Origin of the sequence: Thermanaerothrix solaris, from assembly GCF_032334255.1 — a bacterium.
GTDB classification, from domain to species: Bacteria; Chloroflexota; Anaerolineae; order Anaerolineales; family Anaerolineaceae; genus Thermanaerothrix; species Thermanaerothrix solaris.
Window position 1 is genome coordinate 345,525 of the sequence record NZ_JAUHMF010000001.1, and the last position, 57,671, is coordinate 403,195.

Annotated in this window: 48 protein-coding genes (1 of these 48 only partly in view); 41 read left to right on the forward strand and 7 right to left on the reverse strand. The window is 47.5% G+C overall.

The window, feature by feature from the left end:
• Positions 1–125: 125 nt before the first annotated feature.
• Positions 126–740: a TetR/AcrR family transcriptional regulator gene (locus QYE77_RS01595; protein ID WP_315623592.1), complete on the forward strand. Its 615-nt coding sequence runs from the start codon at positions 126–128 to the stop codon at positions 738–740.
• A 6-nt stretch (positions 741–746) separates the two neighbouring features.
• On the opposite strand, the gene QYE77_RS01600 is transcribed toward QYE77_RS01595, so the two are convergent.
• Both QYE77_RS01600 and QYE77_RS01605 read right to left on the reverse strand, forming a co-directional pair.
• A complete protein-coding gene (locus QYE77_RS01600) occupies positions 747–2,060 on the reverse strand; it encodes an ABC transporter ATP-binding protein (RefSeq protein ID WP_315623593.1) in 1,314 nt (437 codons plus the stop codon).
• A gap of 4 nt (positions 2,061–2,064) precedes the next feature.
• Positions 2,065–3,786 (reverse strand): ABC transporter permease, encoded by a 1,722-nt coding sequence (locus tag QYE77_RS01605; RefSeq protein WP_315623594.1) that lies wholly within the window; start codon positions 3,784–3,786, stop codon positions 2,065–2,067.
• A 358-nt stretch (positions 3,787–4,144) separates the two neighbouring features.
• Between QYE77_RS01605 and QYE77_RS01610 the strand changes: the two genes are divergently transcribed.
• The 7 genes from QYE77_RS01610 (at position 4,145) to phnE (QYE77_RS01640) (ending at position 13,268) form a co-directional block, all read left to right on the forward strand.
• Positions 4,145–5,566 (forward strand): aspartate kinase, encoded by a 1,422-nt coding sequence (locus QYE77_RS01610; protein ID WP_315623595.1) that lies wholly within the window; start codon positions 4,145–4,147, stop codon positions 5,564–5,566.
• A gap of 11 nt (positions 5,567–5,577) precedes the next feature.
• Positions 5,578–6,630 (forward strand): aspartate-semialdehyde dehydrogenase, encoded by a 1,053-nt coding sequence (asd, locus tag QYE77_RS01615; protein WP_315623596.1) that lies wholly within the window; start codon positions 5,578–5,580, stop codon positions 6,628–6,630.
• 10 nt (positions 6,631–6,640) lie between these two features.
• Complete coding sequence (locus tag QYE77_RS01620; RefSeq protein WP_315623597.1) at positions 6,641–8,563, forward strand: DUF4914 family protein; 1,923 nt, start codon at positions 6,641–6,643, stop codon at positions 8,561–8,563.
• 259 nt (positions 8,564–8,822) lie between these two features.
• A complete protein-coding gene (gene phnD, locus QYE77_RS01625; RefSeq protein ID WP_315623598.1) occupies positions 8,823–9,866 on the forward strand; it encodes a phosphate/phosphite/phosphonate ABC transporter substrate-binding protein in 1,044 nt (347 codons plus the stop codon).
• Positions 9,867–9,944: 78 nt separating this feature from the next.
• The gene (gene phnC / locus QYE77_RS01630) at positions 9,945–10,706 is read left to right on the forward strand and encodes a phosphonate ABC transporter ATP-binding protein (protein ID WP_315623599.1); all 762 of its coding nucleotides are present in this window, start codon (positions 9,945–9,947) and stop codon (positions 10,704–10,706) included.
• A gap of 20 nt (positions 10,707–10,726) precedes the next feature.
• The gene (gene phnE, locus QYE77_RS01635) at positions 10,727–12,112 is read left to right on the forward strand and encodes a phosphonate ABC transporter, permease protein PhnE (RefSeq protein WP_315623600.1); all 1,386 of its coding nucleotides are present in this window, start codon (positions 10,727–10,729) and stop codon (positions 12,110–12,112) included.
• A gap of 64 nt (positions 12,113–12,176) precedes the next feature.
• A complete protein-coding gene (gene phnE, locus QYE77_RS01640) occupies positions 12,177–13,268 on the forward strand; it encodes a phosphonate ABC transporter, permease protein PhnE (RefSeq protein ID WP_315623601.1) in 1,092 nt (363 codons plus the stop codon).
• On the opposite strand, the gene QYE77_RS01645 is transcribed toward phnE (QYE77_RS01640), so the two are convergent.
• From QYE77_RS01645 to mtnA, 5 genes are all read right to left on the reverse strand, one after another.
• The gene (locus QYE77_RS01645; protein WP_315623602.1) at positions 13,265–13,528 is read right to left on the reverse strand and encodes an alpha/beta hydrolase; all 264 of its coding nucleotides are present in this window, start codon (positions 13,526–13,528) and stop codon (positions 13,265–13,267) included. The two genes, phnE (QYE77_RS01640) and QYE77_RS01645, sit on opposite strands and share 4 nt — an antisense overlap.
• A gap of 37 nt (positions 13,529–13,565) precedes the next feature.
• Positions 13,566–14,033, reverse strand: coding sequence for an alpha/beta hydrolase (locus QYE77_RS01650; protein WP_315623603.1), 468 nt, complete (start codon positions 14,031–14,033; stop codon positions 13,566–13,568).
• Positions 14,020–15,303, reverse strand: coding sequence for a nickel-dependent malate racemase, LarAH5 family (gene larAH5, locus QYE77_RS01655; RefSeq protein WP_315623604.1), 1,284 nt, complete (start codon positions 15,301–15,303; stop codon positions 14,020–14,022). The genes QYE77_RS01650 and larAH5 overlap by 14 nt, the downstream gene beginning before the upstream one ends.
• A 59-nt stretch (positions 15,304–15,362) precedes the next feature.
• The gene (locus QYE77_RS01660; RefSeq protein ID WP_315623605.1) at positions 15,363–16,022 is read right to left on the reverse strand and encodes an LON peptidase substrate-binding domain-containing protein; all 660 of its coding nucleotides are present in this window, start codon (positions 16,020–16,022) and stop codon (positions 15,363–15,365) included.
• Between the two features lie 73 nt (positions 16,023–16,095).
• Entirely contained in the window at positions 16,096–17,175 is a 1,080-nt protein-coding gene (gene mtnA, locus QYE77_RS01665; protein ID WP_315623606.1) for an S-methyl-5-thioribose-1-phosphate isomerase, read from the reverse strand.
• 232 nt (positions 17,176–17,407) lie between these two features.
• Here mtnA and QYE77_RS01670 point away from each other — a divergent pair, with 232 nt between their 5' ends.
• From QYE77_RS01670 to QYE77_RS01830, 33 genes are all read left to right on the forward strand, one after another.
• Complete coding sequence (locus QYE77_RS01670) at positions 17,408–18,529, forward strand: hypothetical protein (RefSeq protein ID WP_315623607.1); 1,122 nt, start codon at positions 17,408–17,410, stop codon at positions 18,527–18,529.
• 630 nt (positions 18,530–19,159) lie between these two features.
• The gene (locus tag QYE77_RS01675) at positions 19,160–20,032 is read left to right on the forward strand and encodes an ABC transporter permease (RefSeq protein WP_315623608.1); all 873 of its coding nucleotides are present in this window, start codon (positions 19,160–19,162) and stop codon (positions 20,030–20,032) included.
• Positions 20,029–21,393: an ABC transporter ATP-binding protein gene (locus tag QYE77_RS01680; protein ID WP_315623609.1), complete on the forward strand. Its 1,365-nt coding sequence runs from the start codon at positions 20,029–20,031 to the stop codon at positions 21,391–21,393. Before QYE77_RS01675 ends, QYE77_RS01680 begins: the two co-directional genes overlap by 4 nt.
• Positions 21,390–22,361 (forward strand): glycosyltransferase family 2 protein, encoded by a 972-nt coding sequence (locus tag QYE77_RS01685; RefSeq protein ID WP_315623610.1) that lies wholly within the window; start codon positions 21,390–21,392, stop codon positions 22,359–22,361. Before QYE77_RS01680 ends, QYE77_RS01685 begins: the two co-directional genes overlap by 4 nt.
• Positions 22,362–22,420: 59 nt before the next feature.
• Positions 22,421–24,952 (forward strand): InlB B-repeat-containing protein, encoded by a 2,532-nt coding sequence (locus QYE77_RS01690; RefSeq protein ID WP_315623611.1) that lies wholly within the window; start codon positions 22,421–22,423, stop codon positions 24,950–24,952.
• A gap of 137 nt (positions 24,953–25,089) precedes the next feature.
• A complete protein-coding gene (locus tag QYE77_RS01695; protein ID WP_315623612.1) occupies positions 25,090–26,835 on the forward strand; it encodes an asparagine synthetase B family protein in 1,746 nt (581 codons plus the stop codon).
• A 28-nt stretch (positions 26,836–26,863) separates the two neighbouring features.
• On the forward strand, positions 26,864–28,003 hold the full coding sequence (locus QYE77_RS01700; protein ID WP_315623613.1) for a hypothetical protein: 1,140 nt from the start codon (positions 26,864–26,866) through the stop codon (positions 28,001–28,003).
• A 16-nt stretch (positions 28,004–28,019) separates the two neighbouring features.
• The gene (locus QYE77_RS01705; protein ID WP_315623614.1) at positions 28,020–29,165 is read left to right on the forward strand and encodes a hypothetical protein; all 1,146 of its coding nucleotides are present in this window, start codon (positions 28,020–28,022) and stop codon (positions 29,163–29,165) included.
• A gap of 40 nt (positions 29,166–29,205) precedes the next feature.
• Entirely contained in the window at positions 29,206–29,979 is a 774-nt protein-coding gene (gene rfbF, locus QYE77_RS01710) for a glucose-1-phosphate cytidylyltransferase (RefSeq protein ID WP_315623615.1), read from the forward strand.
• 1 nt (position 29,980) lies between these two features.
• Complete coding sequence (locus QYE77_RS01715; protein ID WP_315623616.1) at positions 29,981–31,033, forward strand: NAD-dependent epimerase/dehydratase family protein; 1,053 nt, start codon at positions 29,981–29,983, stop codon at positions 31,031–31,033.
• A 21-nt stretch (positions 31,034–31,054) separates the two neighbouring features.
• Positions 31,055–32,317, forward strand: a complete 1,263-nt coding sequence (locus QYE77_RS01720) for a class I SAM-dependent methyltransferase (RefSeq protein ID WP_315623617.1) — start codon at positions 31,055–31,057, stop codon at positions 32,315–32,317.
• Positions 32,318–32,327: 10 nt separating this feature from the next.
• Positions 32,328–33,575, forward strand: a complete 1,248-nt coding sequence (locus QYE77_RS01725; RefSeq protein ID WP_315623618.1) for a class I SAM-dependent methyltransferase — start codon at positions 32,328–32,330, stop codon at positions 33,573–33,575.
• A gap of 13 nt (positions 33,576–33,588) precedes the next feature.
• The gene (locus tag QYE77_RS01730) at positions 33,589–34,791 is read left to right on the forward strand and encodes a class I SAM-dependent methyltransferase (RefSeq protein ID WP_315623619.1); all 1,203 of its coding nucleotides are present in this window, start codon (positions 33,589–33,591) and stop codon (positions 34,789–34,791) included.
• A 17-nt stretch (positions 34,792–34,808) separates the two neighbouring features.
• On the forward strand, positions 34,809–35,909 hold the full coding sequence (locus QYE77_RS01735; RefSeq protein WP_315623620.1) for a glycosyltransferase family 4 protein: 1,101 nt from the start codon (positions 34,809–34,811) through the stop codon (positions 35,907–35,909).
• A gap of 73 nt (positions 35,910–35,982) precedes the next feature.
• Positions 35,983–36,915, forward strand: a complete 933-nt coding sequence (locus QYE77_RS01740; RefSeq protein ID WP_315623621.1) for a glycosyltransferase family 2 protein — start codon at positions 35,983–35,985, stop codon at positions 36,913–36,915.
• A 21-nt stretch (positions 36,916–36,936) separates the two neighbouring features.
• Positions 36,937–37,680, forward strand: coding sequence for a 3-deoxy-manno-octulosonate cytidylyltransferase (gene kdsB, locus QYE77_RS01745; RefSeq protein ID WP_315623622.1), 744 nt, complete (start codon positions 36,937–36,939; stop codon positions 37,678–37,680).
• A gap of 5 nt (positions 37,681–37,685) precedes the next feature.
• Positions 37,686–38,672 carry a KpsF/GutQ family sugar-phosphate isomerase gene (locus QYE77_RS01750; protein ID WP_315623623.1) on the forward strand — a complete coding sequence of 329 codons (987 nt, stop codon included), beginning with the start codon at positions 37,686–37,688 and terminating at the stop codon, positions 38,670–38,672.
• A gap of 3 nt (positions 38,673–38,675) precedes the next feature.
• A complete protein-coding gene (kdsA, locus tag QYE77_RS01755) occupies positions 38,676–39,533 on the forward strand; it encodes a 3-deoxy-8-phosphooctulonate synthase (protein WP_315623624.1) in 858 nt (285 codons plus the stop codon).
• Positions 39,534–39,559: 26 nt separating this feature from the next.
• Positions 39,560–40,822: a hypothetical protein gene (locus QYE77_RS01760; protein ID WP_315623625.1), complete on the forward strand. Its 1,263-nt coding sequence runs from the start codon at positions 39,560–39,562 to the stop codon at positions 40,820–40,822.
• Position 40,823: 1 nt separating this feature from the next.
• Positions 40,824–41,942 carry a glycosyltransferase family 4 protein gene (locus tag QYE77_RS01765; protein ID WP_315623626.1) on the forward strand — a complete coding sequence of 373 codons (1,119 nt, stop codon included), beginning with the start codon at positions 40,824–40,826 and terminating at the stop codon, positions 41,940–41,942.
• Positions 41,943–42,369: 427 nt separating this feature from the next.
• Positions 42,370–43,119 (forward strand): glycosyltransferase family 4 protein, encoded by a 750-nt coding sequence (locus QYE77_RS01770; RefSeq protein ID WP_315623627.1) that lies wholly within the window; start codon positions 42,370–42,372, stop codon positions 43,117–43,119.
• The gene (locus tag QYE77_RS01775) at positions 43,104–43,946 is read left to right on the forward strand and encodes a polysaccharide deacetylase family protein (protein ID WP_315623628.1); all 843 of its coding nucleotides are present in this window, start codon (positions 43,104–43,106) and stop codon (positions 43,944–43,946) included. The genes QYE77_RS01770 and QYE77_RS01775 overlap by 16 nt, the downstream gene beginning before the upstream one ends.
• A 5-nt stretch (positions 43,947–43,951) precedes the next feature.
• Complete coding sequence (locus QYE77_RS01780; protein WP_315623629.1) at positions 43,952–45,130, forward strand: glycosyltransferase; 1,179 nt, start codon at positions 43,952–43,954, stop codon at positions 45,128–45,130.
• Positions 45,115–46,530: an O-antigen ligase family protein gene (locus QYE77_RS01785; protein ID WP_315623630.1), complete on the forward strand. Its 1,416-nt coding sequence runs from the start codon at positions 45,115–45,117 to the stop codon at positions 46,528–46,530. The genes QYE77_RS01780 and QYE77_RS01785 overlap by 16 nt, the downstream gene beginning before the upstream one ends.
• 17 nt (positions 46,531–46,547) lie before the next feature.
• A complete protein-coding gene (locus tag QYE77_RS01790) occupies positions 46,548–47,693 on the forward strand; it encodes a glycosyltransferase (protein ID WP_315623631.1) in 1,146 nt (381 codons plus the stop codon).
• Between the two features lie 2 nt (positions 47,694–47,695).
• Positions 47,696–48,745, forward strand: a complete 1,050-nt coding sequence (locus QYE77_RS01795) for a glycosyltransferase family 4 protein (RefSeq protein ID WP_315623632.1) — start codon at positions 47,696–47,698, stop codon at positions 48,743–48,745.
• A 224-nt stretch (positions 48,746–48,969) separates the two neighbouring features.
• Positions 48,970–50,190, forward strand: coding sequence for a phenylacetate--CoA ligase family protein (locus tag QYE77_RS01800; RefSeq protein WP_315624909.1), 1,221 nt, complete (start codon positions 48,970–48,972; stop codon positions 50,188–50,190).
• Positions 50,191–50,224: 34 nt separating this feature from the next.
• Positions 50,225–51,226 carry a glycosyltransferase family 2 protein gene (locus tag QYE77_RS01805; RefSeq protein ID WP_315623633.1) on the forward strand — a complete coding sequence of 334 codons (1,002 nt, stop codon included), beginning with the start codon at positions 50,225–50,227 and terminating at the stop codon, positions 51,224–51,226.
• A gap of 97 nt (positions 51,227–51,323) precedes the next feature.
• Positions 51,324–53,339 (forward strand): sugar transferase, encoded by a 2,016-nt coding sequence (locus tag QYE77_RS01810; protein WP_315623634.1) that lies wholly within the window; start codon positions 51,324–51,326, stop codon positions 53,337–53,339.
• A 37-nt stretch (positions 53,340–53,376) separates the two neighbouring features.
• Positions 53,377–54,378, forward strand: a complete 1,002-nt coding sequence (locus QYE77_RS01815) for a GDP-mannose 4,6-dehydratase (RefSeq protein WP_315623635.1) — start codon at positions 53,377–53,379, stop codon at positions 54,376–54,378.
• Positions 54,379–54,447: 69 nt separating this feature from the next.
• A complete protein-coding gene (locus tag QYE77_RS01820) occupies positions 54,448–55,164 on the forward strand; it encodes a nucleotidyltransferase family protein (RefSeq protein ID WP_315623636.1) in 717 nt (238 codons plus the stop codon).
• Positions 55,161–56,321, forward strand: a complete 1,161-nt coding sequence (locus QYE77_RS01825) for a DegT/DnrJ/EryC1/StrS family aminotransferase (protein ID WP_315623637.1) — start codon at positions 55,161–55,163, stop codon at positions 56,319–56,321. Before QYE77_RS01820 ends, QYE77_RS01825 begins: the two co-directional genes overlap by 4 nt.
• A gap of 43 nt (positions 56,322–56,364) precedes the next feature.
• Positions 56,365–57,671, forward strand: the 5' portion of a protein-coding gene (locus tag QYE77_RS01830) for a polysaccharide biosynthesis tyrosine autokinase (RefSeq protein ID WP_315623638.1). The gene runs 544 nt beyond the window's last position; 1,307 of the gene's 1,851 nt are visible here — the first part of the coding sequence; the start codon lies at positions 56,365–56,367; its stop codon lies beyond the right edge, outside the window.

The following is a 57,671-nucleotide window of genomic DNA, read 5'->3' on the forward strand; positions in this document are numbered from 1 at the left end:
TAGGCGCTATCTAAAGTGGTTATAATATAGTCTAAGCAATAACCGTTGCTTATTAAACAAGTGTTGTTTATCTTAGTCAACCGTCAAAATTAGCAAAGTGTTGGGAAATCAACAGGAGATAAAAAATGTCGTTACCCTCAGACTCCACTAAAAAAATAGACCCACGTGTTAAGCGAACGCGCAACTGGATCCGCCAGGCGTTTATGGAGTTGCTGTCAGAAAAAGGGTTTCATGCCACAACAGTTCAGGACATCACAAAACGTGCCGGCATCAACCGTGCTACGTTTTATGCGCACTTTACAGATAAATATGACTTACTCAATTTTGCTGTCCGTGAGGCTTTCAAGGAGGAATTGGAACGACGAGTGTTGAACGCTTGCCATTATAGTACTGAGAATTTGCGCCAATTAATGCTTACTGTGTGTGAGTTTGTAGAGAATCATAATCGGCATTGCTTTAATGCCGATCAACAATTCAATGCTCTAATCGAGGAACAGATTCGAACCCAAATATTCGATCTAGTATTGCATTGGTTAGGCGGAGGCACCTGGCCATTGAGATCGGTGGCCAGTCCGGAGCAGGTTGCAACGGTAGTCAGTTGGGCTATATATGGATTAGCCTATCAACGCAACCGTATGAGACCTCTTCCTCCGGCCGAGGCGTTTGTGGATCAAGGATTGCACCTAATTGCCATGCTCATTGGAGAGCAAACAAAAAGCACAACTACCTCAAGTAACTAAAACGGATTACATGGCTCGCTCAGGAGTTGCCACGGGTTCGAGGATTATCACACCCTGATTATCATCATAGGATAGGATCTCGGCATACCGCCCCCAATCAATTAGGATATCCAATTGCTGCTCGGCTTCATCTGGCGGAAATTCTAATTCGAGCGCGGCCAGCACGAAATCCCAATCCAACCGATTTTCTTCGGCGCGGCGCAGAAGATTGAGTAGCCACCGCACCAACGGCAGGCGGCGTATCCGCGTAGCGAAAATCTCTTTGCGTGCCAAGATACTGGCTTCGGCAAAAGTTTCCCCGAGAGGTGTGAGTTGGATATCCCCTTTCTCAATAGTTGCAAACCCTAGCAACTCTGTCGTTTCGGTCAAGCGCAGGACATGGTCTGAATCAATCCCCAAGTCCTCAGGAAGTTGATAAATATCCGCACGGTGTCCGGGTTGCTCATTTAGATATTCAACGAATCCGGCCAGGTCATTAATTGTAATTCTTGGTAAGGCGCGAGTCTTACCTGGCTCACCGGGTGCAGAACCCAACTCAATAGGTTCGGGTTGGGTCTGACCTGCGAGCAGAGCGTAAACCTGGTCTACCAAATCTTGGAATTCAAGGGATTTGCGCTGACGAGGATGTGTCAAGGTGATTGGCATTTCGGCTACAATGCGTCCGGGGTCCTTATCCATAATAATCAAACGATCTGCCATTAGAATGGCTTCCTCGATATTGTGCGTGACCATGAGGATAGCGCGCGTTGGGATTTTGCCGCTGAGCCAAAGTTCTAGTAGTTCACCGCGCAGACTTTCAGCACTCAAGACATCGAGGGCAGAAAAGGGTTCATCCAGGCAGAGAAGTTCTGGTTCTACTGCCATAGCACGGGCAAAACCGACTTTTTGGCGCATTCCACCGGACAATTCTCGGGGATATGCGGTCTCAAACCCATCCAGACCAACGCGGTCAATCAGGTCAAGGGTGCGCGAGATGCGTGTTTCTGCGGGTACACCACGGGCTATCAGGGCTAGTTCCACATTTTCCTTAACCGTTAGCCAGGGAAAGAGAGCAAACGTTTGAAACACAATGGTAGCGTAAGGATTAACCCCTTGTAAAGGTGTTCCACGATAGAGCACTTGCCCCTCAGAAGGCTTTTGAAGACCCGTAATAATCCGAAGCAAGGTGCTTTTACCACATCCGGAAGGGCCTAGAAGAGCAACAAATTCGCCTTCATGGATGGCTAGATTAACATCCTGAACCGCCACAAAGCGACGTTGGCCGCTAGTGTAAAGTTGTTGGACATGGATCAATTGGAGCAGGGGTTTTTGGTCGGTCATCATATTACTCCATGCGATACTTTTCTTCGGCGATCATATATAATCGTCGCCACCACAAGCGGTTGATCAACACAACAGTAGCCACCATGCTTAAGGTGGACGCCAGCAATAATGCATAATCACCTTTTGCTGTGGCATGGGCTATCAAGGACCCAATTCCAAGAACCGAATGGGTGCTTCCCCCAAATGTGACGTACTCAGCCACGATACTGGCATTCCAGGCGCCGCCACTCGCCGTAATGGCACCGGTGATAAGGTAAGGAAACAGGGCGGGTAAGATTAATGTTCGCCAGCGTTGCCATGAGGTTAGGCGCAATAAGGCCGATGTGTATTTCAAGTCTTGAGGAATGGCAGTAGCACCGGCGATAACATTGAAGAGCAAATACCATTGGGTGCCCATAAGCATCAGGAGAACGGCGGCTAAATTGAGTCCACCTGGTAGGGATAAGAAGAAAAGCAAAATAACGGGAAAGATAGCGGTGGCAGGCACCGAAGCAGCAATTTGAACGATGGGCTGCAACACGGCTGCCAAGCGAGGCTGTGTTCCGATCGCAACCCCAACCGGAATGGTCCAGGCGAGGGCAACGAGAAGTGAAACAAGGACGCGAATAAGGGTCGCGCTAACGCTTAAACCAATACTTAACCATTGATGCACCGGAAGGGATAATAACATTTGCATAGCACGACCAATGCCGTAAAGCAGTGCTCCCGTCACCATCATTCCCACGAGAATCTCACGCCAGGTTAAGCGCGAGGGGCCTGATTCGTGCTCTTGAAAGGGGAAGCGTTTGACTGCCCAATGATCGAGGTGGGAACTAAGTGGTGCAATTATTCGGTCGCGCAACCAGGCAATGAAACGGGCGTTGTTGAGTAGATCATAAAACCATGATGTGGGCGGGTTATCACTTTCTACCATTTCCAATTTGAACCGATCCGACCAGGCAAGCAACGGACGCCAGATGAGTTGATCCAGGGCGACGATGGTTAATATAAGGGTCAGTAATCCCCAAAAAATGGCCTGGTAGTTACCCTGGTTGGCTGCTTCCTGGAGATAGGCACCCAAGCCGGGAAGGCGAAAGTCACGATCACCTACGGTGAAAATCTCCGCGGCCATTAAGAAAAACCATCCCCCAGCCCAACTCATCATACTATTCCAGATTAGTGGGATCATTCCAAATGGTAATTCCAGGAAACGAAAACGCAGCCAGGTATTTAGGCGGAAAATTCTACTGGCTTCATTTAATTCCTTGGGAATGGTCTTAAGGGCCTGATACCAACCAAACGTCATGTTCCAAGCTTGACTTGTGAATATCAAAACGATTGACGCGAGTTCGGCGGCGGTGGTTTCGGGTAGAATGGCGCTTAAACTAAGCAGAACCACAGGCAGAAATGAAAGAATGGGAACGCTTTGAAGAACATCTAAAAGTGGCATTAATAGCCGTTCTGCCCGTGGGCTATAAGCGGCAGCCCGCCCATAGAGAAGAGTAAAGATTAACGAAAGAGCATAAGCAGCTGCCATTCGTCCAACTGAAAGTAAAGCGTACCAGGGCAAAGCCGATGGGGCAAGAGAGATCGCGGGGCCTTTTACGCTTGGTGGAGCCTTAACCGCTAAGGTCACGCCAGCATAAAGTAATACCGCAATAAGAATGAAGACAATAAAATCCCCCGGGGTAAAAAGGCGTTCCTCGCGAGGTTTGGGTAGAAGTAAATCGCGAAGGGTAACCATGCCACCTCCAACAAAATGCCCCGCCGGGGTTGAAGTGCGGGGCAAGAGGTAGCCATCAATTGGGTTAACCCGAACTTCAACCGCTCATTCGGCCCAGGGTGGGATATTACTGTGGTAATCGGAATCTAAAGCGGCAAACTCGTTCATTTTTGGCTTCTCGAAAACACAAGCCAAATATAGTCTCGAGCCTATAAATTGTCAAGCACCTCTGTTGAAAAATTATGGTCCGTAAAAATGTCCACTTGTTATCGAATTGGGATTTTACGTTATCCTATACCCAAAAAGAGAAGAAATGCGTATAATTGCCCACAATTTAAAAACCCCTCTCGACGCCAAAGGTAAAGGAGCGGCAATGTCAATGCATCCACATTCCCGCAGTTTATTAGTAATGAAATTCGGGGGCACCTCGGTCGGTGATGCAGCGGCAGTTCAGCATGTTCTTGATATTGTCCGTGAAGCCCGAGCTGCCTGGTCCGCCGTGGTGGTGGTCGCTTCGGCCCTAAGCGGGGTCACTGAAACGCTTCTTTCTCAAGCCTATAAAGTGGCTCAAGGTGATGATAGTGAGGTTGAAACCACCTTGCAGTATTTACGTGAACGCCACCAGCAATTACTAACCGCTTTTGTGTCGGATCAGAAAATGCAACAGGCAGTTATGGGAGAGATTGATCAGCTTTTACAGCGGTTGGCCTCTTTATGGCAGGCCATTGCTGTGTTGGGAGAGGCTTCGCCCCGCGCCTTAGATGCCGTTGCTGGAATGGGGGAACGGATGAGTGTTCGTATTCTCGCCGCAGCGCTCAAGGCGAGCGGAATTCAGGCGGAAGCCATTGATGCAACGGACATCATCGTAACCGATAATCAGTTCCAATCCGCCCATCCCGACATCGCTGCCACGCAAGCCAAGGTGGAAGATTTTTTGCGCCCTCGCTTAATGAATGGGGTTGTGCCAGTAGTTACCGGATATATAGGCGCGACTCCGGAAGGAATTCCTACAACCCTCGGACGAGGCGGGAGTGATTATTCGGCAGCGATACTGGCTGCTGCATTACAGGCAGATGAGGTCTGGATTTGGACGGACGTTAATGGTGTGATGACAGCCGACCCACGATTGATCCCTGAGGCCCAAACCATACCCCGCCTCACTTATCGGGAGGTGGCCGAGTTGGCTTATTTTGGGGCGAAGGTTTTGCATCCCAAGACGATTCGCCCAATTATCGAGGCAGGGATTCGATTGCGTGTCTTGAACACGTTTAATCCTTCCCACCCCGGAAGCGAGATTGTGGGAGATGAACCGACGATACTCGATGGAGTCATCAAAGCAGTCACTGCGGTCCGTCATCAGCGTCTAATCACCGTGGAAGGACGCGGCATGCTAGGAGTTCCAGGTGTAGCGGCCCGCACATTTACCGCTGTCGCACGCACAGGCACTAGTGTTCCCTTAATCAGCCAGGCGTCTTCGGAACAGTCTATCTGCTTTGCCGTGCCTGCCGATACGGCCGATAAAATTGTGGCGGCGTTGGAACAGGAATTTGCCCAAGAGATTAAGCGCCGCGATATTGATCGCGTTTGGGCATCGGATGAAGTAGTCATTCTTACCGTTGTTGGAAGCGGTATGCAACATACGCCCGGGGTAGCGGGGCGTGTATTTGGCGCACTAGGAGCAAAGGGAATAAACGTAATTGCCATTGCTCAAGGCTCTTCTGAGGTTTCCATAAGTCTGGTGGTGAAGGCTGAGGATTTAAAGTTAGGGCTGCTCGCCTTGCATGAATTAATAAAGATCTAAGGAGTGGAGTTATGGAACCGATTCCAGTTGCCATTCTGGGTGCAACGGGGGCTGTTGGGCAGCGATTTGTTCAGTTGCTTGATCATCATCCTTGGTTCAAAGTTACGACATTGTGCGCTTCTGACCGTTCAGTTGGTAAAACTTATGTGGAGGGTTGCCGCTGGCTTTTAGATAGTCCGATGCCCGAATGGGCAAGAGATATGATCTTACAACCTACAGTTTTGGAGGCTGTTAATGAGCCGATTGTTTTTTCGGCCCTACCGGCGGAAGTGGCACAGGATCTGGAACCCGCGCTAGCGGAAAAAGGATGTGTGGTGTGTTCAAATGCCTCTGCCCATCGTATGGATGAAGATATACCGTTACTTTTACCTGAGGTCAACGCCGAACATGTGGAATTGATTCACCAACAAAGGCAACGCCGAGGTTGGCGAGGGGCAATCGTAACCAATCCGAACTGTACCAGCACTGGGATGACCATTGTGTTAAAGGCTCTGGATCAAGTCTTTGGAGTCAAGCGAGCGATAGCGGTTTCCTTACAAGCGCTCTCCGGCGCGGGTTATCCAGGTGTGGCCTCCTTAGATATTGTAGATAACGTGATCCCTTTCATACGCGGCGAGGAGGAGAAGGTATCCTTAGAACCGCGCAAGATGTTAGGCACTCTAAAGAATGGGCATATTGAATATCATCCTCTTACTATTTCGGCACAGACTAATCGTGTAGCGGTATTGGATGGACATATGGTATGTCTGAACGTAGAGTGTGAGACACGACCCTCGCCTGAAGAAGCCATTCAGGTTCTAGAGGCGTTTGCTTTGCCTGACTGGCTTGCTAATTTGCCTTCCTCTCCCAGGCCTCCAATCATGGTGCGGCGTGAAAATGATCGTCCACAACCTCGTTTGGATCGAATGATAGGACGAGGTATGAGCACCATAGTAGGGCGAGTTCGTGCGGATGAGGTGCTGGATTTGAAAATGGTGGTTTTATCCCATAATACAATCCGAGGCGCAGCGGGAGCCTCAATTTATAATGCTGAGTTGATTGTACAAAAAGGGTTATTACCATGAGGAGGCAAGCATGATGAGCGATCAATTATGGAATAGAAAGGAAAGCGAGTTGGCTGCGGAAGGGGTTACCTGGCACGTGTTTAATCCACCCACAGAAGTAGCTGAAGTATTGGCTGCGGCACCAAAGGTTATCGTGGCTACCTCTGTGGAAATGTTAATTGACCTGGCCTGCGGTGGTCCAGAAAGCAACTATTATGAAGTGGTTTATGATGTACCCAGTAAGGGGCGCGTCATTGAAGCCACAGTAGCCCGAGTGCGCAATGGGGTGGTGGTAAATTACACTGAGCCCTACATGCGTCGCCGGGACCCCGATTCATTGGTTGTAGGTGATGATCGCCCAACAGATCAGCCCCGTTTTCGAGAGCGTTTCGGGCGTGACTTTGCCCCCATTCGACTGGAGGCATTGGCCTGGCTAAAAACTCAGGAATTGGCTGTATTTGGTTTTATTGCTGGGCGTCCAGGTATGGGGCCGGATGCCCTTGCTATCGTTCCGGCAAACGCGGGTTTCTTTGCCTTGGCGCTGGCGATGTTGCAAGGGATTATCCCTCCTGAACAATTACCGGATGGGTTTAAGCCCCGGGTCGTGGTTTGGGGAGTTCCAACGTTTCGTCATATCTACTTTGGGGGGAGGCAGGTGGTAGTGCACTATCGTGGAGATAAGGTTTATGAGATCTTCTCATTCAACCTTTATCCGGGACCGAGCGCAAAGAAGGGCATTTATGGAGTCTTGATTGAAACCGGTGAACGTGAGGGTTGGGTTGCGCCTCACTGTTCCACCGTGCAAGTGGTTACTCCCTATGATAACGTTCTCACGATTATGCATGAAGGTGCCAGTGGTGGTGGCAAGAGCGAGATGCTTGAACAAGTCCATCGCGAGCCGGACGGACGTCTGTTGTTGGGCGAAAATTTGGTCACGGGTGAGCGGCGCTATTTACAGATCCCCCGCACCTGTGAGCTCAATCCTGTCAATGATGACATGGCGCTTTGTCATCCTTCAATTCAGCAGCCGAACGGGAAATTGCGTTTGGTGGATGCGGAGCGTGCTTGGTTTGTACGCGTCAACCATATTGATCGTTACGGTGTGGATCCTTATCTCGAACGCTTAACGGCGCAGCCCAGCAAACCGCTCCTATTCTTGAATATTGATGCAGTTCCCGGTAGTCGTGCATTAATTTGGGAACATATTCAGGATGCCCCAGGAAAACCCTGCCCTAACCCGCGTGTAGTGGTTCCACGCGAGATTATTCCTAATGTGGTCAATGACGTCGTTGCGGTTGATGTGCGTTCATTTGGAGTCCGCACTCCCCCTTGCACGCGCGAGCGACCTAGTTATGGAATTATTGGTCTGTTCCATTTACTTCCACCAGCCTTAGCGTGGTTATGGCGTTTAGTAGCACCACGTGGCCATGAGAATCCCAGTATCGTGGATACCCAAGGGATGAGTAGTGAGGGAGTGGGTTCCTATTGGCCGTTTGCGCCGGGACGTAAAGTAGCGCAAGCAAATTTGCTTCTGGAGCAAATTCTCAAGTACCCGCGTACACGCCATGTACTTATTCCCAATCAACATGTTGGAGCTTGGCGGGTTGGGTTTATGCCCCAATGGATTGCCCGTGAGTATTTGGCACGTCGTGGGAGCGCCCGTTTTCGCAGTGACCAGATTCGCCCAGCGCGCTGTCCCCTTTTAGGCTATGCAATGCATACCCTCCACGTTGAAGGTCAGCAGATACCACGCTGGTTTTTGCAGGTAGATACTCAGCCCGAAGTTGGTCCTGAAGGGTATGATCAAGGTGCGAAGATGCTTGTGAATTTCTTCCACCGTTGTTTGCAGGATTTCTTGCGACCTGATTTGGATCCCCTGGGGCGCCAAATTATTCAGTGCTGTTTAGATGGAGGCTCGCTTGAGGATTACCTTCAATTAACGCCAATGGAGTAGAGAATCAAATTTCTTGGTTTTAAAAATCAGAGACCTGTTATAACGGGTCTCTGATTTTTGTGCCAAATATCACCCTAAAAATGTTAACCAACTCATAACCAAAAGGCCATTACTGATTGAGGGTATTATGGTAAACTTTTTTTAGATTGGGCAGTTTTGGGATAAGGTGCTTTTGATGCTATTCCCTGATTAAAGTCCACGTTCCGAGAAAACTGCCCGCTTTCTTTTAAACCCCTGTATTCCCCAAAAGGAGGTTTTTATGAAGAGAATCCATGTATCGTATATTGCCCTAGTGGCAATGGTGGCCCTGGCTATGGTATTAGCAGCCTGCCAACCGGCAGCAACTCCAACACCCGAACCAACACAGCCACCGGCACAGGTCGAACAGCCCACGACGCCACCTCAACCCACTCCCACCCCTGAACCTACGGCGGTACCGTTAGGAAGCCCCGAAAATCCACTTATTATGGCTTTGGCCCCTTCAGCAACAGCCCAAGAGTTGATCGCCAGTGGTGAAGCCATTGCTAAACAGCTATCGGATTTGACTGGCTATACCATCAAGACCACGGTTCCGAATTCATATGGTGCACTGGTGGAAGCCATGGGCGCAGGTAACGCGCACATTGGTTGGCTGCCCCCATTTGCATACGTTGTTGCGCACCAGAAGGGTTATGCAGATGTGGGATTGATCACTCTTCGCTTTGGTGCTGACCACTACGGCTCTCAATTCATTGCTCACGTAGATAGTGGATTTACCCCCTACTTCGATCCCCAGACCAACCAAAATACGGCTGATGCGGCGACAGCATTGGCTCAATTTGAAGGCAAGAAACCCTGCTGGACTGATCCACTTTCATCCTCAGGGTATGTAATCCCGGTTGGTTATCTGAACAAATATGGGATTAAGACCCAGGCGGCGGCCTTTGTTCAGGGCCATCCAACGGTTGTGCGCGCGCTTTATGCCAAGGGCATCTGCGATTTTGGTGCAACCTTCATTGACGCTCGTACTTCCTCTGCCTTGCAGAAGGATATCCCTGATGTTATGGATAAAATTGTGGTCATTTGGCGCACAGACCCGATCATCCCAAATGATAATGTGTCTTACGCTGCCACTGTCCCGGAGGAAATGCGCGCCAAATTGAACGAGGCATTCTTGAAAATTGCAGAAACTGAGGAAGGCAAAGCTGCTTTGAAGGCAGTATACCAAATCGAGGGGCTTAAGGTTGTGGACGACACCTTCTATGATGAATTCCGCGTTTACCTTGAGGCCTCTGGAGTAGATATCACCAGCCTGGTGAAATAAGCCAGTCAAGACTTGGTTTGGGGGTGGGAGATCATTTTCTCCCACCCCCAACGTGATTTTTATCTGAGAGGTAAATCCGTGTTGCGTGTTGAGCACTTGACTAAGGTTTATCCTAACGGCACTGTGGCGTTACGGGATGTAAGTTTTGAGGTGCCCGATGGTGAATTCTTGGTAGTCATCGGTTTATCGGGCTCAGGTAAATCCACTCTTCTTCGCTGCATTAACCGGTTAATCGAACCAACTTCTGGAAAAATATATTGGGACGGGGTTGATATTACCAGCGCCTCACCCAGTGAAATGCGCCGAATCCGACGCCAAATTGGAATGATCTTTCAGCAGTTCAACCTGGTTAAACGATCCAGTGTGCTGACGAATGTGTTAAGTGGACGTTTGGGGTATGCCAATCCGTGGTTATCCCTCTTGGGGATATGGCCATTTGAAGATCGCCAGAAAGCCTTTCAGGCCTTGGAACGTGTTGGAATTGCGGATAAGGCTCACCAAAGGGCTGATACTTTGTCTGGTGGACAGCAACAACGGGTAGGAATCGCTCGAGCGCTAATGCAGGATCCGCGACTATTGCTTGCCGACGAGCCAGTTGCCAGTTTGGATCCTGTCTTAGCCCATAGTATTTTGCAATATCTGGAGCAGTTAAATAAAGAGGGGGTTACTGTCATCTGTAGCCTGCATTTTTTAGATCTGGTCCATCGGTATGCAACCCGCGTTATAGGGTTAAAAGATGGGGTAAAGGTATTCGATGGACTGCCTAGTGAGATTGACCGGGCTCGTTTTAAGGAGATTTACGGTGAAGAAGCCCAGGAAGTACGGGCTGCCAGTTTGTAACCATAATCTTGAAGGGCTCTATGGACAAGGTAGAACGACGGTTAAATAAAGTCGTGGCGGCACTGCTGTCCTTATTGCTTCCGGGTTTAGGGCAAGCCTTACAAAAAGATTGGAAGCGAGGATTAAGCATTTTCTTGGCCATTGCGACTGCGTTGGTGACTGTTCTTTGGTATGGAAAAAACGAGTGGTTTATCCTGATCGTGCTTTTATGGGGATGGAACATCTGGGACGCCATAACATTGCCCCGTGGGGCGCCAGTTTCCCTGGCGGTTTTGTTTTGGTTGGCAATGGCTTACGGTATAGGTTGGCAAGTTACCCAGGTCAATCCTTTGGCATTATTGGCTAATGCTGAACGGGCTCAGTCCATTATCCGGCCCATGCTCCAGCCGGACTTTTTAACCGAGCGCAAGGAAAAGCACGAAGGATGGGTTGAAGTACTGGTGCCCTGTTCACCCAATCCCCCGAAAGCTGAAAAGACGGTGGGAGATATTACCGTTCGCGTCCAACCTGATTGCGGAAATTTGAATGAAACGTTGATTGTAACTGCAGAAGGATTGTGGCCAAATGCTCCCACTGAAATCACCTGGATGACTCCAATTGGTGATGTGAAGTTGCTCGGACCAGGCAACAACCAGATGCTGGTTGTACAGAGTGATGAAACCGGTCATCTAAGTGCGGTTATTCAGGTGCCCGGAAGTGCGCTGGCGGCTGCTCCTGATCCAACTTTGCCTTTACCTCACCGGGTTTATCTCACTCAAACCCGGCCGATAGGGGGAATGACACTTTCAACGAATGGTCAGTATGTCATTCGAGGCATATATGAAACTTTGGCTTTAGCGTTGCTTTCAACCGTCTTAGGGGCAATTCTGGCAATTCCCTTTGGGTTTCTTGCTGCGCGTAATTTAATGAGCGGACATCCTGTTTTGATGGGGATTTATGTTATTGTACGCACTGTCTTAAATGTTGTTCGCTCAATAGAATCGCTGATCTTAGCCATTATCTTTGTGATTATTGTTGGGTTAGGACCATTCCCGGGGATGCTTGCCTTGGCGCTTCATACCACTGCCGCACTGGGAAAATTATATTCGGAAGTGATCGAGGCGATAGATCCGGGCCCCATAGAAGCGATTCGTGCCACAGGGGCAAATCCCTTACAGGTCATTCGTTATGCTGTTATTCCCCAGATAATCCCTCCCTTTACGGCGCTTACCATTTATCGCTGGGATATCAATGTCCGGTCTTCGACGATTATAGGTTTTGTGGGGGGAGGTGGTATTGGATTTTTCCTTTACCAATGGATCCTCATTGGGGATTTTAGGGCGGTGAGCGCGTCGTTTATTGCCATCGCTGCGGTGGTGATGGTCTTAGATTTCTTTAGCGCCAAACTTCGCGAGCGGTTAATCTAAGATGAATGATACTAGAAACCTGTCACCATTAATCCGTCTATTTATTCAAGGATTCGTAGCCATAATGATTGGCCTTGCGCTTTATGCAAGCGTTGAGGTGACTCAACCTGATTTCGTCAAGTTGGTAACGGCAGCCCCTAAAGCCAGACAAGTTTTAAGTCAATTGCTCAGGCCCGACCTTTTTACCCGAGAATCGGAAGTGACAACTTATGGTGTTGCCTTGCCAGTACCTTGTGGAAGCGCACCGGAAGGAGAGTTCGTATCTTCGGGTCCGCGATTAGAGGTGGAACCACGGTGTGCGGAAGAACGAGAAACCGTGGTAGTGCGCGGAAAAGAACTGGGCAAAGAAGTCCAAGTTACCCTGCGGTGGCGCTTGCCTGATGGAAATACCCTGGGAATTCAACGTTTGACCACGGATACAGAAGGGAATTTTGAGACCAAGGTTCAGGTGCGCCCGATTGTGGCGACAAAAGAAGGTAAACCCGCTGCGCTTGAGGCTGAGGTGGTGTTGCCGGGTGGGCGTCTTGTGCCTTCCCAAGCACTTAAGGATGTTGTAGATGCCATGTTTGTTACTATTTTCATGGCTCTGTTAGCGACGACCTTGGGAACCGTTCTGGCTATTCCACTTAGTTTTCTGGCTGCTTCAAATATAACGCGCCGTGGACGAGTTGGTAGTCTGATTTATTATTTAGTGCGTACCTTGCTTAATCTTATCCGATCCTATGAGCCCTTGGTTATGGCGACCATTTTCGCGCTCATTGTAGGCTTTGGAAGCCCCTTTGCTGGTATTTTAGCCCTTGTCATCGTGACCACGGCATCGTTGGGCAAGATGTTTTCAGAATCGATTGAAAGTATTGACCCTGGACCAATTGAGGCGATTACGGCAACAGGTGCAAATAAGGCTCAGGTGATCTGGTATGGTGTCGTCCCTCAAATCTTGCCCGATTTTCTTTCCTTCACAATTTATCACTGGGATATCAATGTGCGTATTTCTACCATTATCGGATTTGTAGGCGGCGGTGGCATTGGCGATTATCTTTCAAAGCGTACCAATGCCTTTGAATATAGCAAGGCGGGGACCGCCTTACTTGCGATCATCATTGTCGTATGGGCGTTAGACTTTTTGAGCGCTCAGGTGCGTAAAAAATTGGTTTAGGCGCTGTGCTGGTGAATAAATTCCAGAGACAGATTTGCCACCTGTTCAAAGTCGTGATCAATCATGACACAATGCCGTGAGTTTTCTAACCACACTAAGTGTTTTTGAGCAGAACCCAGGGCTTGAAATAGGTGTTCGGCGCCCATCGGATCTATGGTTTTATCCTGTCGCCCTTGAAAAATAAGAACAGGCTGAGTGATAGCAGGCGCATGCTTGCGGGCTAATTGTTGCAATTTCAGTAACTGGCTTGCTGCTCGCAAGGGGACCACTCCATATCCTTGCCAAGGGTAGGGTTCTTCATTTTGATCCTTGGTGTACGTTTTGGGAAAAATCTGCACAAATAATGATAACCAGCGCGCGCCAAAGGCCCGGAACGCGATAGGCTGGTGCATAAAGCAAAACACCCTGAATATTTGGGAATTGATAGGCAAGTAACAAGGCAAGTAAGCCACCCATTGATTCACCGCCAACAAACACAATTCGACAGGCTTTACGCAGAGATTGGAGAGTCGTGGCGGCGCTATCGAACCAATCTTTCCAATGGGTACGATTGGTCTCAATGGGATTTGTTCCATGACCCGGTAATAATGGCGCAGCAACGGTGAGGCCGTTTTGGTTTAGGAAGCGAGCCAGGGGTTGGACCTCAACCGTTGTGGCGGTAAACCCATGAATCAGTAAAACGCCTGTCTCGCCACCCGGCCAGAAAAATGACTTTCCATTGAGGTGAGGGTTGATGATCCAGGGTGATGAGTTATGGAGTTTCATTCCGCAATGAATCTTTCAAAGGTAAGGTGTGCGTTGCATAGGGCAAAATGGCCACCCTGGGTGAATGCTCTATTTTATTATAGGCAATATTCAGAGCCGTTGGTAAATCGGGGGCGTACAAAAGTAGGCATTTTTCAACTAAGTTTTGAGGCATTTGGGAAACCAAGATGATGGGATTGCGTGCCACCTGACGGGCAATTTGGAAGGCCTTATGGGGCCCTAGTCGAAAACCCATCCGTTCAAATTTCGCCAAGGCCTCTTGATAATTCGATACCCCATCTAAAAAGGCCTCAAATTCCGGGTGACCACTACCTTCTGGGCAAGCAGCGCAAAGGATAATCACGCCACCCGGGCGGGCGAACATGGTTGAATGGGTAAGCGCTTTTTGGGCCTGGTAAAGGTTAATATCTTTAGGATAACCGCCCGCGGAGGCAATTACCAGGTCATAATCTGTGGCAGTGTTGACCATGTAAACATCTTGGACTAGAGGTATTGCAGTTAACATGACGCGATAGGGCTCGCCAGCCAGGACGTGCACGATTTGCTTTTCTTCATTTAGAATGGTGTTTAAAGCAAGATGGATACCCATCATGCGACCGATTTCTTCGACATCCTGGCGCATTGGGTTCTCGCCAAAGATGCCTGCTTGGGTGTTGGGATAGGTGAGCATTTGGTGATTATAGGTAATCGTTTCATATCCCGCTAGGCCGATGGCAGCGGTTTTGGCGCCGCCGGAATAACCCATAAAGTGATGCGGCTCAATATTACCTAACACAATGCGTAATTCCGCCATATAAAATAAACGGTTCACATAAACGGGCGTGCCGCGGCTGGTGCGGCCCAAGTAAACCAAGGCGTTAATATCGGTAGCATTATGGTTGAAAATACGATAGTTTTTTAGGATTTCGGCAGGGATAAATTCCTTCAACGTAGTAGCGTCTACAGGTTTATGGGTGCCAGTCGCAATAAGAATGGTGATTTGATCGGGATTAATCCCAATCCGGTTGAGATGCCCTAAGAGAGGTGGGAGGAGGATGTTGAGAGGAAGTGGTCGAGTTGGATCATTGATGGCAATCGCTACTGACGCAGGACGGGGAATAGATTCTAACGGGGGATGACCAATTGGATTGGACAAGGCTTCAATAACGGCTTGTTCCGGAGCCGGATGTGGTTTTTGTGACCGAGGAAGAATCAAATCAACCGATTGACCTGGGGGTAACGTTAGGGTCAATTCGGTTTTACCAAAGGGTAATTTCCATTGAGACGTCACGGTTGCCCTGTACCAAGATCGGAAATGTGCTAAAAGATGCTAGAGATTGTATCATCAAACTAGTTTAGTCGTGACACGTGTTCGGTCTGGTGTTCAGCCAAAGTGACCAGATGCCGTAATAGTACGACTTCCCGCCGATACAACCGGGTCACCTTTTTTAGGAGATGAGCGCTACTCTCGGATTCGAGCAAGTCTTGTTTTTCAATCAATGGAATATGGAGTAACGATGCGGCAAAATAAAGTAAGGGCAAGGGATCGGTGGGGAGGCTGAGAGGTTTAAATTCTATTCTTTCGCCAACCGTATACGTGAGTGTTTTCAAATATGCCTCAATCCAAGGCAATAAACCCCGGATGCCGCGAGATACACTTAGGGTTTGAGGATCTTCTATTGGCATCATTTCAACCCAGGCGTTTAGGAAGGGTCCACTTTGATCTAACTTTAAGATACGGAACCTTTCTTCACCTATAGCTAATAAGTTCATACGCCCGTCAGGAAGGTGTTCAATATTTGCGATCGTGGCAGCACATCCTATGTTGTGGGGTTCAGGCAGCGGACCCATAGCCTCAACGCCTCGCTTTATGAGTGCAACCCCGAACAAACCGCTGGTATGTATCACCTCGTTCATCATTCTTCGATAACGCGGTTCGAATATGTGAAGAGGTAAAGGGGTGCCGGGAAATAATACGGTCTTGAGTGGAAAAATTGGAAGGTAAATCATGGATTAAAATTTTACGCCCCAGACGTATGCTTGGGGCGTAAATTTATAAGGTATATACCATGATGATTTTTCTCTAGTCTTGCTCAGTAATGGTTGTTCGCCATTGTTGGGCTAATTCAACCAGAGAAGGTAGACTTTCATCATAAGGCGGATAGGCGACGCCTGCTTCTGTAATAATTGCGGTGATGTAGCTGGCAGGAGTCACGTCAAATGCGGGGTTGTAAGCCGATGCGTTCTCGGGAGCAATGCGGAAGCCTTCAATTGTGGTAATCTCGTCTTCGGTGCGTTCTTCAATAGGGATAGCCTCACCATTGGGAAGGGAAAGATCAATGGTTGAGGTAGGTGCAGCGACATAAAACGGTATTCCATGAGCGTGGGCAGCGATTGCCAGGTTATAAGTGCCAATCTTATTCGCAGTATCGCCGTTTCGGGCAACTCGATCACAACCAACAACCACCGCGTCTACCTTTCGGGTGCGCATGATAAAACCCGAGGCGCCATCTACGATGATTTGAAATGGAATTCCTAATTGTTGTAATTCCCATGCTGTCAAACGTGCGCCTTGTAAGCGGGGGCGTGTCTCATCAACGTAAACGAAGACTTCGTGCCCGTGTTCATGGGCCGTGCGGATTATCCCTAAAGCCGTGCCGTAATCCACCGTTGCGAGGGCTCCGGTATTGCAGTGGTGAATAAAGGTCACTTTATGGGGCAAAAGAGGCAAGGCATTAAGGCCGATTTGGCGGTTTGTGCGAACATCTTCTTCTGCAATCCGGTGAGCTTCCCGCAGGACAATTTGAAAAATTTCCTCTGTATCAGCAGTTGGATTGATCTTTATTCGGTCTAGAATGCGGTCCACTGCCCAGGCCAGATTTACGGCGGTAGGACGGGAGGCTTTCAAGAGGTCTGCGGCCTGCTCCAGAAAATGACGCAATTTTTGCGTGGATAAAACACGATTTTGTAAAGCAGCCAGAGCCATGCCATAGGCTGCGGCAGACCCAATCGCAGGAGCGCCTCGCACGGTCATGTTGCGAATTGCCTCGGCAACCTCCTCAACGCGAGTTAAGGTGAGGTACCTAACATTATGAGGTAGAACCCGCTGATCGAGTAAAACGAGGGAATTGTCACGCCATTCGAGGGAGCGGTAAGTTGTCATGTTCTGTTCTCCTGTGCGAACTGCGCCAATTATAGCCTACTTGCAATCAATAGGGTCGGCGTAATATTCGCCCGAAAATTTGTTTGACAGTATGATTTGTTTACTATATGCTTATCGAGGAGATTCTCTTTCTTTATTCTATCTTGGCTGTTACAATAGCGAGCACCTAAGGGGGAAAGGTTGCTTTCTGTTGTTCAGTGGAATTACCCATCACAACTCTGAGGAGGTTCTCATGAACGGCAAGCGTTTCTGGTGGGGGCTTGTGCCCGTATTGATGGTGCTCGCTTTTTTAGGGGGTTTTTTCGTGCGTGCTTCGGCGCGCGGAGCGTTTCAAGAACCGCCCCCGGTGACATTCACTTATCAAGGGCGGTTACAAGAGGGAGGACAACCGGCGCAAGGTTATTATGATCTGCGCTTTCGCCTTTATGATGCCGAAGAGAATGGGGTCTTAAAAGCAGAGTTACTTCGTGAAAATGTGGCTATAAACCAGGGGCAATTTAACATCGCGCTTACTTTTTCCTCAAGCGTAATGAGCGGTGAGCCCGGATATCTCGAAGTCGCAGTACGACCAGCGGAGAGCGAGGATGAAAGTGATTTTACAATCCTATCCCCTCGCCAGGCATTGACCCGTGTGCCTTATGCCTGGCAGGCCGATATCGCCGTGAGGGCAGAGAGTGCAACCTCTGCCGATCACGCAGAATCGGTGCCATGGAGTGGGATTAGTGGAGTGCCCAGTGGGTTGCAAGATGGTGACGACAATACGACTTATACAGCAGGCAGTGGATTGATTCTAAATGGAACAACTTTCGAATTGAACCCGGGAGAATTGGATGCGCGCTATTGGGGTTTGGGAGGAAATGCTATTGGTTCAGGCCAGGTCCATTTGGGGAGCACTGATAACCAACCCTGGGATTTGATTGTAAATGAAAAACCGGCCATCACGTTGCGTAGCGATAGTGAGTACAACCCCATTGTGCAATTTAATCAGGATGCTGGTGAGAATAAAACCATTGAAATTGGCGAACGTTATCGAGACAATGGTATTGTGGCATGGGGACAGGTTTGGGACGGTGATATGGGAATAGATTTAACCGGCGATTTTGGGATACAGTCGGTTTCCCGTGATGATTCCAATTTTTATTACCACGTCATTTTGGACGTAAACGCAACATCGGATTCGGTTTTTGCCGTTACGGTTACGCCAATTTATGACCCCACAATGGCTTTAATAGCCAATGTGAGCCAAGTTACGGTCAACGATGATAACCATCCTGAATTTGATGTTTATCTTTCCAATGGAAATAGCCTAATTACTGGTTTTTGTGGGTTTAATTTCATTGTTACCGGACGTTAGGAGGGAAGGATGAAAACGCACTACATCCTTTTGGGCTTGGTCTTGGCCTGCTTGGGTTTGGGGTTAATTGTTAGTGAGGTGAGATCCGATGCCCAATCATGGTCCCTGATATCTCAATGGGTTAGTGGAAGTGGAACTCTGACGAGCGGTGATTTGAGGATAATGTTTACCACTGGTGAAATGGTTAACTCTTTCCCGCTCCGTGGCGAAGGTTATACTCTGGAAAGCGGTTTTCCCTTTGAGGTTAGTGGCTGTCAATATTTTCTTTTCTTACCATTAGTTAGTCATTAACATTGCCAATATTAATGCAGTAGTCGCGAAGCGCCGGATATTACCGGCGCTTCTTTTAAGCCTTTCTTTAAAAATTCAAAAGATTTCTTTCTAAATCCTAAGTAACCAGAAGGAATTAATTCTTTATGATGAGGTTGTATCTTTTGCTATTTTTGGGTCGCGCGCTCCTTTTAGCCAGTTTAGAACGCTTGGTTATTGTTTATATCAAGCAATCTAGGCGAAAAAACAAAAACTTCTCCCTTTCGAGCGTTTCTTCAATGTCGAAAGGGCGGAGCATGCCAAATTCCTTCCCCCTGTGTATTTTCGATCCTCATTTTGGGAGCCCAAATTAGAACCCCAATGAAAACTGCCTCAATACGGTTACCAGAATCACCCCCCTCATTAGAAAATGGGGAGATTGAACATGTTCATATAGAACCTTATCATGGGCGTGTTCCACTTAATCTTAAGGAATTCTGGCGCTATCGGGAATTGCTGTATTTTCTGGTCTGGCGAGATATCAAGGTGCGCTATAAGCAAACGCTTTTAGGCGCGGCATGGGCTATCGTTCAGCCTTTCTTTACTATGGTGGTGTTTTCAATCTTTTTTGGGCGGATGGCCCAAATGGCCTCAAATGGTTATCCTTATCCGATTTTCAGTTACACAGCCTTGCTCCCCTGGACATATTTTTCGGGGGCACTTTCTTTAGCCGCCAATAGCCTGGTGGGCAGTGGGGGATTAATCACTAAGGTGTACTTTCCGCGCCTAATTGTTCCGGTATCGAGTGTGCTTTCAGGTCTAGTAGATTTTGCGTTTGCCTTTCTGGTTTTGATCGGAATGATGATTTTTTATGGTTATGCGCCTACAATTTACACCATCCTCTTGCCATTGTTCTTGTTGTTGGCACTGACGACCGCGCTAGGGGTGGGGCTATGGTTAGCAGCGCTAAATGTCAAATATCGTGATGTGCGCTATTTAATCCCTTTTTTGACCCAGTTTTGGCTTTTCGCGACCCCAGTAGTTTACCCCAGCAGTCTCTTAGGCGAGCCCTGGCGCACCTTTTATGGATTGAATCCTATGGTAGGCGTCGTTGAGGGATTCCGTTGGGCGTTGCTGGGAGATAAACCGCCGGGGTTGATGATCCTGGTCTCGGCGATTGTTTCGATCGTCTTATTAGTCAGTGGCGTCATATATTTTCGTCGCACTGAAGACACCTTTGCGGATCTGATATGACCTCAGGACGTCAACGGCATATTTCGATTCAGGTGGAAAACCTGGGAAAACTTTATCGCATTGGTCAAGGGGCTCAGGCTTCATATCAGACGTTGCGCGACCAAATTTCGCGTTTTGCAGCCCAACCACTGCGCTGGTTGCGTTTTTCAAAAGACTCAAATGGGATTCGGCGGAATGAAGAGGCGTTTCATATTTGGGCGCTGCGGGGTGTTTCCTTTGAGGTTCGTCAAGGTGAAGTGGTCGGTATTATCGGTCGTAATGGAGCCGGCAAGAGTACCCTGCTCAAAATTCTGACCCGTATTACAGTTCCAACGGAGGGGCGTGTGGATTTATGGGGTCGTATTGGCTCGTTGTTGGAAGTGGGTACCGGTTTCCATAAGGAACTTACCGGCCGAGAAAATGTGTATCTCAACGGTGCAATTTTGGGAATGAAAAAAGCCGAAATTGATCAAAAGTTTGATGAGATTGTGGCTTTCTCTGAGGTTGAGCGCTTCATTGACACGCCAGTTAAGTATTATTCGAGTGGTATGGCAATGCGTCTGGCGTTCGCCGTAGCAGCGCATTTAGATCCCGAAATTTTATTGGTGGATGAGGTTTTGGCAGTTGGCGATGCAGCGTTCCAAAAAAAGTGCCTGGATAAGATGGAAGAAGTGGGGCGTGCTGGTCGAACAATTTTATTTGTCTCTCATCATATGCCCTCAATTGTACGCCTTTGCGAACGGGCCATTTGGTTGCAAGATGGTCAAATTTACCGTGAAGGTCCGGCCCATCAACTCGTGAGCGAATATTTGACCGAAGCATTAGGTACGACCCCCTCTCGTGAATGGCCTGATTTTTATAGTGCACCAGGCGATGAGGTAGTGCGTTTATTGGCGATTCGTATTCGAAATAACCGGGGTGAGGTAACCGATACATTTGACATACGAGAGCCGGTGGGGATTGAAATGGAATACGTTGTTCTGGAAGGGGGTTACACCTTGCATGCCGGGTTTAGTTTGCACAACGATGAAGGTCAATGGCTATTTGCTTCACTCGATACCGATACCGAGTGGGATGGTAAACCACGGCAACCAGGGCGCTACCGTAGTTTGGCCTGGATACCAGGTAATTTCTTAGCCGAAGGGACAATGATCGTAGGACCTTCCATTCGTACTGAGGATCCGGAAATCCTACATCTCTATGAACCGGATGCGGTGGCTTTTCAAGTGACTGAACGCCCAGGGTTAGGGCCAAGCAGTCGTATGGGGTTTGTGGGGCATTTTCCGGGGATCATTCGCCCCTATCTTCAATGGGAAACCCGATTGACAGATCCCAACCCTTGGAATGGTCGTTCAAGTTTCCAAACAGGCCCCTTTCGATGAGCACATTGACGCCGTTAGTTTCGATCGGCCTGCCGGTCTTCAATGGCGAAGCCTATTTAGAGCAAGCCATAGAGTCTATCCTTGATCAGACCTGGGGTAACTTTGAATTGATTATTAGCGACAATGCATCCTTGGATCGAACTGGCGAGATATGCCAAGCCTACATGGAACGTGATCAGCGGATACGTTATGTACGCAATCCGGAAAATCGTGGCGCAGCGTTCAATTACAACCAGACGGTGGCATTAGCGCAAGGGCAATTTTTTAAGTGGGCGGCAGCGGATGATTGGATTGCGCCTACGTTCCTCGAGTCCTGCCTGGCCCCTCTTCGATCTGATCATACTGTAGTTCTGGCCTATCCCCTTACCCAAATTGTTGATGAGAACGGGCAGCCTTTAGGCCTTTATGAAGACGAGTTGAATTTGACCCAGAGTGATCCGGCAGAGCGATTTTGCCGCTTTCTGGATCGTTTCCGTCGTAAGGATAAATGTAACGCGGTATTTGGGCTGATTCGTTTGGAGCCATTGCGTAGAACACGTCTCATTGATCGGTTTACGTCGTCGGACATTACATTATTGGGGGAGTTGGCTTTATTGGGAAAGATGGTGGAAATTTCCCAGGTGCTTTTTTATCGTCGCGATCACCCGGGTTCTAGTGTACGAGCGTTGAAGCCTACAGAAAGGGCCGCCTGGTTTGATCCTGCCGTGAAAAAATCGCGTCGTTACGTGCAATGGCGATTATGGGGCGAGTTTATGCGTTCTTTGTGGCAATTGCCGTTGCCGTTGGAAACGCGAATTAGGGGGACAAGCGGAGTAGTTCAGTGGGGAATGTGGCGACGTAAGTTGTTAGCACTAGAGGCCCGTTCTTGGATGTGGAATAGCGTTCGAGTATTTCCGCGACCTATCTATTTACTATTGCGTTGGATTTGGCATTGGAGACGAGTTGCATCACATAGGAAATCTTTTTAGTAACGTGACTTCTCAGCCCAGGCAGGTTGGGTCCCAATACGATTTTTCAGGAGGAAAAAATGAATAAGAAGGCGCAAGCGATGGCAAAAGCAGGAAAGATGCTATTACTAGTAAGCCTTTTATTTAGCCTTTTTTGGTTTTCACCCCAATCTCAAGTTACTGCTGAGGCGGAGGGACCCAATATAGATGTCTGGTACGGTGATGTTCAGTATTTTGGTGACCCGGGTTTGCCGGGGCGACAGATTTATATCCTGGGAAACGTTAGCGATTCAGATGGGGTGAAAAGTTTAGCATTTTCTCTAAATAATGGGGCTTTCGAGTTGCTCCAATTGGGACCGTTTCCCGTCTCCCCTCATGGCCCTCGCTTATTGTATGGCGCGGGTGATTTTGCTGTTGAGTTATTCGACGGAGAACTCAGGGAGGGGATAAATACGTTGGTACTTAGAGCAATAGATAATTCTGAAAATACAACCGAAAGGACTGTGCTTATTAACTACACACACAATAAAAAGTGGCCGTTGCCAACGACGACGACGTGGGGAGTAGATAGCGGCACATGGCAAAAACAAGCGCAAGTATTAACCGGAAAATGGGATTTTGCGGCGGGTAGCGTTAGAACAAACCAGGTAGGCTATGACCGAATGATTGCCATTGGAGATATGGGATGGCGGGATTATGAAGTTCGGGTGGATGTGACTATAAACGATGTAGACGATGCCCAGGGATTTAACGAACCAAGTAATGGCCCTGGGGTGGGGTTACTTTTACGCTGGACGGGCCACACCGATGAGCCCTATTCTGATGTGGGGAGTCATTGCTATCCAGAGGGCGGGCTTGTTGCACCCAAATGTGGGTACTTGCCCTATGGTGCGATTGGGTGGTTGCGGTGGCAGGACCCAGATGATTTATCAGATGTAAATTTGCAGTTACTCATTAACAACCCCTTGATTCCAAACGAGACGCCCTTTAGCCTAGGAAGCACTATAACTTTCACATATAAAATGCGAGTTGAAACATTGAATGATGGTCGTCCCAAATATTCGCTGAAAGTCTGGAGGGCTGAAAATCCCGAACCATCAAGTTGGAGTCTAGTAGGAGAGGGAAAGGTGGGGGATCCCATCTCGGGTTCAGTGGTGTTATTGGCCCATCATGTGGATGCTACCTTTAGCGATGTTACGGTGACTCCATTGGAACTTGATCTACCGGCTTCTAGTGCTCAGTCTGACGATTTCAACATGTGTTCTTTGGATACAACACGGTGGACGTTGATTAATCCTGTGGGAGATGGTAACCAGGGTATTGGGGAACCCTATACTAATGATGCTCACCTGTTCCTATCGTTGCCCGCAAGTGTTGAGCATGACATGAATGCACGCGATGATAGCGGTGGAAATAAAACCATGCGCATCGTGCAGATGATCAACGATACTGATTTTATCTTCGAAGCCAAATTTGATAGTTCAGTCCAATCTTCGTCTTCAAACATAAGGCCCTTCCAAGGAATGATGGTAGAAGAGAATGCTAGCCCGGCTAAGCGCTGGATTCGGGCTGATTTTTACAGTCAGGGAAATGGCACGAGATTATACGTCGCGACCTACGAAGGTGCTCTCAATGTTCGTTCAGGAAGCGAAGAAGGGAAGTTGGTTTGGTTTGATGCCCCGGTTATTGAAGGGAACCCAACACCGCTCTATTTACGCATGGAACGGTATGGCAGCCGTTGGATAATTTCGATAAAGGGGCCTTCTGATCCTGATTGGCAAACAGTGGTCAACGTGCCATTTTTGGTGCAGGCAGCACGGGTGGGGTTATATGCAGGAAATGCCTATGGGAGTAATTCTCCAGAATTTGCGGCCAAGATTGACTATTTCCAGAATTTGGCCAGCCCAATATCAGATGAAGACGCTCTGAGAAATACCTTGACAATCAACGTCAATCCAACTGGTGGGGGTACCGTTATCAAAGCGCCGGATTTAGGGGAATACAATTGTGGACAAACCGTAGGGCTGGTAGCAAATGCTAACCCAGGCCATACGTTTGCAAATTGGAGCGGTGATTTAAATGGCACGAATCCATCTGGGTCGGTTGTAATGAATGGGCCAAAGGTGATTTCGGCTAATTTCAGCTCTATCCCTTATACCCTTACAGTAAATGTAATAGGAAATGGCACGGTAACCAAGAACCCAGACAAGGCGACTTATGTTTACGGGGATGAAGTGACTCTTACGGCATTGCCTCAAGCAGGGTGGAGTTTTAGCGGATGGAGCGGTGGGGCAAGCGGTTCGGCCGGTTCCACCACAGTTACCATTACCGGCAACACCACCGTTGGGGCAACTTTTACCCAAGATCAGTACACCTTGACGGTAAATGTTATTGGCGGTGGCACGGTAACCAAGAGCCCGGACAAAGCGACTTATACCTATGGGGAAGCGGTGACGTTAACGGCCAATCCGCAATCCACTTGGACTTTTGTGGGTTGGAGTGGGGGGCTATCGGGTTTGAGTAACCCGGTTACTCTTACCATGTCCGGTAATACCACCATTCAGGCTACTTTCTCAACGAATCGCGTCTTTATCCCCCTAGTGCTTCGCTAATCTGAGCGGTCAAGGGGTGAGAGGGATACATTGATAACTTCTCACCCCAAACAGAGATATTAATAGGTGTATTCATGCCTGGCCTTTTTGGTATTTTGAGTAATCAGAGACCCATTACATTTGCTGATCTTCTTCCTATGGCAAATGCCCTTAAGCCCGCTATTCCGGGCATTTCTGAGGCCTGGTTGGATGATTCGGGACGGTTGGGGTGGGGACGTGAGGTGTTGGCTTACATTCTTCCCAATGGCCAGCCACTTCGGGTAGGTAAAGAGACGTGGCTTATGGCAGATGGAGAGACGGCGGATTGTCGTGATCCTCAACGAGCGAATGAATTTTTAGCGAAGACCTATCATGAGGGTGGATGTGAAGCGCTAGGACACCTCAATGGCGGTGTGTGTGCAGCGGTTTGGGAAAGGGACGTACAGCGCCTTTCTCTGGTTACCGATTTTTTGGGGCTACGGCCTTTATTCTATCTCCAGCAGCCAGGGCGATTGGCATTTGCCAGTGAAATCAAAGCCCTTTTGGCTTTGGGATGGATCCAACCTTCCATCAATGAGGAGGCCTTAGCGGAGTGGTTGGCCTTTGAAGTCTTAGATGGTGACCGCACCCTTTTTAAAGATATCAAACGCTTGCCTCCGGGTTCGGTATTGATATGGGAAGGGGAGCAAACCAAAGTTTACCCATACGTTCATCTTGGTTATAGCGAGGAGTTATCGAGATGGTCGGAGTCTCAATGGGTTGAGGCTTTTATTGAGACGTTGGGTCAAAGCCTGCAACGGCGTTTGGTCAATCCTCAAGGATATGTTTTACCCCTTAGTGGTGGATTAGATTCGCGTCTGCTGCTGGGGCTGGTTTCCACAAGACTTCAGCAGGTATTGCCTTTAGTTACTTATGGCGAACCATCGAGCCGAGATGTTAAGCGGGCTAAAGAGATGGGAAAAACTCTTGGCTATCCCCATCAAATTTTGTTTCTGGATGAAGAATATCCCAAGAAATTTGCCAGGGCTTGCATAGAGCGTTCGGAGGGGTACCTGAACGTTGTTGACTCGCATGGTTGGACGCTCAATAGCCTGCCTTCTTCCTGCCAAGTACTTGTTCTGGGAAATGGTGCCGATTTATTTCTGAATACTGCCGATGCGAGTTACTCCTCGGAAGTTCGAGCGATTTCGGACCCTTTTGAGGCCTATATAGCCTATATCAATGATTTATTTAAGTTTTCTGAGTGGCTACATTGGTTTACCCCAGGGTTTGTCAATCGTTATCGTGATTTACCAAGACAACGCATAGAAGAAGAAGTGGCGCAAACACCGGGGGCCTCGTTGTCTCTAAAATTGGATACACATCGTCTTTTTTTCTATGAAGTGGATTACATCCTGCATGGACTTAGCGTCGTTCGCCCTCGGTTTGAATATACCGAACCATATCTGGATCGCGATTTGGTGATGCTTATGCTCTCGTTACCCCCAAACCTGAGGGCAAAGCGCTACTTAGAGAAAAAAGCACTGAGTCATGTGAACCCACAATTGGCACGGATTAAGGGTGGCCCTATGAGTCAACCCAGTTCCTTGGAGGTCCTATACGACCGCCTTGAGCGAAGGTTAAAGTGGGGGTTCCGGCGATTGAATGTCTTAAGGGATGCCCACTTAGAACCGCCATCCTCCACTTTCTCAAATATGCATCATCTATTGCGATTAAAACCCAATCGTCAGTGGGTTGAGGATACATTACTGAAGTCTCCATTCCTGGAGCGTGGCTGGTTTCGTCCTCAGGCGGTTCGGCAGGCGATTGATGAGCACATGCAAGGGATACGAAACCATACGCGACATTTAGGAGCGATGATAACAATTGAGATGGTAGCGCAACGTTTTGTGGATAAGGGATAAGAGACTGTGTCATTTTAAGAGTTGATTGATGGAGATATCGATTTTTTCCGCTCAACGCACAGGGTTAAAGGGATGGGAAAGTATTATTTTGTTCCCTTATCGTTTAACATCTTCTTGGCGCCATCGAATGGATAGGTCTCTAAAGAAAATTCTTACACGGTTGATTCAAATAGCTTTTGATACACCACCCAACTTGGTTCGCAATATGTTTTTTTCGACCCTAATCCATCTTTGGCAGTGGAGTCACTTTATTCTTCGTCAACTTGAATTAGATGTGCACCTATACCAAGGCAGATGTACCATTGATGGCAGTAATTTTGTCTTATTGTACGCTGGGGATAAGTTGCGTTTGCGATATCTGAAAGATCGTTTGTTTGATGGCGAGGTCCAATGGGTTAATCACTGGCGAATCCCGGTATGGCGACTCAGGGCTCTAAAACAAAATATACATGAGAACGTGGATTTGGTCATTTTTGAAGTCTCAGAAGTATTAAGATGGTTTGTTAGAGGTGGTTCTTGTTTAGAGTCTCCCGATAGTGTGCAGATGGTGTTTTGCCTGAGTGCTCAGCAGGATGAAACACAGATCATTGAGCGCATGAAATCACAAAAAGAAGCGTTTCGGCGATTTCGGAAAGCCGGCTTTACGATGGTAGAGGGAGACAATGTTCGTGATTTTGACTTTTTTTATGATCGAATGCATGTTCCTTATATAAAAGGGAGACACGGGGAATATGCAGATATAGGTGGTCGGGAGGTCATGCGCCAACTTTCCAAACATTCACGCCTAAGATTTGTATGTCTACCGGATGGAACTAAAGTAGCCGGTTCTCTTTCCATGCTTAGGGGAAACGTTTACCATAGCTTATTTATGGGCGTTTTAGATGGAGATTGGGATATCGTGAAAAGTGGTGCTGTAGCGTTTATTTATTATCAAGAAATCCTTGAAGCGTATCGTCTTGGAGCTCGGTTATTTGATGGTGGGGAAGTTATGCCGTTTGAAGGAGATGGTGTTTTTCAACATAAACGGTTGTGGGGCTTTGAGCCCATTGAAAACCCCTGGCATACGAATTGCCTTTTTTTCTGTATCCCAAATGGGTCTGTAACCACCCAAAAATGGCTATCAACTTATAAGCCCATTACTAATGCTTCAATAATGTATAGCTATTGATATAAGGAGATAATCAGTGGTAGAGAAAGCTGAAGATGAACCCCTTTATCCATATAAGGTATTAGACAAATTTATTCTTCTGCCTTATCATGCGGTTTCCGTTTGGCGTTATCGCATTTATCGCCTCTTGAAGGGTTGGTTAACCCAATGGATCGAAAGAGCATTTGATTCACCAGTTGGATATTTGAGGAATCTCTCTTTGTTTTTAGGTGTATTCCTATGGCGTTTTGTACACTTTGTCTTGAGGGGGCTGGAATTGGACATAATTCATGTAGAAGGGATTGAGAAAGTTAGTGGAGAAAAGCTTTCTTTGGTTTATGTCGGGGACAAATCTCTATTCCGGCAGATAATTTATCGAATTCTGAACAAAAACATTGTTATTAAGTACACGGGAAGAGTTCCACTATGGCGATTAAGCGATTTGGAACGGAGAATTCATAGTCGAGTTGATCTCGTGTTTCTGGAACTACCCAGGCTTCTATCTCACTCAATCCATGAGGGTACGATTATTGAAAATTCAGGGAACGTTTTAATGGTGATGCCGATTAGAAGAAAAGGAAAGTGGGAAACCATTCATCGTGAACTTATTAAAAAGCAACGCTTGAACATCAAACGCTTTAATGAAGCGGGGTTCCGGTTGGTTAAGGGAGATTCACAAAAGGATTTTGATTTTTATTACGATCGAATGTATTTGCCTATGGTGAAGAACCGCCATGCTCTGTATGCAGATATTCCACCACGTGAGTCGTTTAGGCAACTGGTTAAGAAGTGCGAACTGTGGTATGTCAAGGATCCCGAAGGAAAACGCGTAGCTGCCATGGTATGGTTTGATGGTGGTGAAGTTAAACATGGATTGTCATTCGGCGTTTTAGATGGGGATTTTAGATATGAAGAACAAGGAGCCTTAGCTTGTATTTATTACCATGAGATTCGAATGGCGTTTGAGCAAAATGCTCGCTTACTCGATGGTACTCAGGCGCCTCCCTTTGAAAACGATGGGCTTTACCAACATAAACATCGTTGGGGGTTTGAGCCAATTGAAGATCCGTGGAACCCTAACAAACTGCTTATTTGGGTACCCAATGGCTCATCATCTGTTGCCATGGGCTGGCTGGAGAGAATGCGTCCGATCCAATCTGTTCCCTCTGCCTATGACTACTGATTCTCTTGGTTAGAGTTGGAAGAAAGAAACGGAGGCAATTATGAAAGTTGCTATTTTAGCCGGTGGTTTTGGTTCTCGTCTGGCTGAAGAGACCGAAATTCGTCCCAAACCGATGGTCGAAATTGGGGGGCGCCCAATCCTTTGGCATATTATGCGTTATTATTCGGCATTTGGATTCAATCACTTTGTTATAGCCCTAGGTTATAAGGGAGAAATGATCAAGCGTTACTTTGCGGATTATTGCATGACCACCACGAATATGACGGTGGACTTTCGCACCAATCAAGTCATACCACACGATGGCCCTAGGCCGGATTGGGTTGTAGAACTCGTTGATACAGGTTTGAAAACACAAACCGGGGGGCGAATTAAACGCCTAGCCCCTTATTTGGGTGGTGAAACCTTTATGTTAACCTGGGGAGATGGGCTCTCAGATGTCAATTTAAATGACCTATTGGCATTTCACCGCGCTCATGGGAGACTGGCCACCCTGACAGCGGTGCGTCCCCCAGCGCGTTATGGGTATATGCATTTTGTAGGCGATCAGGTTGTGGAGTTCATGGAGAAACCTCAATTAATGGAGGGGTGGATCAACGGCGCCTTTTTTGTCCTAGAGCCCGGCATTTTTGACTATATCGAGGGTGACGAGACGGTTTGGGAACGAGAACCTATGGAACGATTGGCGCGAGATGGTCAATTGATGGCCTATAAGCATGCTTCGTTTTGGCAGTGCATGGATACACTGCGGGAAAAACACTTACTTGAAACAATCTGGCAGTCAGGTCAAGCCCCTTGGAAAATATGGGAGGAATGAGATGCGAGTATTAGTGACCGGACATCACGGCTATATTGGTTCGGTGTTAGTCCCCATGCTTCTTGAACGTGGTCATGACGTTGTGGGGCTAGATAGTGATTTGTTTGAAGGAAGCCGTTTTGGGGATCAACCCGTGGTAGTAGTCCCATCCATCACCAAAGATATTCGGGATGTAACCTTACAGGATTTGGAAGGATTTGATGCCATCTTGCATTTGGCGGGGTTATCCAATGACCCATTGGGTGATTTGAATCCCGAGTTGACCTATGAAATAAATTATCAAGCCTCGGTTCGACTTGCGCAATTGGCAAAACAGGTTGGAGTCCGACGATTTATTTTTTCATCATCGTGCAGCAATTACGGGGCTGGAGGTGACGATTTCTTAACCGAAGATTCGCCTTTTAATCCTGTAACCCCCTATGGGCGATCCAAAGTATTGGTTGAGCAAGATGTTAGTCGGCTAGCTGATGCAACCTTTTGCCCGGTCTTTTTACGTAATGCTACGGCTTATGGGGTTTCGCCATTTTTACGGTTTGATCTAGTTTTAAATAACCTTGTTGCATGGGCAGTAACGACAAGTCGGGTTTACCTTAAAAGCGATGGCACCCCTTGGCGGCCGATTGTCCATATTGAAGATATTTCTCAAGCTTTTTGCGTGGTTTTGGAAGCCCCTGATGAGAAAATACATAATCAGGCTTTCAATGTGGGACGTACGGAAGAGAATTACCGCATCCGTGAATTGGCAGAGATTGTTGCAGAAACGATACCTGGAACACGGATCGAATATGCTCCTGATGCTGGCCCCGATAAGCGCAATTATCGAGTAGATTGTTCCAAGATACAGCGCGCACTACCTGAATTTAAGCCTAAGTGGGATGTGCGTCGCGGTGCGCAGGAATTGTTTACCGCTTATCAACACGTTGGTATTCGGGTTGAGGATTTTGAAGGACCGCGTTTTAAACGCATTGCGCATATCAAGGAACTCTTGGCGCAGGGAAAAATTGATCCGAATTTACGCTGGGTTACTAAAGTTGATGCCCCAATTGCATTTTAGTTTAGAACAGGAAAACGTCCCATGACATCATCTCTTGCTAAAGAAACTTGGGTTTCACTTTATCGTACTGAAACAGTGTGTCGGTCATGTGGCTCTCCCCATTTGTTACCCATCGTTCGTTTCGGTGATACCCCACTTGCGGATCGCCTTATTAAGCCGGAAACCTTGGGAGAGCCTGAGCCTTTTGCACCACTGAATTTGGTTTTTTGTTCGGAGTGCGCTCTGGTTCAAATTGATGTCACTGTAGACCCCGACGTGTTGTTTGCACGGGATTACCCTTATTTCTCATCCGTTTCACCGACATTGCTCCGGCACTCTCGTGAAAATGCTCTGGAATTGATTGAGCGTCGCACCCTGGGGGCGCAAAGCCTAGTCATAGAGCCAGCCAGCAACGATGGGTATATGTTACGCAATTTTGTGGAAAGGGGCATCCCTGTCCTGGGTATAGACCCGGCACCTGGGCCAGCTCAAGCTGCTCTTGCGGCAGGAATCCCAACCCTAAATACATTTTTCACTCTAACTCTTGCCCAGGATTTGGCGAGAAGAGGTCAATTTGCTGACGTGGTGATTGCCAATAATGTGCTAGCACACGTCGCTGATCTAAACGGTTTCGTTGAGGGGATAGCCATTATTCTGAAGGACAATGGCGTTGCGGTGATGGAAATGCCCTATGTGGTGGATCTCATTACGAAGAATGAGTTTGATACCATCTATCACCAACATCTTTGCTATTTCTCGGTCACTTCCTTAGATCGTCTTTTCCGGCGGCATGGGCTTTTCTTGAATGATATAAGCCATCTTTCCATTCATGGCGGGTCACTTCGTTTGTATGTGGAGAAACAAGAACGAGTTCAGCCCGCAGTACGAGAGTTGCTTAGGGAAGAGGCCGAGACGGCTTCAAAATATGAATATTATCAGGCATTTGCTGAACGCATTGCCACGATTCGGACTCAATTAACGAGCTTGCTTCAAGGATTGAAATCATCCGGAATGCAGATAGCGGCTTATGGGGCCGCAGCCAAAGCCACTACTTTACTTGCATATTGTCAGATTGATGCTAATTTGATCCCCTGGATTGCGGATTTGAATCCCTATAAGCACGGTCGTTTAATGGGAGGAAATCACATTCCTATTGTTCCAACGAGCCGACTGTTGGAGGAAATGCCAGATTATGTTTTGCTACTGGTATGGAACTTTGCGGAAGAGGTGTTTCGCCAACAAAACGAATACCGTCAACAGGGTGGGAAATTCATTGTTCCAATCCCTGAAGTTCGAATAGTTTAAGGATGAGTGAATGATGGCAATCATTTCCCCCCAGCGCTCGACTGCGGTTACTCGGTTGGGAACCCAAGAGTTGATCCACCAGCCTTGCCCAGCGTGTGGGAATGTTCCGCTGCGTGGTTTTTATGCGGTGCGCGGAGTGCCTGCACACAGCGTGTTACGCTTAGAAAGCCGTGAAGAGGCATTGGCATATCCAAAAGGGGACGTTCATTTAGCATTTTGTTGGCAATGTGGCTTCATTACAAACGTTGCCTTTGATCCCAGTTTGAACGCCTATTCTGAACGCTATGAGGAAACCCAAGCCTTCTCTCCTACTTTCAACTCATTTAATCAGCGGTTGGCAGAGTATTTGATTAGCCGTTACGAGCTTCATGGTAAGACCATTTTAGAGATTGGGTGCGGAAAGGGTGATTTTCTGGCCCTTTTATGTGAGATGGGTCAAAACCGTGGAATTGGTTTTGATCCGGCCTTCATTCCTGAACGAGCCCCTGAGATAAAGCATGGACAAGTAACTTATGTGGCAGATTTTTACTCTGAACAATATCGTGAGATTGAAGCAGATTTTTACGTCTGCAAAATGACTTTGGAGCATATTCATCCGGTGGGCGAATTTATTCAAATGGTGCGCGGGGCAGTTGGTGAGCGTCACGATGCTGTGGTGTTTTTTCAAATTCCAGAAGCCACTCGCATTCTTCAGAAGTTGGCTTTCTGGGATATTTATTATGAACATTGTTCCTATTTCACACCTGGTTCGTTAGGGCGATTATTTCGGCGTTGTGGTTTTCAGGTGTTGGATTTATGGGTTGATTTTGATGATCAGTACTTAATGATCGAGGCACTTCCCTGGGTTGGAGGTGCCCAAATGCCCCCTTTACCTCAGGAAAATGATTTGGAAACTCTTATCCCCCTTACAGCTTACTTTTCTCAATCCGTTCCTCAGGTACTCCTAAAATGGCGAAATCGTTTGCGAGAATACCACCAAAATCACCAAAGGGTGGTACTTTGGGGTGGAGGATCAAAGGCGGTTGCTTTTCTTACCACGTTAGGGGTGGGGGACGAAATCGCTTATGTTGTAGATGTGAATCCTTATAAAAGAAACACATTTATTGCTGGTAGTGGTCACTGGATTACGACGCCAGAGCATTTATTGGTGGAGCCACCAGATGTGGTGATCGTCATGAATCCAGTTTATGTCACAGAAATTGAGGCTATGTTAGCCTCACAAGGTCTCAAGCCAAAGTTAGTCCCCCTAAACGCTTAAGAAGAGGATGATAATGGTTGTTCATCGAGTAATTGTAAAGCCTCCACTACAATCTCAATGTCCCGTTTGTAAAGGGTTAAACGTTGAGCCATTCTTTGATATCAGCCAAGTGCCGGTACATTGTAATCTTATGTGGCCAAAACGTGATGATGCTCTTAGTGCACCTCGTGGTGAAATCAGGTTGGGCTTTTGTCATCAATGTGGTCATATTTTTAACTTGACGTTTTCCTCAGACCTGATGCATTACTCGAAGTGGTATGAAAATTCCCTTCATTTTTCATCACGATTTCAATCCTATGCTCGCACTATGGCTGAGCGGCTCATAGATCGCTATGATTTACACAACAAAGAGATCATAGAAATAGGAAGCGGAAAAGGTGAGTTTCTAGGATTGTTATGCGAGTTGGGAAATAATCGTGGGATTGGCTTTGACCCCGGGTATGTAGAGACGGGTGATATCCCTGCTACCCAAAGAGTGACATTCATCCAGGATTATTACTCGGAGCAGTATGCGCGCTACCAGGCCGATTTAATTTGCTGTCGTCAAACCCTGGAACACCTTTATCGCCCAGCGGAATTTGCGATGATGCTGAGACGCAGTATTGGGGAACGAAAAACGATTGCCTTTTTTGAAGTTCCTAATGTGCTTTTTATGCTGCGGTCTCGTTCGGTGTGGGATGTTATTTACGAGCATTATTCCTATTTTAGTAGTGGATCATTGGCTTATCTCTTTACGGCAAATGGTTTTAGAGTTCTCTCAGTAGAAGACTCATATGAAGGGCAGTATCTTATCATGGATGTTGAGCCCAGTTCAGATGCTTTGTCTCCGAGATTCCCAGAACCTCAGGAATTATCGCAACTTTATCAAGATGTCCAAGCTTTCCAAGAACATTTTCAGAATAAGGTGGCATATTGGCGGCAGCAACTGGGTCACCTAAAAGCAGAAGGTAAACGGGTTGTCATTTGGGGAGCAGGATCAAAAGGCGTTACTTTTTTAAATGCATTGGGGATAAGGGGTGAAATCGAATATGTGGTGGATATTAACCCCCGTAAGACCGGTATGTACGTTGCAGGGAGCGGCCAGAGAATCGTCGACCCTTCTTTCCTAAGGGTATATCGTCCGGATGCCATTCTTATTATGAATCCCATTTATGAAAGTGAAATTCGTGAGCAAGCCCATGCTCTCGGTTTAGACGCAGATTTTCTGCTTGTATAAACATCATTAGGATCATAATGAATATTTATTATGCCAATACCGACTACAAGCCGGGGGACACCCGCGGGCGTAACGCCCATATCCGACAATTTATTCGCCACTCTTTAGAGTTGGGTCATACGATTTGGCTGGATGAACCTGTAGCGCAGTATCCTCGACTTCGCACCTTAGCCAAAAGACGCTTAGAACGATGGTGGAGCTTGCGTCAGATGGATATCATTTACACGCGCTTGCAGGAGATGCCGGCGTTGAGCTGTCGTTATGCTGTTCCACCGCGTCGGTGGTGGCTAAACGGCACAGGGCACGTGTGGGAGTTTAATACCATTCCAGAATTTCATCGCATTATGGGACGTTCGGAACGTGCAGTCCAGGAATCAATCGCTCAATTTCGGGCTTATGGGAAGGGCTGCGATTTGGCAATTTGTGTTTCTGAGGCGTTGCGGAATTATGTCCAAACTAATTTAGGGATCAAATACGCTGTAACAGTTCCGAATGGATCTGATTCGGAACATTTTCGTCCCGATCTTATTCCGGCGTTACCTCACGATGAGGCGTCGCTTAGAGTGGTGTGGATTGGTAGTGCTGATTTATCATGGCATCACTTTGGTTTGATGGTGGAAGCGGCTAAGCAGTTGTGGAATGAACATAGACCAGAGATCACGTTTCATGTTATTGGCCATTCGTTCCCTATAGATCAAACCCCACCCAATGTGATTTACCATGGCCCCAAACCATATGAAGAACTTCCGCATTGGCTGGCCGCTATGGATGTCGGTTTGGTTCTATATCGGCCTGGTGTTGCCGACTATAACTCGCCTTTAAAACTCTTTGATTACATGGCGAGTGGTTTGGCTGTTATTGCGACGCCTCAACCACAGGTCAATGTAGTCCTTCAACAAATGGAGGCTATAGATTTTTTAGTCCCATTTGATGATGCGAGCTACCTCGTAGAGCGACTATTGTTATTGGCATCCGATCGGAGCAGGCGCTTGTCTCTCGGGCAGAAAGCGCGCCGTTTGGTTGAGAGTTATTACAACTGGCAACGAGTGGCAACAGAAATTTTTTCGCACATTGATGCGATGTTCAAACAAAAGGGTTCTCGTGAACGCCATAACTAATCTTCCACCGCCTCTTTCGAATCAAAGAGGCTGGCCTTGGACGCCTGAAGATGTGCTGATATTTCCTTCTCTTATGCCCAACGGACGCAGATGGCCTCGAATCAGTGTAACTATACCGAGTTATAACCAAGGACGTTACCTAGAAGCCACATTGCGCTCGTTGTTGCTTCAGGGGTATCCCAATTTAGAAATTCATGTCATGGACGGAGGAAGCACGGATGAAACGGGGGCGATATTGCAGGAATATGCACCCTGGCTCACCTCGTGGGTGAGCGAACCTGATCGCGGGCAAAGCCATGCCATAAACAAAGGCTGGGAGCGATCCACGGGGGAGTTGATCACTTATTTGAACTCAGACGATTACTACCTGCCAGGTGCTTTGCATTGGATTGCAATGGCTTGGGATTTTGATCCCTCGGTGGCCGTAATTACTGGCGGGGTTTTAATGGTGGATCAGGACGGAAATGTATTACAAACGCGCAAGCCTTTTCTGAAGGCACAATCCCCGCTAGATCTGTCATTGCTAGATATAAGGGCGTGGTATCTACCTCAACAAAGCACGTTCTTTGTAGGGAACTTCCTAAGCAAGGCTGGCTGTTGGGTGCGGGAAGATCTTCGATATACCATGGATCGGGAGTTAATGTATCGAGTGTGTCGCTTGGGAAGGGTGGTCTTATTGGATTATCCTCTAGCAGCAGATCGGTTTCATGCGGCTTCAAAGCGTGGTTCACAAGTGCTGGAAATGTATCGTGAAGACGAAAAGGCGCTTTCATATTGCGAGTGGGGAGATTGGCGGGCAAGACAACAGCGCAGAAGAGTGGCAAGGGCACGAAGAGGTCAAGGGCATTGGTTAATGAGTTTGCGTTCGCGATCCATTGGGATGGCGCTTTGGCATCAATTTTGGGCAATGTATTTTCGTCCAGCCTATTTCTGGAACACCATGGTTGGAAAAATCTTTTTGAACTGGTGGCATTTGATTCGCCAACGCTCCAATTTAGTCAGATAGCTCTCTATGCAAGGAGGGGTTATGGGGATTTGTGCCATTATACCGGCACGACTTGATTCGACGCGTTTGCCGCGAAAGGTTATGGCCGATATCAATGGGTGGCCTATGCTTTGGCATGTCTGGCAACGGGTTAAGCAAAGCCAAATGATTGAGAGAGTTGTTGTGGCCACCGATGCCGAGGAAGTATTGCAATTGGTAAGAAGTTGGGGTGGGGAGGCCCAATTAACCAGTTCGTCATGCCACTCAGGAAGCGAACGAGTAGCCTCGTTGGTCAGAGACATTGACGCGGAGTTCATTATCAATGTGCAAGCAGATGAGCCTTTGTTAGATCCTCTTCTACTAGATGATTTGGTCCAATCTTGGCTCACGTTAAGATGCGAAATTGTCACGCCGGTTTACCAGATTTTAGACCCAAATGACTTATTTAATTCATCGGTAGTAAAGGTGGCGCGGAGCTACCGAGGTCGTGCCCTTTATTTTTCACGCCAACCCATTCCATTTGTCCGCGATTTACCCCCTGACCGTTGGTTGGAGGCTGGGCAGTTCTGGGGGCATGTAGGTGTATATGGATATCGGCGGGATGTGCTAGAGTCTTATCCCTCACTTCCTCCCTCACTTTTGGAGCAGTCCGAGAAATTGGAACAATTGCGTTTCATGGAAGCAGGATACGAAATCTATACGGTAGAAACAACTTATCATCCCATTGCTGTGGATACATGGGAAGACTTAGAACGCGTACGCGGGGTTTTCTCACAGGAGGATTAAGAGTTATGCTGCTTGAGAAGCAGTCCAAGTGGTTGGAGGTTGCTCAATCTGTGATGATCAATGAGGCAAACGCCATTCAGTTTGCCGCTACTCATTTGGACGGGAGCCTTTCGCGGGCTGTGGAGATCATTCTAAGTCACTCCGGCAAAGTAGTCGTAAGCGGAATAGGTAAATCTGGACATGTGGCACAAAAAATTGCCGCTACTCTATGCAGTACAGGCACTCCAGCGGTCTTTCTTCACGCGGCAGAGGCGGTTCATGGTGATTTGGGGGTCTATACACCTGGTGATCCGACTATCTTGGTTTCCAAAAGCGGGAGCAGTGAAGAACTGATCCGGCTCACACCGATTCTGCGTCAATTTCGTTCAGCGCTAATTGCCATTGTCGGTAATCTTGAATCTCACCTAGCCCGTGAAGCCGATGTGGTGTTAGACGCACGGATACCACGTGAAGCAGATCCCCTTGGCATTGTGCCCACCGCGAGTGCTGTGGTTGCTTTGGCCTTAGGAGATGCTTTGGCAGCAGCATTAATGATAGCGCGACAGTTTACCGAGCAGGATTTTGTTCGGTTTCATCCAGCAGGACAATTGGGGCGCAATCTGTATTTACATGTAGGCGATGTTATGCACCGATTTCAAGATATTGCCTGGGTCAGACCAGAGACATCGCTCAAAGATGTTGTTATTGCTATGACTCAGCATCCCTTAGGTGCGGCTTGCGTGGTGGGTGAGGACAACCACTTAATTGGATTGATAACCGATGGAGACGTCCGACGTGCCCTACAAAGATTCGACGATATTCGTTCTCTGCATGCACGCGATATTATGACTCAGAACCCGATTCGAATCACCCCAGACGTGACATTGGGCCGGGCGGCGGAGATTATGGAAAATCGGCCTTCTCAGATTTCCGTCTTGCCCGTTGTGGAAGGGGAAAGCGGTATCTGTCTGGGATTGATTCGACTCCATGATATTTATCTCGGCGCGAGGTGAACCATGACCCATCCAAAAGCATTTAACATTGATCCACAGTGCATAATTGGAGGGGATTTCCCTTTGATTATTGCAGGTCCCTGCGTTGTGGAATCTATGGAATTGGTGCTAGAGACGGCATGGGCGTTGAAGGAAATCACCAACCGGCTCGGCTTGCCATTTGTGTTCAAATCTTCTTATGATAAAGCCAATCGTACTTCTCACCGCTCGTTTCGCAGTATTGGATTTGAACCCGCATTGAAAATCTTGGCACGAGTACGTGAAGAGGTGAATATTCCAGTGTTAACGGATGTTCATGAGACCAGCCAGGTGATGGCCGTAATGGAAGTGGCAGATATTATACAAATACCAGCGTTTCTATGCCGTCAGACCGATTTAATTCAGACTGTCGCCCGTAGTGGAAGGGTGGTGAATATAAAGAAAGGTCAGTTTATGGCACCAGAGGATATGAAGTTTGCGGTGGAAAAAGTCACTGATACGGGGAATCAACGGGTATTTTTAACTGAACGCGGAAGTAGTTTTGGTTACCACAATTTGGTCGTGGATATGCGATCATTGGTGATTATGCGCCAATTTGCACCCGTCGTTTTTGACCTGACTCACAGTGTTCAAATGCCGGGAGGGATGAATGGGCGCTCAGGTGGACAACGTGAGTTTGCACCATATTTGGCGCGAGCTGCTGCGGCGGTAGGAGTGGATGGTTTTTTTATGGAAACTCACCCGAATCCCGAAAAGGCCCTCAGCGATGGTCCTAACATGGTCCCATTAAGCGAGATTAGTGCCCTTTTAGAAAGTCTTTTGGAGATTTGGAAGATATCGCGCTCTTATTGGGAATCGGCGTCCTTATCTCCAGTTGCATAGACATCTTATCTTTGAGGTAACCATCCATGCCCGAAATTGTGGTTCTAGGAGCAAGCGGTTTCTTTCATCATGCCGAGCCTTTACTGCGTCACTTTGGCGAACGGATGGTGATTGAAGCAGAGTATATTCCAGCCAAGATTGCAGCTCACCAACCGGACATCGTGATTACCTTTGAGGCAAGTAACCCTCAGCGCGGATTGGTGGTAGCGGAAATGGTTCGCCGTAACATTGCTACTCTTCTTGTTATGGATGGTATTCAGGAGTGGCGCAATACCTGGTCTAGAATCAAGGGCGGAAATAAACGACCGCTTAATCAACCTATCTTAACTCATAAGGTTGCCTGTTTAGGGCGCTTAGACGCTCGCTTGTATGAGTCGTGGGGAAACGTAGGCAAGTGTGAAATTGTTGGTGCACCACGGCTGGATGATCTTATTCTACAACACTATCCCATACGTACGCACCCCATTGAAGGGAGACCTTTCCGCTTGCTGGTTATGACGGCCAGGACACCGGGGTTTACTTCCCAAGAACGCGAGGTAACACTTCAGTCGCTTAGAGATCTTCGCGATCATTTGAAACACCGTAAAGATATTGAAGTGGTCTGGCGACTTTCGAAAGGCCTTCATCTCGAGTTGGGGGTTGAAAATACTTTCACCTCGGCCACGGGAGATGAGTTACACCAATTGCTGCCTCAGATGGATGCTGTAATTACCACGCCATCTACCGCCCAACTAGAAGCCATGCTGGTTGGATTGCCTGTTGCTTTATTGAACTACCATCTCGTGCCTGTTTATACTTCAGCGGCTTGGGAGATTAAGTGTTCTTCTCATATTGAGCCCGTTCTAGAAGATCTACGTAATCCTCCGCTTGAGCGGATGCTTTATCAGGATTTTTGTTTACATGATGCACTTGAATGTCGTACTCCAGCGCTTCCTCGCTTGGTTCAATTGATTGAAACGATGATTAAGATCAGGCGAGAACAATGTTCACATGGAAAGCCACTCAGTTTCCCGGCCAGAATTCTCGATTCACCTGAATATTTTGTCTCTTGGCCAAGCGAAGCCTTTGATCTGGAACGGCTTTATCCTGATCATCCTGTGTTTCGTCTGCGAGAGGTAACTTTTCTACAATCCGAACTTGATGCTGCCCTGATCGCCATTGAGCAATTGAAGGATCAAGTTAATACACTAACCCAGCGTCTTCATCGGATCCCGGGTTATACCTGGCTAAGCCGTCTGGCGCTGAGTTTACAGAGGCGTTTTCACTTGGGTGGACATTATCAGGTGTAAGGTGAAAATACTATTTGCTCATTACCGACCAGACATTGTCAGTGGTGCAGAATATGCTTTAGTGGATACAGTAAGGTGGTTGGATCCTCGACTGCGGGCTTACATGTTGGTGCCTGGGGAAGGGCGATTGGCAAATGTCTATCGCCAGTTAAATTTACCGGTCTGGTCGTATCCCATTTCTACACCGCGGCGTCTCTTTCCAGGATGGCATGAGGTTCAATCTTTCTGGTTGGCTAGAAAACTCATCCAGGAAGATTTTCGGTTAATAGTTTGCAATACATTTGCTGCCGCCAGTCGAGTCATGACCGGCACCAAATGGGCAGGCTTGCCCCTTGTGATCATCATACGAGATTATCTACGAGATGTCCCCTTATACCGAAAAATTTTGCATCAAGCCAAGGCTCTGGTGGCGATTTCATGCGATATTGCAGGCGCTATCGCTCCAATGGCAAACGGAGTTCCAATTTATGTGAACTACGATCCAATTAATGCAGAGGCCTGGTTGGCGCGCGTACAGTCTTCGGTTGCACACCGTAGGCTTATTTTCCCGGAAAACAATCTGGTTGTGGGGTGGGTAGGACGATTGACTCCTTATAAACAGCCCGAACTTTTCATTCGCTCTATTCCAAAGGTCTTAGAGCAGATTCCCCAAGCGCGTTTTATCGTTGTGGGAGGGGCACAAAATTCTGAGCAAGATTATGAACAAGGTTTACGTTCGCTCGCTATGACCTTAGGGGTGCAAAAGTATCTTAGTTTTCTTGGGCCGCGGACAGATGTAGCGGAGTTAATGAGCGAAATGGATGTGTTTTGTCTTACATCGCGGCGGGAACCGCTCGGACGGGTGATTTTAGAAGCCCAATTGGCGGGTTGTGCAGTGATCGTGCCAGATTTTGGAGGCGCAGCAGAGTTGGTCGAAGACGGCGTCAATGGCATCAAATTTCATCCATTAGGGGAGCAGGCTGCTGAGGATTTAGCCTCAAAAGTAGTGATGTTATTGAGTCATCCAGAGATGCGCAAATCTTTGGGCTTGGCAGGAAGAGAACATGTCCTGGCAACCTTTGCCCAACCCAACATTGTAGCCCCTCTTTCTCAGATGTTCTTAAACCTTGCCAGGAATTAGGGGGAGCGATCTTGTGGATTTAAGACATGTGGCGGTTGTTTATCGGCTAGACCGACCAGGGGGTGTTCAATCGGTGGCGTTTGCTTTGATTCGCGGGTTGAATCGGCGGGGAATTGTGCCAACAATCCTATGGGATGTTCCTCCTAACCCAAGTTTATTGCAGAGACAGCAATGCCAAGCCAAATTTGAGAAAGTGAGGTTTCCTGTTCCCACTTTCTGGATTGATCGGTTGCCTAATACATTACGTTATCTCACCTGGATCTTTAACACTATTCGTTATGAAGGAATGGAAAGGAAATACCGTTTTGCCTTTCTTTTTCATAATGGGTTTCTGGTACCACCAGGTATGCCGCATGTTAGGTACCTAAGCGGCCCGCCTTTACTTCCCCAATTAGAGCAATCCGGACGAGGATTGCGGGGTCTACCAATGCGCATGTTACGTGCTGGATATCAGCGTGTCTTGTCGAAACGATGGCCAGCCTATGAATATCATCGGCAAGATTGTTATGTGATCAATTCCCGTTATACGGCGGGACTATTTTATCAAGCCCACGGCGTAGAATTGCCGGTCGTTTATCCTCCCATTAATCTCGAGGAATGGCATTTCGATCCGGGGGATTGGTCACAACGGGATTGCGTTACGTTCTTTTCTCGCATTGTGGATTATAAGCGCCCGAATTGGATCTTCAGGCTGGCTAAGGTGTATCCTCAATGGCACTACCTGATTATGGGGGGAGTTCCGCCCCATCGCATACCCTATTTGCGTTCCTTGCAGGCGCAGGCTGAGCGTATGGGGATAGCCCATAGAGTATCTTTTCTACCCAATCCATCTTATGCGGAAGTGAAAGAAGCCCTGGCGCGGACACGCTTTTACGTCTTTCCGGCCGTAAATGAGCATTTTGGCATGACCACAGTTGAAGCAATTGCCATGGGGGCGATACCCTTTGTTCACGATTCTGGAGGTCAGAGGGAAATTGTGCCATTGGACTGGTTGCGTTTTTCCGATGAAACATTTGTGGAGCGCTTTGATGGGATTACGTTGATGTCACAAGACGAATTAGAGTGCGTGAGACAGGGTATAAGAAGCCATATTAATCAATTCTCCGAGACCATCGCGGTTGGCAAATTACTCGAATTTATGGATCGAAGCGAAGAGGCCGCATGGGTGGAAAATTAATCCTTTTTTGGGATTTTGATGCCGAGTGGGGAGCAGAAAGATCCCGATCCGGTAGTGGTCCAAAGACGTGGGGACCCTTGGAGTTCAGTTGCACCGAAAGGCTATTAAGGTTGTTAGAACAATTTGGTGTTAAGGCGTGTTTTGCGGTGGTTGGAGCCGTTGCTCTCCCGGGAGTGCGTCCATATCATGATCCGGGATTAATCCGTGAAATTGCTGCCCAGGGGCATGAAATTGCTAGCCACGCCATGCACCATGAGTGGTTGCCCGGGGTGGGAAAAGGAAATCTACCTCAAATCATTCGGCAGAGTAAAGAAGTATTAGAGACCTGTATTTCGCAGCCGGTTACTACCTTTGCTCCTACTTATAACCAGCCATTTGATTTTTGGGAACGAGGTTCGATCAGCCTTTCGGAACGCCGTGGAGTGCCTCGTGACCGAGTAGATTTGGGTTTTCTGTGCCAAGCGTTACATGAGGAAGGGTTTACGTTTTGTAGGGTGGCTTATAGACCATTGAATGAGAGACTGATGCAGTATTTGGGATGCCGTAAGCCCTTCTTTCCTAAAATTGAGATGATTCGAGGTGTTACGACTCTGAGGACCAATGCTTTTGGTTTTCGAACAGATACACTAAATCTCATTGACCGTGCGATAGAAAAAAACGGTTTCGTGGTTTGTTTTGCACATCCACATGCTTTAAACGGGAATGGTGCTCAAGGCGAGAGACAACTCATTCCCTTCCTGGAACGAGTCCAGGAGTTGGCTAATTTGGGTAAATTGGAGATTGTTCTGCCTCGCACGGTTGTGCTTAAAACCCTTCATGAGGGTTAGATGAGATGCGTTTGTGCATAGTTTCCTATAAAGAGTGCTGGACGGATTCAAATGGACATTGGTATTCCAGTGGAGGATTTCCTCTCCAAATTAGAGCATTGGCTTCTTTATTTGATCAAACCACTTTGATGATTACAAAGGTAACTGAGGGAAGTGGTGGAATTGAACTACCGGCAGGCATCGAGGTAGTGGTTTTGCCTTCACCTCACGGGGAGGGGAAGAAACGCAAATTATTTATCTTGAAACATGCTCTAAATTATCTTTTGCTCATGTGGCGAGAAATTCGGAAATCCCAGGTGGTTTATATCCCATTGCCGGGGGACTTGCCATTACTTGGGATGGGAGTGGGTGTTGGGTTGAGGAAGCACTTAATTGTACGCTATGGGGGCTCTTGGGAGGTAAATGATCAGACTACGCTTTCTACCCGTTTTATGCGTTGGGCAATGCGGGGCTTAGCAGGAGGGCGGAATCTTATGTTAGCCACAGGAATGGATGATAAACCCCCTTCGCCAAACGTGCATTGGTTGTTTACCACAGCACTTACAAATGAGGAATTGGGGACAATAATGCCAAATTTTGAGCGTGGTTTGAGTAGTGAACCCCGTCTAGTATTCATAGGTCGTCTCTCTCCGGAAAAAGGGCTTCCTATTTTATTTGAAGCGTTAAAAACGATAAAAGAAGAGGGTTTTCAACCTATGCCTCACCTAACTCTAATTGGGGATGGTCCTCACCGGAACATGCTTGGAACCCTGATTAAAGCAATGGACCTCGAGAAATATATAGAGTTTACCGGGCAGTTGAATCGGAAGGAATTGTCTGCGCAATTGCTTACCATGGATGTTGCTGTACAGCCTTCTTTGACAGAAGGTTTGAGCAAGGCTTGGCTTGATGCAATGGCTCATGGACTACCTGTTATTGCTAGTGATGTTGGGATGGCAAGGAAAATTATCGGTTTAGATGGAGAGCGTGGGTGGTTAATTGAACCAGGAGATGTAAGTAGCCTGACAGTCAGGTTAAAAGAAGTACTTTCTTCATCTTTTCCTTGGTCACAAATTCGAAAGCGTTGTCGTCAGTTCGTGGAAGGTCTGACTCTAGAAGCATGGGTTGACCAGATTGCTCGGTTATGTGCTGAGCAATGGGGTTGGATTTATTCCGATGGAAGGTTGCAATGGGTGAAGTCGTAACGATAAAGCGTGTAGGTCGGAGAGCTCGAAAACCAGAAGTAAAAGACCAATTGTATATAGAAGAGTCCACAACGGACTCCGTCGGAAAGTTTGCACGTGGGCTGATCCTTCTACTTCTGATCATGTGGGGATTTAGTTTTGTTTGGGGATACTCTAATTCTGTCCTTGTGCTTAATATAGTTGGCCTTCTATTGGCGATACTTGGTTTTCGCTTTCCTGGTATCGGACTTTTGGGAATTGGATTGCTTTGTACACTCGACCCCCTGACGCGAAACTTGCTGTTAAGTGGTGGGCTATGGCGTTGGAACACTTTGAATTACTGGTTGATCATTGTTGTTCTGTTGAACCTTCGATTAGTTCTACGCTTGAATGATCCCAACACACGATGGCTCGAGGCCTTTTGGATTATTCTGGCGCTAATGTTACCTCTTAGTGTGTACATAAATGACGGGCTGCAAGATCTGCTTAATGTTGGAGCAACGTTGGGGATTCTCATCTATTTTGTCAAAGCCTCGCGAGATTCCAGGGTCTATTACTGGCAGGGAATGGTCAATGGTTTTGCAGGGGTTTTAGGAGGATTAGCGTTTTACCTTCAACTGGGTAATCTTCCCTATATCAATCCAAACTCTTGGGCTGCGTTTCCAATGACTGCGATCTTTTCAATTGCACTTGCATTGCCTAGTGCAGGGGCAATTAAACGTGGACGCCCAATCCTATTATTTCTGGCAGCCGTCAATATTATTTGGATTTTTCTCACCGGAAGCCGTGGCAGTTTATTGACGGCTTTTGTGGTGGTTGTCTATTACATGCTGGTTTTACGTAGTATTTCCTGGACTACGCTCTTCCTTGTTGTTGGAAGTGTTGCTGTTTTCTGGGCATCAAATTTGTTATGGGAACGCGAAGCCTATGCGCTTAATCGAATCCAGCGTCTTTTCGATCCCACCTATACCTTGGCTGAACGAACGAGTGGACGCTCTGATATTGCTGCTACTGGATTAAAAATTTTCCAGGAACGTCCTCTGGGAATTGGAACGGGTTCCTTTCGTGCCGGAGCCATTTTGCTAAACATTCAAAATGGCGCAGCTCGTCCGGCACATTCAGGATGGATTAAGACATTGGCGGAGAATGGTATCCAGGGGATTTTAATAATGGCGATCATGGTAGGGTCATTTCTAATAAACGGTTGGTTAAGCCACGAGCATCAACGCTTTGCCGTTGGATTTTTGGTAACTGTGGTTTTAGCGGTTTCGTTTGTTTCTAAGGAATTTCAAGGGAAAGATTTGTGGTATCTTGTTGCCGGCTCTATTCCTCTTTTGAATCCCCAGCACATAAATGCTTATTTGCAGACGCCTTTACCTGGACGAACAAGGCGAATGGCCCATCAGGGAACAAGAGTTTGAGGATGGTTTCCCCAAAAATGGTTGCTTCTCCGGAAAAATTGCGTGTAGCCATAATCGCTGGCACTTTAGGTTTTGGAGGTGCTGAGAAACAACTCGTGTATCTGGCCAACGCTTTAGCCCAAACCGGCATCGAGGTGCGAGTTTATTGCTTGACCCAAGATGAGCCTTACGAGGGAGTATTGCGTAAAGAGGGAATAACGGTTGTTTGGTTTGGTCAATCCGGCAGTCCAATTTTGCGAGTGTTTGCTTTGATCAACTTACTTCGGGATTTTCGTCCGCATTTTATCCATTCTGCTCACTTTTATACGAATCTTTATGCTGCTATTGCCTCAAAGTTTACCGGTGGAGTAGCGATTGGAAGCCTCCGAAGTGATCTTGAGTATGAGTTAAGTGCGAATGGTTTTTGGGGGCCTTGGTTGTTGCGGTTACCCCATGTGATTCTAAGTAACTCGTATGCGGCTCGCCAGCGCGCAATTACTTTTGGTTTAAATCCTGCGAAGGTTTTTGTATTACCAAATGCGATTGACTTGCATGCCTATGACCGACAGGCTGCACAGACTTTCCTTTATTGCTTGCCGGAAGGACGTATTTGGATCGCTACGGTTTCGAGATTGATTGAGGTTAAGCGCTTGGACCGCTTCTTACGCGTCTTAGCGCGGGTTCGACAGCATGTACCTACCGTTGGGGGAATTATTGCCGGTGATGGGAGGCTTAGGAAACTCTTGGAGCAGCAGGCGACTGATTTAGGACTGATTCCCGATGGGGTCCAATTTCTTGGCCATTGTGAGGCTGTTCCGGCTCTTCTCTCGCGTATGGATGTGTTTATGTTAACCTCAGATCACGAGGGCTTTCCAAATGGTCTATTGGAGGCTATGGCTGCAGGTTTGCCGGTGGTTACGACGCCAGCAGGGGATGCCCCAAAAGTGGTTCAAGATGGTATCAACGGTTTTGTGGTGCCGCACGAGGACGAGGATGTTTTTGTGGAAAAAGTTACCTGGTTGGTTCAGCACCCACAGTTGCGTCAAACAATGGGCACAATGGGGCGGCAAATGGTGGAAACTTCTTATAGTTATGCCAATTTGGGGAAAAACGTATTTGACTTATATCAGAGAATCGCCCATTCCCTAAATCTTCCAAAAGTAGTTGCTTTGGTGAAGGCGTGAAAATGTCATTGATTAACAGGTATCCCCGGCTAGGATTTGTGGGTTCAATGCTTGGAGTTAACCCGGGGTGGGTAACTAGCCAAGGTGAAATTCTGGCAAACTTATTTACCCAGGCAGGCTATTCGGTACGTCTTACCTCTACTCATATCAATCGCCTACGTCGTGCTTTGGACATTGCGATCACTACAATGCTTACCTGGAGAAATCAGGTGGATGTCCTTCTTATCATGGTCTTCTCGGGTGCAGGGTTTGCCTTTGCGGATATGGCAAGCTTAATTGGGCAATGGTTAGGTAAACCCATAATCATGTGGCTTCATGGTGGGGCATTGCCACAGTTTAGTCACCGTTTTCCTCATTGGGTTCATCGAGTACTTAACCGAGGTACGGCTGTGGTTTCACCATCCCCGTATTTAGCCCATCATTTTGAAACCATGGGATTTTTAGTTCGTGTTATTCCAAACGTGCTTAATTTACATGATTATCCCTATCGCCGTCGGGAAACCTGTTTACCTCGATTAATTTGGATGCGCACCTTCGAGAAATCCTACAATCCAGAACTAGCCCTAGAGGTTGTTTCGCGGCTTAGATCTCGCTGGCCGGAGATAATCTTAACCATGGGGGGACAAGATCGCGGTTGGCTTAATGAGGTCAAGACCCGAATCCAGAAATTGAGGTTGGAGGCCAATGTTCGTTTGGTAGGATTTATGGATATGACGATCAAGCAGCAAGAATTTAGCGCCCACGATATTTATCTCAGCACCACTCGGGTGGATAACACACCCGTCAGTGTTGTTGAAGCAGCTGCGTTTGGGTTACCTATTGTTGCTACTTCTGTGGGTGGCATCCCGTTTATGTTACGAGATGAGGAAACAGCTTTGCTTACAGAGGACAACAATGCCGTTGACATGGCTGATGCCGTAACTAGATTGATAGATGATCCAGCCTTGTCCTCCCGGCTTTCAGAAAAGGGACGGGCAATGGCGGAAACATATGATTGGCAATCAGTACGTTTGGGGTGGGAATCTCTATTTCGTGAGATCGCTGTCTTGTGAAGGGGGATGAGTAGTGCTTTTCATGAGGTTAACGAATGGATAAGATATCCCTTTACCAAAGCCTTCCTTACCCTTTGAAGTCATTGGTTGCTAGCCTTCATGGGTTTCGCTTGCGAGCCCAACGCTTTGGGGGAAGATCCGAGCGCAGAATTAATGAAGCCCTTTCTCGTGAACATTGGTCTTGGGATGAATGGCAGTCATGGCAACAAACGCGCTTGGACGAAATGCTTGATTTGGCAGTAAAACAAGTGCCTTATTATCGTGAATATTGGGAAAAGCGACGTCAAAGGGGAGATCGGGCGTCTTGGGCATACTTAGAAAACTGGCCGATACTCAAAAAAGACCCCCTGCGCCGGTTTCCCAAGGCTTTTGTGGTTGAAGGAGCGGATTTTCGCTCGTTGATCGAGGAACATACGAGCGGCACCACTGGCACGCCCTTGACGATATGGCGCAATTTAGAAACAGAGCGTCAATGGTATGCTCTTTATGAAGCGCGAGTTCGAAGATGGAATGGTTTCTCATATCATGACCGTTGGGCCATTTTGGGTGCGCAGCCCATCATTGCTGTAACTCAACAGCACCCGCCGTTTTGGGTCTGGAATGCAGGACTAAACCAACTTTATCTTTCTGCGATCCATATCAGCGAGACTTTTGTTTCATCTTATGTGGAAGCATTATGGAAATACCGCATACGCTATCTTTTGGGGTACCCTTTTGCGTTGGCTCTAATAGTTCGCTTGGCCGAAAAAGTGGGTTTGCAATTACCCCAATTAGATTCAGTGATTACAAACTCTGAAATTTTGCTACCAGAGATCAGGGCAATTCTGTCGCGCGGTTTTAAGTGTCGAGTGGTGGATACTTACGGAATGTCTGAAACTGTTGCTGCGGCCAGTGAGTGCGAATTTGGCCACATGCACGTCTGGCCAGATGCAGGGGTCATTGAAATTCTAAGGGAGGAAGAGGATAAACCGGCTGATAAAACTGAACCTGGTAGGTTAATCTTGACAGGGTTGCTCAACCCGATCATGCCTTTGATTCGCTATGAAATTGGGGATCGAGGGCGATGGGCATCTGATCCGACGCATTGTGAATGTGGGCGACAAATGCCAGTATTAGCCGAAATAAAAGGACGCTTGGATGATGTGCTCTTGTCTCCGGACGGACGCCGCATAGATGCAGTTGTTGCCGTTGTGTTTAAAGCGGATTTACCTGTTCGTGAAGCTCAGATTGTTCAGAGGGCCTTGGATCATCTAGAGATACGAATAGTTCCTGAAGCAGGATTTTCGGATCGTGATGTAGATGTGCTTGTACGGCGAGTTAAGAAAATAGCGGGTGAGGATATGGACGTGGACGTTGTCAAAGTTGATGCGATTCAGCGCGGCCCTAACGGAAAATTTCGCTTCATTATTTCACTGCTTGATCATTCCAGTCCTTTATCCCTGTAGATCTATCTAAAAGAGTTCAAAGGAGTAATACAAAATGGCGGGTGAGAAGTACCCGTTTGTATCCGTTGTAATGCCGGTTAGAAACGAAAGAGATTACATCCAACAAAGCCTAGAAGCAGTTTTGGCCCAAGACTATCCTCGAGAGTGTATGGAAATACTGATAGTTGATGGGATGTCCGAAGATGGGACGCGAGAATACGTCTGCGAGCAACAAAAGCACGTTCCTAATTTATATCTGCTGGATAATCCAGGCAAGATAGTGCCCGTGGGATTAAACATTGCCATTGCAAAGGCAAAGGGGGAAATTGTGGTTCGGGTAGATGGTCATTGCATCATTGCACCAGACTATATACGGCGCTGTGTGGATTATTTAGAACGAGAGCCTATTGTGGGTGTCGGAGGGCCAATGGAAACCGTGGGGGAAACACCCACAGCCAGGACAATCGCACTTGCCATGTCTTCTCTGTTTGGGGTAGGAAATTCGGCTTTTCGGGTTCATGTCAATTCACATCGCTATGTTGATACGATTCCTTTCCCGGCTTATAGAATGAGCACCCTTCGCGAGGCAGGCCCTTTTGACGAAGACCTAATCAGAAATCAGGATGATGAATATAACTATCGCCTTAGATCAATGGGAGGAAAGTTACTTCTTGCTCCCGACGTGCGGTCTAAATATTACAGTCGAGGTTCTTTGAAAGCCCTTTGGAGGCAATATTTCCAATATGGATTTTTCAAGGTTCGTGTACTACAGAAACACCCGGCACAATTCAGTCTACGCCAGCTTATTCCGCCTGCTTTCGTTGGCACCTTGTTGGTGGCATTAGTGTTATCTGTTTTCATTGTGCCGATGCGTTATTTTCTATTGGGTTTGCTAGTGGTTTATACCGCGGTTAATTTTGGCGTATCACTCCTTATTGCCATTCGACATGGTTGGGAACACTTTTGGCGCTTGCCGCCAACTTTTGCAATTTTACACATTGCTTATGGTTTGGGATTTTTAACGGGCCTCTTAAAAGCAATCGCTCGTAAAAATTGAGAGTTTGAGCTTGGGGGAATTCATAAATGTGTTTAACTTGGAGTTGGTCTGTGTTTTTTCTTTAGAGGTTACGAAACCCTGTGGTATGGAGGGAGGAATGGAAAAAGTTGTTTACACCAAGGAACCTGAAGATTCCGAGATTAAAGCCTGGTTTTCGGTCATGATGCGTCATCTAGATGATGGGTTGCGGCGAGTTAGGGATATTGTCGTCTCAGCAATGGGGATGATCGTTCTCGCTCCCTTCTTTCTTCTTGTTGTAATGATGATTCGACGCGATTCACCTGGGCCAATTTTTTACAAAGGGCATCGCGTGGGAAAGAATGGTCGTATTTTTAAGATCCTAAAGTTCCGTACTATGTATGAACATCCTGCTTCGTTTAATGGCGCGCGGGTAACAGCCAAGGACGATCCGAGAATTACGCCATTCGGGCGGATTTTGAGAGACACGAAACTTAATGAATTGCCTCAATTGTGGAATGTCTTCGTGGGAGACATGAGCCTTGTTGGGCCGCGACCAGAAGACCCAGAAATTGCCTCGCACTGGCCGGAGGACATCCGGCGCGAAATTCTCTCGGTGCGACCAGGAATCACCAGCCCGGCTTCTGTCCTGTATCGCAATGAAGAAGAGATGCTCCAATCTCGAAACGTTATGGATCGTTACCTGTGGGATATCCTCCCTAGCAAATTACGTTTGGATCAGCTGTATGTACGGAATCGTAGTTTATGGACAGATTTTGATGTTCTATTCTGGACAGCAGTGGTGTTGCTTCCCCGGCTTAAGAATTATGTGGTTCCAGAGCACTTACTCTATTGGGGACCACTGGCGCGCTTTTTAAATCGCTATCTTGTTTGGTTCTTTGTGGATTTCTTGGTGGCTTTTGTGGCTGTTGGTTTTGCAGGAGTGTTGCGGCGGCTGAGTGGCCCATTGGACCTTGGCATTGAATTGTCAATCGGGATCGCGTTCATCATCGCTTTTATGTTCAGTATGATCAATGCATTAACGGGAATTAACCGTGTTGAGTGGTCGAACGCAGGTGCTGCCGAAGCAATGGATCTGGCGGTTTCGACGGGGCTGGTAACATTGATCCTTTTTTTGGTCAACCTTTTCCTCCCAGGTGGAACTTTATTACCACCTATTGTCTTGGTTGTAACAGGCATGTTCGCTTACATCGGATTTGTTGCGACTCGTTATCGGAATCGGCTGGTTAGTAATCTGGTTACACGTTGGTTACAAGCAAGAGGGGAAAGAGTCAAGACATTAGGTGAGCGCGTATTGATTATAGGAGCGGGGCAGACGGCCCGTTTTGGTATCTGGTTGCTTCGAAATGGAGACCTGGCGCGAGCGTTTACCCCCATCGGACTCATTGATGACAACCCGCGCAAGATTGGGGCGTTGGTTGATGGTTTACCAGTGATCGCTCGAACTGACAAAATTCCCACTTTGGTGAAACAGCATGATGTTGGATTGATCCTTTTTGCCATCAGTGATATTCGCCCAGAACACAGCGAAAGAATTCTAGCCCTTTGCCGACAAACAGATGCGCGACTCATTCTGATGCCGGAAGTTTTGGATAGTCTGAAGGCTCACTTTCCTACGGGTGAGCAGAGTCGAGAAGAATTGGCGGAAAAAGTTTTGAGAAACACACTCTATGATCGTCTAACAGGGGTGTATAACCGGCAGCACTTTTTGCGTTTGCTTGATCGCGAAACTCAAAGGGCGAGACGATATCGTAATTCACTTTCCTTGATCATCATGAGCGTTGATTACGCTTGGCCGAATGAGGCAACCCGTTCAGCAGCAATTACTGCCCAGATCCTCAAGGCGGTTTCTGAGCGGGCTTTACGCGATATTCGTGAGATTGATGCAATAGGGCGATTGGAAGAAAAAATTTTCGGGATCCTTTTACCGGAAACCTCAATTGAGGGGGCAAACCTCGTGGCTGAACGCTTACAGGTGCGCTTGGGCAGTGCTCCAGTTTGGACTGATCGTGGTCCGTTGGGGGTTGAGGTGGTCATGGGGGTTGCGTGTTTGGATGGTTCTCAAGATCAGGAAAGTGTTTTTGAGAGGGCGTATCAAGCTATGAAAATCGCAGCAGACACGAGACCTCTATGATGTGTATTTACGATTTTTATCTTTTGAGGAGCATTCTTTGAATACAGAGACTATTTTTACAGGAAAAAAGATTTTGGTTACTGGAGCAGCAGGGTTTATCGGTAGCCACCTGGTTGAGCGATTGCAGACTTTGGGGGCAGATGTGAGAGCCCTTGTGCGCTACACCTCGCGCGGCGATGTGGGATGGTTAAGTCTCCTTCCGGGTGAGCGGAAACAGGCCTTAGAGATTGTATTCGGGGATCTACGCGATCCGGACGCAGTACGTCAGGCTATTGTGGGAACTCACATTGTTATACATCTTGGAGCCTTAATTTCAATTCCTTATTCTTACCTCCATCCTTTCGAGGTTGCTCAAGTCAATCTTATGGGCACGCTTAATGTTTTGATCGCAGCCCGCGATGTGGGGGTTGAGCGGGTAATCCATACATCAAGTAGTGAGGTATATGGTTCGGCACAATACATACCCATTGATGAGCGACACCCATTGCAAGGGCAATCCCCCTATTCGGCGAGCAAAATAGGAGCAGATATGCTGGCTGAAAGTTTTCATCGAACGTTTGATCTGCCGGTCGTCACAATCCGACCTTTCAATACTTATGGCCCTAGGCAATCGGCACGAGCTGTAATTCCGGCCATTATTACTCAAGCGCTTACAAGAGATACCATTTTTTTGGGCAATCTTTCTACTAGACGCGACTTCACCTTTGTAACAGATACTGTTGAGGGTTTTGTGCGTGCTATTGTTGCAGGTGGAGTGGAGGGGGGCGTTTTTAATTTGGGTACCGGTTATGAGGTTAGCATTAGTGAATTATGTCAAATGATCCTTGCTCTGACTGGGAGTCGCGCTCGGATCATTCAGGATGAACAGAGATTACGGCCTGAAAAATCCGAGGTCTTACGGTTGTTATCGGATAATCGGCGGGCGCGTGAAGTGTTAGGTTGGACTCCTAAAGTGTCGCTTGATGAGGGTCTAAAGGAAACCATTGAATGGATCAAAGGGAACTTAGGGCGTTTTAAGACTGGGCAATATGAGATTTAGTGCCGGATATATTGCTGGATAGATTACCTAGAGATTAAAAGCGGATTCGGGGTCAGGAAGGAGGACATTATGAAGGCGGTCATTTTGGCTGGCGGCAAGGGTACGCGTTTGGCTCCATATACAAAGATTCTTCCTAAACCATTGATGCCGGTTGGGGAAATGCCGATATTGGAGGTCATCGTACGCCAATTGCGACGGGCGGGCGTAGACGAAATCATTTTGACTGTAGGGCATTTAGCCGAATTGTTGCGGGCGTTCTTTGGCGATGGTAGCCATTTCGGTTTAAAGATTCGGTACAGTTTTGAGGATCAACCTTTGGGTACGGCAGGGCCTCTGGCATTAGTGGATGGTCTGGATGAAACTTTTTTAGTTATGAATGGAGATGTGCTTACGGACTTAAGCATTCGTGATTTGATCCAGTATCATCGAGAAATGGCCGCCAGTGCCACGATTGCTATGCATCAGCGCAAGGTCAAGATTGATCTCGGCGTCATTCTTTGTGATGGTGGTTCACGGGTTGTGGGGTATATCGAGAAACCCACTTATGATTACCAAGTTAGCATGGGGGTTTACGTTTTTGAGCCAAGGGTGCTAAATTTTATCCCGCGGGGAAAGTACCTGGATTTTCCTAATTTGGTGCACAAACTTTTAGGGGAAGGGGAAAAAGTAGTTGGGTACCTTTTTGATGGTTATTGGCAAGATTTGGGCCGCCCAGATGATTATGAACAAGCAACAGAGGATTTTCACAATTTGCGTCAAAAATTTTTACCGGAGATCACAGAATGAGTGTCTGGCGAATACCTCTAGCGGATATTGATTTGGGAGAAGAAGAAAAGGCTGCAGTGCTCGCGGTCCTTGACCGGCGTTGGTTGACGATGGGAGAAGAGACCCAGCACTTTGAACAGGAATTTGCCGATTATGTTGGTGCTACGTTTGCATATGCGGTTAGCAATTGTACTGTGGCTCTCCACCTGGCTTGTTTGGCGCTTGGTCTTGGGCCTGGTGATGAAGTGTTGGTGCCCTCTCTAACCTTTGTGGCCACAGCAGCTGCCGTTCGTTATGTTGGTGCAACGCCGCGTTTTGTGGAGATAACTTCAGAGAAGGATTTAACAATTTCTCCCCAAGACATAGTGAATTGTATTACCCCACGGACTCGGGCTATTATCGTGATGCATTATGGGGGCTATATGTGCGACATGCCATCCATTTTGAATATTGCTCGGCAACATAACCTTTTTGTGATTGAGGATGCAGCGCACTCGCCCGGCGCCAGCCTGGAAGGACGAAAAGCAGGGGTATGGGGTGACATAGGGTGTTTTTCTTTCTTTTCAAACAAGAATCTTTCCACTGGCGAAGGTGGAATGGTTACGACTCACCGACAAGACATTGCAGAAAAGATCCGTGTGTTGCGTTCCCATGGTATGACGGCTTTGACATGGGATCGCCACCATGGTCATGCCTGGAGCTATGATGTGGTGGCTTTGGGATATAACTATCGTTTGGATGAATTGAGGTCGGCAATTGGTAGGGTTCAATTGCGTAAACTAGAGGCTAATAATCAGCGCCGAGAAGATTTAGTGGCATATTATCGGGAAAAAATTCGTGAGCGCGTACCTAACATTGAGGTGCCCTTTGAAAGTCACCCGGGCCAATCTTCTTATCATTTGATGCCAATCCTGTTACCTCGTGAAACCCCTCGTGAACACTTTATGGAGGGCATGAAACGTCGAGGGATTCAAACCAGTATACATTACCCTCCTGTACACCAATTCAGTGCTTATCAAGGAATAACCCTCGTTCAAGGAAGGGACTTGCATTTTACAGAGTCGATAGCCAATCGCGAAGTTACATTACCGCTTTATCCAATGCTTACAAAAGCCCAAGTGGACGAGGTGGTTGAGGCGATTTTTGAGACATTAATTGAAACGCAACCGAATCACTAGCCAACTTTACCCATTTTTCATACACAGCAGAAAGAAGGAAACAATGCAACCTCGAGATTATTTGCTTTTAGCCAAGCGTTGGGCGTGGTTGCTTGGCGTTGGCATTTTAATTGGACTAATAGGGGGGGCGATCTACAGCCTTGTTCAGAAACCTGTATATCAAGCAACCACTAAGGTTATGGTGTTGGGAGCACCTCAGAGTAGTCTCAGTGATATTCTTAACCAGAACACCGAACTGCTTTCCCAAACTTTCACAGAACTATTGGTTACTCGGCCTGTCTTGGAAGCCACTTCGGAGCGGTTAGGTTACTATATAAGCAGTAGTCAGGTTCGGGTTCAGCAGGTTCGTGGAGCCCAACTTATACAGATCATTGCAGAGGATAGCGATCCTCAGAAGGCAGCTGAAATTGCCAACACACTTGTCACGGTTTTTTTGGAGCAGAATGCCAAGATCCAATCCGGCCGGTTCTCGGCATCAGAAGAGAGTCTTCAAGCACAGATACAGCAAGTAGAAGCACAGATTGCAGATTTGCAAAAACAGTTGGCTCAGACATCTGAACAATCTAGCGAAAAACGCTTGCAGGATGTAACCAATATAATTTCAGGAATTCAAACCGAGATTAACCAATTACAGGCGGATATTGTCCGGCTGGAATCCGATCATGAGACGGTGCTGGGAGTCAATGCCTTAGGACAACCCGCTCGTGTAACGCCAACGCTGACGGTAGATCAGCAAATTGAACTCACTCAGAAGCGCAGTCGCTTAGATGAATTGAAATCATTGTTGAATATCTACCAACAAATCTACGTTAGTTTGTCATTTTCACCTGCCAACCAGAGTGGTCAGAATAGTACCAATAATCAACTTCAAGCGGCGTTGGTCCTTTACCAGCAGATTTACGCTAATTTACTAAGCAATTATGAGGCAATTCGCTTAGCGCGATTACAAAGCACCCCAGAAGTAGTTCAAGTGGAAGGAGCACAAGTTCCATCGCATCCGGTGCGTCCCCAAACGACCACAAATATCCTCTTGGGAGGGATACTTGGATTGCTCCTGGCAGGCGGGATTGTTTTCTTATTGGAATATCTGGACGATTCAATTCGGAATGGTGAAGCGGTTACAAAGAATCTAGACCTTCCGGTTTTGGGTTACATCAGCGAAATGAACGGAAAATTACCTAAGGAGGCGTATCCACCTCATGTAGTTGCCCAGCCGCGTTCTCCAGTGACTGAGGCGTTCCGTTCTATTCGCACCAACCTTGAGTTTGTGGAAATAGATCGTCCGTTAAAAACTCTGCTCATCGGTAGTCCGAGCCCAGATGAGGGAAAAACGACCGTTGCAGTAAACCT

Excerpts from the sequence above, each read along its gene's own strand:
- QYE77_RS01695 (WP_315623612.1), top strand. The coding sequence starts at position 25,090 with ATGGCAAATGCCCTTAAGCCCGCTATTCCGGGCATTTCTGAGGCCTGG.
- QYE77_RS01620 (WP_315623597.1), top strand. The coding sequence starts at position 6,641 with ATGATGAGCGATCAATTATGGAATAGAAAGGAAAGCGAGTTGGCTGCG.
- QYE77_RS01740 (WP_315623621.1), top strand. The coding sequence starts at position 35,983 with ATGCCCAACGGACGCAGATGGCCTCGAATCAGTGTAACTATACCGAGT.
- QYE77_RS01785 (WP_315623630.1), top strand. The coding sequence starts at position 45,115 with ATGGGTGAAGTCGTAACGATAAAGCGTGTAGGTCGGAGAGCTCGAAAA.
- QYE77_RS01610 (WP_315623595.1), top strand. The coding sequence starts at position 4,145 with ATGCATCCACATTCCCGCAGTTTATTAGTAATGAAATTCGGGGGCACC.
- QYE77_RS01680 (WP_315623609.1), top strand. The coding sequence starts at position 20,029 with ATGACCTCAGGACGTCAACGGCATATTTCGATTCAGGTGGAAAACCTG.
- QYE77_RS01760 (WP_315623625.1), top strand. The coding sequence starts at position 39,560 with ATGCCCGAAATTGTGGTTCTAGGAGCAAGCGGTTTCTTTCATCATGCC.
- QYE77_RS01790 (WP_315623631.1), top strand. The coding sequence starts at position 46,548 with ATGGTTGCTTCTCCGGAAAAATTGCGTGTAGCCATAATCGCTGGCACT.
- mtnA (WP_315623606.1), bottom strand. The coding sequence starts at position 17,175 with ATGACAACTTACCGCTCCCTCGAATGGCGTGACAATTCCCTCGTTTTA.
- kdsB (WP_315623622.1), top strand. The coding sequence starts at position 36,937 with ATGGGGATTTGTGCCATTATACCGGCACGACTTGATTCGACGCGTTTG.
- QYE77_RS01780 (WP_315623629.1), top strand. The coding sequence starts at position 43,952 with ATGCGTTTGTGCATAGTTTCCTATAAAGAGTGCTGGACGGATTCAAAT.
- kdsA (WP_315623624.1), top strand. The coding sequence starts at position 38,676 with ATGACCCATCCAAAAGCATTTAACATTGATCCACAGTGCATAATTGGA.
- QYE77_RS01700 (WP_315623613.1), top strand. The coding sequence starts at position 26,864 with ATGGAGATATCGATTTTTTCCGCTCAACGCACAGGGTTAAAGGGATGG.
- QYE77_RS01750 (WP_315623623.1), top strand. The coding sequence starts at position 37,686 with ATGCTGCTTGAGAAGCAGTCCAAGTGGTTGGAGGTTGCTCAATCTGTG.
- QYE77_RS01600 (WP_315623593.1), bottom strand. The coding sequence starts at position 2,060 with ATGACCGACCAAAAACCCCTGCTCCAATTGATCCATGTCCAACAACTT.
- QYE77_RS01730 (WP_315623619.1), top strand. The coding sequence starts at position 33,589 with ATGGTTGTTCATCGAGTAATTGTAAAGCCTCCACTACAATCTCAATGT.
- QYE77_RS01595 (WP_315623592.1), top strand. The coding sequence starts at position 126 with ATGTCGTTACCCTCAGACTCCACTAAAAAAATAGACCCACGTGTTAAG.
- QYE77_RS01675 (WP_315623608.1), top strand. The coding sequence starts at position 19,160 with ATGAAAACTGCCTCAATACGGTTACCAGAATCACCCCCCTCATTAGAA.
- phnE (WP_315623601.1), top strand. The coding sequence starts at position 12,177 with ATGATTGGCCTTGCGCTTTATGCAAGCGTTGAGGTGACTCAACCTGAT.
- QYE77_RS01825 (WP_315623637.1), top strand. The coding sequence starts at position 55,161 with ATGAGTGTCTGGCGAATACCTCTAGCGGATATTGATTTGGGAGAAGAA.
- QYE77_RS01650 (WP_315623603.1), bottom strand. The coding sequence starts at position 14,033 with ATGAAACTCCATAACTCATCACCCTGGATCATCAACCCTCACCTCAAT.
- phnE (WP_315623600.1), top strand. The coding sequence starts at position 10,727 with ATGGACAAGGTAGAACGACGGTTAAATAAAGTCGTGGCGGCACTGCTG.
- QYE77_RS01775 (WP_315623628.1), top strand. The coding sequence starts at position 43,104 with ATGGGTGGAAAATTAATCCTTTTTTGGGATTTTGATGCCGAGTGGGGA.
- QYE77_RS01660 (WP_315623605.1), bottom strand. The coding sequence starts at position 16,022 with ATGATTTACCTTCCAATTTTTCCACTCAAGACCGTATTATTTCCCGGC.
- QYE77_RS01820 (WP_315623636.1), top strand. The coding sequence starts at position 54,448 with ATGAAGGCGGTCATTTTGGCTGGCGGCAAGGGTACGCGTTTGGCTCCA.
- QYE77_RS01725 (WP_315623618.1), top strand. The coding sequence starts at position 32,328 with ATGATGGCAATCATTTCCCCCCAGCGCTCGACTGCGGTTACTCGGTTG.
- rfbF (WP_315623615.1), top strand. The coding sequence starts at position 29,206 with ATGAAAGTTGCTATTTTAGCCGGTGGTTTTGGTTCTCGTCTGGCTGAA.
- QYE77_RS01690 (WP_315623611.1), top strand. The coding sequence starts at position 22,421 with ATGAATAAGAAGGCGCAAGCGATGGCAAAAGCAGGAAAGATGCTATTA.
- asd (WP_315623596.1), top strand. The coding sequence starts at position 5,578 with ATGGAACCGATTCCAGTTGCCATTCTGGGTGCAACGGGGGCTGTTGGG.
- QYE77_RS01805 (WP_315623633.1), top strand. The coding sequence starts at position 50,225 with ATGGCGGGTGAGAAGTACCCGTTTGTATCCGTTGTAATGCCGGTTAGA.
- QYE77_RS01685 (WP_315623610.1), top strand. The coding sequence starts at position 21,390 with ATGAGCACATTGACGCCGTTAGTTTCGATCGGCCTGCCGGTCTTCAAT.
- QYE77_RS01605 (WP_315623594.1), bottom strand. The coding sequence starts at position 3,786 with ATGGTTACCCTTCGCGATTTACTTCTACCCAAACCTCGCGAGGAACGC.
- QYE77_RS01810 (WP_315623634.1), top strand. The coding sequence starts at position 51,324 with ATGGAAAAAGTTGTTTACACCAAGGAACCTGAAGATTCCGAGATTAAA.
- QYE77_RS01770 (WP_315623627.1), top strand. The coding sequence starts at position 42,370 with ATGCGCATGTTACGTGCTGGATATCAGCGTGTCTTGTCGAAACGATGG.
- QYE77_RS01715 (WP_315623616.1), top strand. The coding sequence starts at position 29,981 with ATGCGAGTATTAGTGACCGGACATCACGGCTATATTGGTTCGGTGTTA.
- QYE77_RS01670 (WP_315623607.1), top strand. The coding sequence starts at position 17,408 with ATGAACGGCAAGCGTTTCTGGTGGGGGCTTGTGCCCGTATTGATGGTG.
- phnD (WP_315623598.1), top strand. The coding sequence starts at position 8,823 with ATGAAGAGAATCCATGTATCGTATATTGCCCTAGTGGCAATGGTGGCC.
- QYE77_RS01720 (WP_315623617.1), top strand. The coding sequence starts at position 31,055 with ATGACATCATCTCTTGCTAAAGAAACTTGGGTTTCACTTTATCGTACT.
- QYE77_RS01735 (WP_315623620.1), top strand. The coding sequence starts at position 34,809 with ATGAATATTTATTATGCCAATACCGACTACAAGCCGGGGGACACCCGC.
- QYE77_RS01800 (WP_315624909.1), top strand. The coding sequence starts at position 48,970 with ATGCTTGATTTGGCAGTAAAACAAGTGCCTTATTATCGTGAATATTGG.
- QYE77_RS01795 (WP_315623632.1), top strand. The coding sequence starts at position 47,696 with ATGTCATTGATTAACAGGTATCCCCGGCTAGGATTTGTGGGTTCAATG.